Annotated in this window: 54 protein-coding genes, 1 tRNA gene and 2 pseudogenes (1 of these 57 running past the window's edge); 19 read left to right on the top strand and 38 right to left on the bottom strand. The window is 28.0% G+C overall.

What is annotated here, in order from left to right; translation table 11 throughout:
• From L8X28_RS01350 to L8X28_RS01340, 3 genes are all read right to left on the bottom strand, one after another.
• Nucleotides 1-458, bottom strand: partial view of a lytic transglycosylase domain-containing protein gene (locus L8X28_RS01350; RefSeq protein ID WP_133319092.1) — the 5' portion only. 121 nt of this gene lie to the left of the window's left edge; the window shows 458 of its 579 coding nt (coding positions 1-458); its start codon is at nucleotides 456-458; the stop codon falls past the left edge of the window.
• Between the two features lie 68 nt (nucleotides 459-526).
• A complete protein-coding gene (gene recJ / locus L8X28_RS01345) occupies nucleotides 527-2,098 on the bottom strand; it encodes a single-stranded-DNA-specific exonuclease RecJ (protein WP_263659219.1) in 1,572 nt (523 codons plus the stop codon).
• Entirely contained in the window at nucleotides 2,088-3,725 is a 1,638-nt protein-coding gene (locus L8X28_RS01340; protein ID WP_263661397.1) for a CTP synthase, read from the bottom strand. Before L8X28_RS01340 ends, recJ begins: the two co-directional genes overlap by 11 nt.
• 100 nt (nucleotides 3,726-3,825) lie before the next feature.
• On the opposite strand from L8X28_RS01340, the gene thyX reads away from it, so the two are divergent.
• Entirely contained in the window at nucleotides 3,826-4,458 is a 633-nt protein-coding gene (gene thyX, locus L8X28_RS01335; protein ID WP_214098040.1) for an FAD-dependent thymidylate synthase, read from the top strand.
• 14 nt (nucleotides 4,459-4,472) lie between these two features.
• On the opposite strand, the gene L8X28_RS01330 is transcribed toward thyX, so the two are convergent.
• From L8X28_RS01330 to dnaA, 16 genes are all read right to left on the bottom strand, one after another.
• Nucleotides 4,473-4,682, bottom strand: a complete 210-nt coding sequence (locus L8X28_RS01330; RefSeq protein WP_133319089.1) for an alkylphosphonate utilization protein — start codon at nucleotides 4,680-4,682, stop codon at nucleotides 4,473-4,475.
• 9 nt (nucleotides 4,683-4,691) lie between these two features.
• A complete protein-coding gene (locus tag L8X28_RS01325) occupies nucleotides 4,692-5,339 on the bottom strand; it encodes a porin family protein (RefSeq protein ID WP_263665304.1) in 648 nt (215 codons plus the stop codon).
• 52 nt (nucleotides 5,340-5,391) lie between these two features.
• On the bottom strand, nucleotides 5,392-5,778 hold the full coding sequence (gene queF, locus L8X28_RS01320; protein ID WP_039617048.1) for a preQ(1) synthase: 387 nt from the start codon (nucleotides 5,776-5,778) through the stop codon (nucleotides 5,392-5,394).
• Between the two features lie 46 nt (nucleotides 5,779-5,824).
• Nucleotides 5,825-6,577: an urease accessory protein UreD gene (locus L8X28_RS01315; protein ID WP_263661886.1), complete on the bottom strand. Its 753-nt coding sequence runs from the start codon at nucleotides 6,575-6,577 to the stop codon at nucleotides 5,825-5,827.
• Nucleotide 6,578: 1 nt separating this feature from the next.
• Nucleotides 6,579-7,178 (bottom strand): urease accessory protein UreG, encoded by a 600-nt coding sequence (ureG, locus tag L8X28_RS01310; protein WP_214125663.1) that lies wholly within the window; start codon nucleotides 7,176-7,178, stop codon nucleotides 6,579-6,581.
• 10 nt (nucleotides 7,179-7,188) lie between these two features.
• The gene (locus tag L8X28_RS01305; protein ID WP_263665303.1) at nucleotides 7,189-7,857 is read right to left on the bottom strand and encodes an urease accessory protein UreF; all 669 of its coding nucleotides are present in this window, start codon (nucleotides 7,855-7,857) and stop codon (nucleotides 7,189-7,191) included.
• Between the two features lie 2 nt (nucleotides 7,858-7,859).
• A complete protein-coding gene (locus tag L8X28_RS01300) occupies nucleotides 7,860-8,327 on the bottom strand; it encodes an urease accessory protein UreE (RefSeq protein ID WP_263662724.1) in 468 nt (155 codons plus the stop codon).
• A complete protein-coding gene (gene ureC / locus L8X28_RS01295) occupies nucleotides 8,327-10,024 on the bottom strand; it encodes an urease subunit alpha (protein ID WP_263665302.1) in 1,698 nt (565 codons plus the stop codon). The genes L8X28_RS01300 and ureC overlap by 1 nt, the downstream gene beginning before the upstream one ends.
• Nucleotides 10,021-10,692: an urease subunit beta gene (ureB, locus tag L8X28_RS01290; RefSeq protein WP_133319084.1), complete on the bottom strand. Its 672-nt coding sequence runs from the start codon at nucleotides 10,690-10,692 to the stop codon at nucleotides 10,021-10,023. Before ureB ends, ureC begins: the two co-directional genes overlap by 4 nt.
• A 64-nt stretch (nucleotides 10,693-10,756) precedes the next feature.
• Nucleotides 10,757-10,936 carry a hypothetical protein gene (locus L8X28_RS01285; RefSeq protein ID WP_263665300.1) on the bottom strand — a complete coding sequence of 60 codons (180 nt, stop codon included), beginning with the start codon at nucleotides 10,934-10,936 and terminating at the stop codon, nucleotides 10,757-10,759.
• Between the two features lie 284 nt (nucleotides 10,937-11,220).
• Nucleotides 11,221-11,397, bottom strand: a complete 177-nt coding sequence (locus L8X28_RS01280; protein ID WP_263665295.1) for a hypothetical protein — start codon at nucleotides 11,395-11,397, stop codon at nucleotides 11,221-11,223.
• A 33-nt stretch (nucleotides 11,398-11,430) separates the two neighbouring features.
• Complete coding sequence (locus L8X28_RS01275; protein WP_126340553.1) at nucleotides 11,431-12,033, bottom strand: type II restriction endonuclease; 603 nt, start codon at nucleotides 12,031-12,033, stop codon at nucleotides 11,431-11,433.
• A gap of 2 nt (nucleotides 12,034-12,035) precedes the next feature.
• Nucleotides 12,036-12,968, bottom strand: a complete 933-nt coding sequence (locus L8X28_RS01270) for a DNA adenine methylase (RefSeq protein WP_263665294.1) — start codon at nucleotides 12,966-12,968, stop codon at nucleotides 12,036-12,038.
• Nucleotides 12,968-15,286 carry a DNA topoisomerase (ATP-hydrolyzing) subunit B gene (gene gyrB, locus L8X28_RS01265; protein ID WP_263665293.1) on the bottom strand — a complete coding sequence of 773 codons (2,319 nt, stop codon included), beginning with the start codon at nucleotides 15,284-15,286 and terminating at the stop codon, nucleotides 12,968-12,970. Before gyrB ends, L8X28_RS01270 begins: the two co-directional genes overlap by 1 nt.
• A 9-nt stretch (nucleotides 15,287-15,295) precedes the next feature.
• On the bottom strand, nucleotides 15,296-16,363 hold the full coding sequence (gene dnaN, locus L8X28_RS01260; RefSeq protein ID WP_039617031.1) for a DNA polymerase III subunit beta: 1,068 nt from the start codon (nucleotides 16,361-16,363) through the stop codon (nucleotides 15,296-15,298).
• A 132-nt stretch (nucleotides 16,364-16,495) separates the two neighbouring features.
• A complete protein-coding gene (gene dnaA, locus L8X28_RS01255) occupies nucleotides 16,496-17,824 on the bottom strand; it encodes a chromosomal replication initiator protein DnaA (protein ID WP_263665292.1) in 1,329 nt (442 codons plus the stop codon).
• A 122-nt stretch (nucleotides 17,825-17,946) separates the two neighbouring features.
• On the opposite strand from dnaA, the gene ruvC reads away from it, so the two are divergent.
• Nucleotides 17,947-18,423, top strand: a complete 477-nt coding sequence (ruvC, locus tag L8X28_RS01250) for a crossover junction endodeoxyribonuclease RuvC (RefSeq protein WP_133319080.1) — start codon at nucleotides 17,947-17,949, stop codon at nucleotides 18,421-18,423.
• A gap of 2 nt (nucleotides 18,424-18,425) precedes the next feature.
• Here the strand turns inward: ruvC and L8X28_RS01245 are convergent, their stop codons facing one another.
• A complete protein-coding gene (locus L8X28_RS01245; protein WP_133319079.1) occupies nucleotides 18,426-19,058 on the bottom strand; it encodes a hypothetical protein in 633 nt (210 codons plus the stop codon).
• 122 nt (nucleotides 19,059-19,180) lie between these two features.
• Between L8X28_RS01245 and L8X28_RS01240 the strand changes: the two genes are divergently transcribed.
• On the top strand, nucleotides 19,181-19,801 hold the full coding sequence (locus L8X28_RS01240) for a DUF305 domain-containing protein (protein WP_133319078.1): 621 nt from the start codon (nucleotides 19,181-19,183) through the stop codon (nucleotides 19,799-19,801).
• Nucleotides 19,802-19,832: 31 nt separating this feature from the next.
• Here the strand turns inward: L8X28_RS01240 and L8X28_RS01235 are convergent, their stop codons facing one another.
• The 5 genes and pseudogenes from L8X28_RS01235 to L8X28_RS01215 form a co-directional block, all read right to left on the bottom strand.
• Entirely contained in the window at nucleotides 19,833-22,754 is a 2,922-nt protein-coding gene (locus L8X28_RS01235) for a type I restriction endonuclease subunit R (protein WP_263665291.1), read from the bottom strand.
• Nucleotides 22,755-22,756: 2 nt separating this feature from the next.
• Entirely contained in the window at nucleotides 22,757-24,958 is a 2,202-nt protein-coding gene (locus tag L8X28_RS01230) for an AAA family ATPase (RefSeq protein WP_263665289.1), read from the bottom strand.
• An 11-nt stretch (nucleotides 24,959-24,969) separates the two neighbouring features.
• Nucleotides 24,970-26,274 carry a restriction endonuclease subunit S gene (locus tag L8X28_RS01225; protein ID WP_263665288.1) on the bottom strand — a complete coding sequence of 435 codons (1,305 nt, stop codon included), beginning with the start codon at nucleotides 26,272-26,274 and terminating at the stop codon, nucleotides 24,970-24,972.
• Nucleotides 26,271-28,180: pseudogene (locus L8X28_RS01220) on the bottom strand (type I restriction-modification system subunit M). The gene L8X28_RS01225 and the pseudogene L8X28_RS01220 overlap by 4 nt, the downstream one beginning before the upstream one ends.
• A 592-nt stretch (nucleotides 28,181-28,772) precedes the next feature.
• Nucleotides 28,773-29,234, bottom strand: a complete 462-nt coding sequence (locus L8X28_RS01215; protein WP_263665287.1) for a hypothetical protein — start codon at nucleotides 29,232-29,234, stop codon at nucleotides 28,773-28,775.
• Nucleotides 29,235-29,704: 470 nt separating this feature from the next.
• Here L8X28_RS01215 and L8X28_RS01210 point away from each other — a divergent pair, with 470 nt between their 5' ends.
• Together L8X28_RS01210 and L8X28_RS01205 are read left to right on the top strand one after the other, a co-directional pair.
• Complete coding sequence (locus L8X28_RS01210) at nucleotides 29,705-31,573, top strand: class I SAM-dependent DNA methyltransferase (RefSeq protein WP_257936092.1); 1,869 nt, start codon at nucleotides 29,705-29,707, stop codon at nucleotides 31,571-31,573.
• Nucleotides 31,574-31,575: 2 nt separating this feature from the next.
• Nucleotides 31,576-32,643, top strand: a complete 1,068-nt coding sequence (locus L8X28_RS01205; RefSeq protein WP_257936091.1) for a restriction endonuclease subunit S — start codon at nucleotides 31,576-31,578, stop codon at nucleotides 32,641-32,643.
• Between the two features lie 70 nt (nucleotides 32,644-32,713).
• Here the strand turns inward: L8X28_RS01205 and L8X28_RS01200 are convergent, their stop codons facing one another.
• Nucleotides 32,714-33,697, bottom strand: a complete 984-nt coding sequence (locus tag L8X28_RS01200; RefSeq protein WP_263665286.1) for a helicase RepA family protein — start codon at nucleotides 33,695-33,697, stop codon at nucleotides 32,714-32,716.
• Nucleotides 33,694-33,912 carry a helix-turn-helix domain-containing protein gene (locus tag L8X28_RS01195; protein ID WP_002871904.1) on the bottom strand — a complete coding sequence of 73 codons (219 nt, stop codon included), beginning with the start codon at nucleotides 33,910-33,912 and terminating at the stop codon, nucleotides 33,694-33,696. The genes L8X28_RS01200 and L8X28_RS01195 overlap by 4 nt, the downstream gene beginning before the upstream one ends.
• Nucleotides 33,913-34,024: 112 nt before the next feature.
• On the opposite strand from L8X28_RS01195, the gene L8X28_RS01190 reads away from it, so the two are divergent.
• Entirely contained in the window at nucleotides 34,025-34,684 is a 660-nt protein-coding gene (locus tag L8X28_RS01190; RefSeq protein ID WP_002871903.1) for a helix-turn-helix domain-containing protein, read from the top strand.
• 275 nt (nucleotides 34,685-34,959) lie between these two features.
• Here the strand turns inward: L8X28_RS01190 and L8X28_RS01185 are convergent, their stop codons facing one another.
• From L8X28_RS01185 to L8X28_RS01170, 4 genes are all read right to left on the bottom strand, one after another.
• Nucleotides 34,960-36,225, bottom strand: coding sequence for a tyrosine-type recombinase/integrase (locus tag L8X28_RS01185; RefSeq protein ID WP_039668989.1), 1,266 nt, complete (start codon nucleotides 36,223-36,225; stop codon nucleotides 34,960-34,962).
• Between the two features lie 175 nt (nucleotides 36,226-36,400).
• A tRNA-Val gene (locus tag L8X28_RS01180) sits at nucleotides 36,401-36,476 on the bottom strand.
• A 45-nt stretch (nucleotides 36,477-36,521) separates the two neighbouring features.
• The gene (locus L8X28_RS01175) at nucleotides 36,522-37,712 is read right to left on the bottom strand and encodes a replication-associated recombination protein A (RefSeq protein WP_263661890.1); all 1,191 of its coding nucleotides are present in this window, start codon (nucleotides 37,710-37,712) and stop codon (nucleotides 36,522-36,524) included.
• A complete protein-coding gene (locus tag L8X28_RS01170; protein WP_220566946.1) occupies nucleotides 37,709-38,884 on the bottom strand; it encodes a DUF945 family protein in 1,176 nt (391 codons plus the stop codon). Before L8X28_RS01170 ends, L8X28_RS01175 begins: the two co-directional genes overlap by 4 nt.
• A gap of 131 nt (nucleotides 38,885-39,015) precedes the next feature.
• On the opposite strand from L8X28_RS01170, the gene glmM reads away from it, so the two are divergent.
• The 3 genes from glmM to hemJ are packed head-to-tail and all read left to right on the top strand — an operon-like array spanning nucleotide 39,016 to nucleotide 41,244.
• Nucleotides 39,016-40,353, top strand: a complete 1,338-nt coding sequence (glmM, locus tag L8X28_RS01165) for a phosphoglucosamine mutase (RefSeq protein WP_039629248.1) — start codon at nucleotides 39,016-39,018, stop codon at nucleotides 40,351-40,353.
• Entirely contained in the window at nucleotides 40,346-40,801 is a 456-nt protein-coding gene (lspA, locus tag L8X28_RS01160) for a signal peptidase II (protein ID WP_263659237.1), read from the top strand. The genes glmM and lspA overlap by 8 nt, the downstream gene beginning before the upstream one ends.
• Complete coding sequence (gene hemJ, locus L8X28_RS01155; protein WP_039629243.1) at nucleotides 40,795-41,244, top strand: protoporphyrinogen oxidase HemJ; 450 nt, start codon at nucleotides 40,795-40,797, stop codon at nucleotides 41,242-41,244. Before lspA ends, hemJ begins: the two co-directional genes overlap by 7 nt.
• Before the next feature lie 21 nt (nucleotides 41,245-41,265).
• Here hemJ and L8X28_RS01150 read toward each other — a convergent pair whose 3' ends face one another.
• Nucleotides 41,266-42,603, bottom strand: a complete 1,338-nt coding sequence (locus L8X28_RS01150) for a coproporphyrinogen III oxidase family protein (RefSeq protein WP_263665284.1) — start codon at nucleotides 42,601-42,603, stop codon at nucleotides 41,266-41,268.
• A gap of 75 nt (nucleotides 42,604-42,678) precedes the next feature.
• On the opposite strand from L8X28_RS01150, the gene L8X28_RS01145 reads away from it, so the two are divergent.
• Nucleotides 42,679-42,870 carry a mini-MOMP protein gene (locus L8X28_RS01145; RefSeq protein ID WP_263665283.1) on the top strand — a complete coding sequence of 64 codons (192 nt, stop codon included), beginning with the start codon at nucleotides 42,679-42,681 and terminating at the stop codon, nucleotides 42,868-42,870.
• Between the two features lie 18 nt (nucleotides 42,871-42,888).
• Here the strand turns inward: L8X28_RS01145 and L8X28_RS01140 are convergent, their stop codons facing one another.
• The 6 genes and pseudogenes from L8X28_RS01140 to ccoG all read right to left on the bottom strand — a co-directional run bounded on the left by L8X28_RS01140 (nucleotide 42,889) and on the right by ccoG (nucleotide 50,626).
• Nucleotides 42,889-44,331, bottom strand: a complete 1,443-nt coding sequence (locus L8X28_RS01140) for an efflux transporter outer membrane subunit (RefSeq protein WP_263665282.1) — start codon at nucleotides 44,329-44,331, stop codon at nucleotides 42,889-42,891.
• Nucleotides 44,324-47,446, bottom strand: coding sequence for an efflux RND transporter permease subunit (locus L8X28_RS01135; protein WP_220566942.1), 3,123 nt, complete (start codon nucleotides 47,444-47,446; stop codon nucleotides 44,324-44,326). The genes L8X28_RS01140 and L8X28_RS01135 overlap by 8 nt, the downstream gene beginning before the upstream one ends.
• Nucleotides 47,446-48,543 carry an efflux RND transporter periplasmic adaptor subunit gene (locus tag L8X28_RS01130; protein WP_133319066.1) on the bottom strand — a complete coding sequence of 366 codons (1,098 nt, stop codon included), beginning with the start codon at nucleotides 48,541-48,543 and terminating at the stop codon, nucleotides 47,446-47,448. Before L8X28_RS01130 ends, L8X28_RS01135 begins: the two co-directional genes overlap by 1 nt.
• 83 nt (nucleotides 48,544-48,626) lie before the next feature.
• Complete coding sequence (locus tag L8X28_RS01125) at nucleotides 48,627-49,016, bottom strand: TetR/AcrR family transcriptional regulator C-terminal domain-containing protein (protein ID WP_263665281.1); 390 nt, start codon at nucleotides 49,014-49,016, stop codon at nucleotides 48,627-48,629.
• A gap of 60 nt (nucleotides 49,017-49,076) precedes the next feature.
• A pseudogene (locus L8X28_RS08390) lies at nucleotides 49,077-49,196 on the bottom strand (TetR/AcrR family transcriptional regulator); the annotation flags it as partial.
• A 56-nt stretch (nucleotides 49,197-49,252) separates the two neighbouring features.
• Nucleotides 49,253-50,626, bottom strand: a complete 1,374-nt coding sequence (ccoG, locus tag L8X28_RS01120; RefSeq protein WP_133319064.1) for a cytochrome c oxidase accessory protein CcoG — start codon at nucleotides 50,624-50,626, stop codon at nucleotides 49,253-49,255.
• Between the two features lie 185 nt (nucleotides 50,627-50,811).
• Between ccoG and rpsU the strand changes: the two genes are divergently transcribed.
• The 9 genes from rpsU (at nucleotide 50,812) to L8X28_RS01075 (ending at nucleotide 57,647) form a co-directional block, all read left to right on the top strand.
• Complete coding sequence (gene rpsU / locus L8X28_RS01115; protein WP_002780697.1) at nucleotides 50,812-51,024, top strand: 30S ribosomal protein S21; 213 nt, start codon at nucleotides 50,812-50,814, stop codon at nucleotides 51,022-51,024.
• A 42-nt stretch (nucleotides 51,025-51,066) separates the two neighbouring features.
• Nucleotides 51,067-51,672, top strand: coding sequence for a LysE family transporter (locus L8X28_RS01110; RefSeq protein ID WP_263659242.1), 606 nt, complete (start codon nucleotides 51,067-51,069; stop codon nucleotides 51,670-51,672).
• Between the two features lie 76 nt (nucleotides 51,673-51,748).
• Nucleotides 51,749-52,369, top strand: coding sequence for a UPF0323 family lipoprotein (locus L8X28_RS01105; RefSeq protein WP_263661381.1), 621 nt, complete (start codon nucleotides 51,749-51,751; stop codon nucleotides 52,367-52,369).
• A gap of 11 nt (nucleotides 52,370-52,380) precedes the next feature.
• Nucleotides 52,381-53,553, top strand: coding sequence for a glutathionylspermidine synthase family protein (locus L8X28_RS01100; protein ID WP_258107722.1), 1,173 nt, complete (start codon nucleotides 52,381-52,383; stop codon nucleotides 53,551-53,553).
• A 3-nt stretch (nucleotides 53,554-53,556) separates the two neighbouring features.
• Entirely contained in the window at nucleotides 53,557-54,489 is a 933-nt protein-coding gene (locus L8X28_RS01095) for a D-2-hydroxyacid dehydrogenase (RefSeq protein WP_263664534.1), read from the top strand.
• Nucleotides 54,479-54,970, top strand: a complete 492-nt coding sequence (locus L8X28_RS01090) for a YajQ family cyclic di-GMP-binding protein (protein ID WP_133319059.1) — start codon at nucleotides 54,479-54,481, stop codon at nucleotides 54,968-54,970. The genes L8X28_RS01095 and L8X28_RS01090 overlap by 11 nt, the downstream gene beginning before the upstream one ends.
• Nucleotides 54,967-55,446, top strand: a complete 480-nt coding sequence (locus L8X28_RS01085; protein WP_263664535.1) for a hypothetical protein — start codon at nucleotides 54,967-54,969, stop codon at nucleotides 55,444-55,446. The genes L8X28_RS01090 and L8X28_RS01085 overlap by 4 nt, the downstream gene beginning before the upstream one ends.
• Nucleotides 55,447-55,454: 8 nt before the next feature.
• Complete coding sequence (locus tag L8X28_RS01080; protein WP_220566935.1) at nucleotides 55,455-57,167, top strand: ATP-binding protein; 1,713 nt, start codon at nucleotides 55,455-55,457, stop codon at nucleotides 57,165-57,167.
• A 60-nt stretch (nucleotides 57,168-57,227) separates the two neighbouring features.
• The gene (locus L8X28_RS01075; RefSeq protein ID WP_133319056.1) at nucleotides 57,228-57,647 is read left to right on the top strand and encodes a PepSY-like domain-containing protein; all 420 of its coding nucleotides are present in this window, start codon (nucleotides 57,228-57,230) and stop codon (nucleotides 57,645-57,647) included.
• Nucleotides 57,648-57,671: the final 24 nt, after the last annotated feature.

Below are 57,671 nucleotides of genomic sequence, written 5' to 3'. Positions count from 1 at the left end.
ATAGCAACTAAATTTTTCATTACTTTATCAAGCCAAATATTTTTATATTTATCATTTGCTGAATGATATCTTCCAATAGCATTCCAATTAAACCCGTATCGTTGTATAATTTCATAAAGTAATCTTGCTGCTATGTCTATATTTGCACTAACTTTTACAATCTCTTTTTCGCTAACACCATAACGCTTTAAATGAATGCTATTAATTTGCATTAAACCATAATCTCTTGTTTGATTTTTATTTCTACCAATGATATTATGTTCATAAGCTGCATTCTCTGTCAAAGCTATGGCTTTAAGTAATGCCATGGGTATATTATACTTTCTAGCCGCGATTTTAAAATCTTTATCATATTTATAAAAATTTTCAGGTATATAAATATCACCTATAAAAATTTTTGTATCAAAAGCAAAAGTAAAATTAAAAAATATTGCTAATAATAAAATCCTTTTTAACATTTTACTCCTTTATAGTACTTATGCTATAGCAAATTTATAAATAAAAATTATGCAAATAAGTTAATAAATTATCTAAGAATTTCTTTTATAGTAAGTTGAGGGGTGATTAATCCTCTAAAATTATTTTTAGAAATACTAGCTATAAAATCAATATTTTCACCAATTTCTGGCTCATAGTCAAAATTAAAAAATAAAGCTTCTAAAGTCTTATTTCCTTGTGTTAAAATAAGTTTTATATGATTTTCATCTTTACCAAGTCTTTTTTTGTTTTTTACAAAAAGCTTATCAAATTTAAAATATGGCCTTGGGTTTTTATGCCCAAAAGGTTCAAAAAATTCCAATATCTCTAAAAGTTCAAAATCAACTTCATTTGGATCAATACTACCTAAAACCTCATCAGTATTGTAAAAATCATCTTTAGGGATATTTTGACAAATTTCATAAAGCTTATTTTTAAAAATACCAAATTTTTCAAGCTCGACTAAAACTCCAGCTGCACCTTTATGTCCACCATAGCTTAAAACAAATTCTTTAGCTTGTTCTATAACATTTAAAATATCTATCCTACCCACGCTTCTAACGCTAGCTTTAGCCTTTTGCTCACATTCTGAAAAAACAAAGGCAGGCTTGTTAAAATGCTTTGCTAAACGACTTGCAACTATACCCAAAACACCCTCATGCCAATTTTGGCCATTGACAATAATCACAGGATCATTTTCATCAACTTGTTCTAAACATTGTTTAAAAAGCTCGCGCTCTTCATCTTTACGGCTATTATTATAAGTAATGATTTGTTCTAAATAACCCATAACCTCATTAATATTTTTAGAATGCAAAAATTTATAAGAAATAATCGCATCATCCATTCTACCTGCACTATTAATCAAAGGTGCAATTAAAAAACTAATATTATCAAGCTCAAATTTATCCTTACCAAAATACTGTTTGATAGCTTTAAATGCAACTCGTTTTGAATCATTAATACACTCTATGCCTTTTCTAACTAAGGCTCTATTTAAATCTCTAAGCTCCATCATATCTGCGATAATTGCGATAGATAAAAGCTCTATAAATTTACACATATTATAATTAATCTTACATACTTCTTTTATAGCAGCAACTAAATACCAAGCCACTTGAGCACCACAAATTTCAATATCAGGAAATTCACAATCTTGTTGTTTAGGATTAATGATCGCATAAGCTTTTGGTAAAGTAGCTGGAGGCATATGATGATCGGTAATGATTAAATCAATTCCTTTTTGTAAACAAAGCTCTGCTGCATCAAAAGCTGCTATACCATTATCTACAGTGATGATTAAATCTACCCCATTAAGTTCATTGATGATTTCTTCATTTAGACCATATCCATCTTTAAAACGATTTGGAATTTTTACCACATAGTCATATCCGATATCATCAAAAAATTCAGATAAAATCACACAAGAAATCACCCCATCTACATCATAATCTCCAACAATAGCAAGCTTTTGATTTTTTTCAATCGCTTCTTTAATACGCAAAGCACCCTTATAGACATCTTTTAAACAAGATGGCATAGGTAAATCACAAAGCTTTACATGTGTATCGTTGATAAAACGCTGGTGTAAAATTTCTTTTATTTTGGCTTTATTTAGCATGATTTGTTAAAGATGCCTTGATAAAAGAAAAAATAGCCGGATTAACCCTAACTAAGCGTGAAGTAAATTCAGGGTGAAACTGCACTGCTAAGAAAAATGGATGATCTTTAAGCTCTACAGCCTCAACTAAACCTTCATTTTCCCCGCTTATAATAAGCCCATTTTTTTCAAACATTTCTTTGTATTTTGGATTAGCTTCATAGCGGTGGCGGTGGCGTTCTTTTACGCTTTTTTGATTATCATAAACCTTACTTAAAAGTGTATTTGGCTTGATATGACACTCATAAGCTCCAAGACGCATAGTTCCACCAAGTGGAGTTTTACTTGTTCTAATTTGCTTTTCTCCACTTGCGTCAATAAATTCATCAATCAAAAAGATGATAGGATTTTTACAATTTGGATTGAATTCATGAGAATTTGCATCTTCTAGTTTTAAAACATTGCGTGCAAATTCCACTAAAGAAAGCTGCATACCCAAACAAATTCCTAAAAATGGAATTTTATTTTCTCTTGCATATTGTATGGCTTTGATTTTTCCTTCTACTCCACGGTAGCCAAAACCACCTGCTACTAAAATCCCATTTACATCTTTAAAGCTTTCTTCGACATTTGCATTTTCTAATTTTTCACTATCAATCCATTTTAAATTTACTCTTGCATCAAGTGCTGCACCTGCATGGATAATGGCCTCTGTTAAGCTTTTATAGCTTTCTTTTAAATCTACATATTTTCCTACAAAAGCAATGCTAAGTTCATTACTTGGAGCGATGACTCTTTTTACTAAAGAATCCCATTCGTTCATATTTGGCTTTAAATTTTGAAGATCTAATAAACTTGCAATAGAATTTAAAATATCTTGTTTTAAAAAATTTAGTGGAATTTGATAAATACTAGCTGCATCCACACTTTCTATAACGCAGTTTTTTTCAACTCCGCATGAAATTGCGATTTTGTCTTTTAACTCTCTATCTAAAGATTTTTCACTTCTGCAAATGATCATATCAGGGCTTATACCTATACGGCGTAATTCTCCCACACTATGTTGAGTTGGTTTTGTTTTAAGTTCTCCTGCTGCTTTGATAAATGGCACTAAAGTCAAGTGAATATTAATAGCATTGTATTTACCCACTTCAAGTTTTAAAGCTCTAATAGCTTCTAAAAATGGTAAGCCTTCTATATCTCCTACCGTGCCACCTATTTCAACAATTAAAATATCTTTATCAACTCCAGCTTTTTTAATACGATCTTTTATCTCATCAACTATATGAGGGATTACTTGTATAGTTTTTCCTAAGTAATCTCCTCTTCTTTCTTTTTCTATAACACTTTGATAAACTCTTCCTGTGGTAAAGTTATTATCTTGAGTTAAATTCTCATTTAAAAATCTCTCATAATGTCCTAAGTCTAAATCTGTCTCAGCTCCATCTTCAGTTACAAAAACTTCCCCATGCTCCAAAGGACTCATCGTGCCAGGATCTACATTAATATAAGGATCTGCTTTTAAAATACTTACTTTTAAACCTGAATTTTTTAAAATAGTAGCAATAGATGCTGCTGCTATACCTTTTCCTAATGAGCTTAAAACACCACCGGTTACAAAAATATACTTAGTTTGTTTTAATTTCATAAAATAACCTTAATTTCTTTTTTTAAAATTATAACGAATAAAAAATTTTATTTTTATAAACATTTGTGTAAAATTCAATTATTTTTGAAGGAAATTTTCGATGAAAATCACATTATTAAATCATACTCCACTTTCTGTATGCTCTCATGCAACAAGAACATGTTGGCAAAGTTTTGACAAAGGTGATTGTGGTGGTGAGAAAGACAAAGAATTAATCGATCGAGTGGGAAATAAATTCAAACATGCTTCAACCTTAGAGCATTTAAACTATACTTTTTATATACAAGGTATTTCAAGAGCATGCTTACAAGAAGTTGCAAGACACCGCCACACTAGTCCTAGTGTAAAAAGCACAAGATATACTTTAAAAGAACTAAGAAATGAAAGCGAATTTAAAGAAAATGACTTTGAAAATGCTAAAAGATACTTAGTATTAACCGGAAATGAAGTAGTAGATAATGCAAGTATCAAAGCTTTAGAAAATCTGCGTTTGATTTTGCAAAATAGCATTAGTTTAGATATAGCAAAATACTGCTTACCAGAAAGTTATAAAACAGAATTAACTTTAACAATTAATGCAAGAAGTTTGCAAAATTTTATCACTCTAAGAAGCTCAAAATCAGCCCTTTGGGAGATAAGACAACTCGCAAATGCTTTATTTGAAAACTTGCCTGAGGAACATCAATTTATTTTTAAACATTGTGTTTATCAAGAAGAAAATTCCCAAAATTAATTGGGAATTTTTACTTATATTTTTTTAAGAAATTCAGTTTTCAAAACAATCACACCAAATTTATCTACTTTAGCTTCAATTTCAGTGTCTTTGTTTGTAAGCTTAATATTTTTTATAGTTGTTCCGCGCTTTAAAGTAGTGCTTGCACCTTTTACCTTTAAATCTTTCACAACACTTACACTATCACCTGTATTAAGCTCAGTTCCATTTGCATCTTTTGGCATATATTCTCCTTAGAATTTATAAGTATATCCTAGATATAAACCATAATTTGTTTGTTTAGGATCGTAAAAGTTTGAACCTACCATATTTTGATAAAAATTTCTTGTATTATAATGAGTTTGCTCGGCTTTAAAACCAAACTCAATTTCATTTGCTTGATTTAACTCATATAAAGCACCGATTTTTGCTCCATAAGTATAACCATCAAAATCTTGAGATAATGATAAAAAGCTTGTTTTTAAAGTAATATCCGTTCTTGCATAGCCACCATATACACCTAAAACAGCTCTTGTTTTTTCAAAGATTTTTGGAGTAAAATCATAACCAAGCAAAAACTTATGTGTAGTAAATTCTCCATCAATTTTTAATCTTGTGGTATTGATTACATCACTAAATTCGCTTGAATAATTATAAGCACCATAAATTCTATGATTTTCACTAAAACGATAACCAACTCTTAAACCAAAAACAGGAACATTACCTTCTAAATCACCATTATATTTAATGTTTTGTGTTTTTCTATGATCAAGATCAGATTTTACCTTAGTATGAAACCATCCTGCATCAATACCTAATAATATTCCTGAATTTTCATCAGCTAAAGCTAAATTTGAAACCAAAGCAACACTTGCAACTAAACTAAATAATTTTAATTTCATATTTTCCTCCTTAAAATAAGACTTAATATATCCTTTTATTTTTAATAAAAACTTAATTTTGTGGTACCACTAAATCAGATCTACACTCAATCACGGTATGAACATTACCACGAGGGTTAAAATCACCTACTACTTTTATCCATTTTGGATCAAGTTTTTCTTTTAAAGTATTATAAATTTCATTAATACTTGCTTCATGTGAAACATTTCTATACATAAAGGTATTAATATAAAGTTTGATTGCTTTAAGTTCTACTACTAATTTATTTGGAATGTATTCTAAGTAAATTGTAGCAAAATCAGGATACCCACTACGCGGACAACAACACATAAATTCAGGTAAAGTGATTTTAATCACATAATCATTTTTGGCATCATTTGGCCAAACTTCCATATTTTCTACACTAAATTCTTTGATTTCTTTTTCACCATATCGCATTTATAATCCTTAGTTTGTTTTTAAAACTTTATAATACCACAATATTTTATATTTTATTTTGACAAAATTTAAAAAGCTTATCTTGAAGTAAAAGTAATTTTTCACTTTCATTACTAAGAATTTTTATACACAAACCCTCATAAAAAAGTTGATTTATATCGTCAAATGAAGCTTTTAATTCTTCATAAAACTCATCATATCCAAAAAGATAAATACTCAAATAATGCGTATAATTTGCAAAAAAATTTAAATCATTTTCTTTCATATAAGAAGGATTGATTTTAATTTTATCATTTAAAATTAAAGTATCATTTCTATAAATTTGAGTTAAACTCTCATAATTTTTAAAAGCAAATTTTTCATCCATAGCCACTCTACCAAAAATAACAAAATCAACATAAACTAATCTTGAAAAAGAAGCTAGATTAATCTTTGTATTTTGTATAAAATTTGCATTTTCTTGAAGCAAAAGTGGCTTTGGCATATAAAAAAAGCTTGCATTTTCTTCAAGAGTAAAATCAATATTTTTACTCGCAAAAGAATCTTTAGTATCATATACCTTTTCATAACTTTGTGTGAGTATAGCGGTGTTTGTACTTTTCTTACATATGATTTCAAAACTTAAATGATCCTCTTTAAAAATTCCAGCACTAGAGTTTAAAACATATATACTAGTTAATTTTTTATCATAAAAATTCCTCATAAGTTTAAAAGGAGGAGTAAAAAAAGAATTTTTTATGATAGTTTTTTCATTGATAGTATCTAATGTAAGTTTAAAAACACTCTTTTGAGCAAACAAATCAATCCTTTAAAAGTGTGTATTTTTTAATCCAAGTAATGATTTCATCTAAACCTTCTTTAGTTTGAAGATTACTCATGATAAAAGGTCTATCTCCACGCATTTTTAAAGTATCTTCTTGCATGATTTTTAAAGAAGCATTCACATAAGGAGCTAAGTCTATTTTATTGATAATCATTAAATCAGATCTACAAATAGCAGGACCACCTTTGCGTGGAATTTTTTCTCCTTGAGCAACATCTATAACAAAGATAAAAAAATCCACAAGTTCAGGTGAAAAAGTCATTGATAAATTATCTCCACCACTTTCTATAAAAATAAGATCTAAATCACTAAAACGCTCTTGTAAAAGTTCAACAGCTTCAAGATTACAAGAAGCATCTTCTCTAATGGCTGTATGAGGACAACCTCCAGTTTGCACTCCAATGATTCTTTCTTTTTCAAGAACGCCTTGTTTGATTAAAAAATTTGCATCTTCATTTGTATAAATATCATTCGTAATTACAGCCAAAGAAAGCTCATCTTTTAAAGCTTGACATAAATTTAATACTAAAGCTGTTTTACCACTACCTACAGGACCACCTATGCCTATTTTAACCATTATAACCCTTTTAAGAAATATAAATTTTAAATGCTAAATTTTGGTGTTTTATACCCAAACAATCATTTAAGATATTGTGATTTTCACACCAATCTTTTAAAGTTAAATTTTGTAATTTAGAAAGAACCTTTTGAAAATCTTGCTGTAATTGAAAAAGTAAAATCTGCCCTTCATTTTGCGATAAAGGCACGATTTTTACAAGAATATTAACAAAATTACTCATTAAAGCAAATAAAAAACTTTCATACATAAAATCAAGCTCATTATCTTTACAAAATAAAGCATACACAAAAGGATAAATAGGAGTTTGATTTTCTTTAATGTATTGATTTAATAAAGGATTTAATAATCCATAAAGACTAACATTTTTTACAAAGCGTTTAGCTAGAAAAACATAAGCTTGACTTTGTTCTTTTGCAACTATACTTGATAAAAATTTTCTTTGAAAGACTAGTAAATTTTTTACATCATTTGCATTTTCATAAGCTATTTTCAAAGCTAAAAGTTCAAAATATAAAATATTAGAATAAAGCTGAGTTTTTAAAACTTTTTTTGCATCTTCTATATTTTTTATATAAGCAAAATTCACATAAGATTCTAAACCAAAAGAATGTGAAAAAGCTCCTATAGGAAAAGAAGAATCACTAATTTGTAAAAGTAAAAAATTTAATTTATTCATCTTTACTCTTTGATAAGTTTAAAATTTGGATCAACTTGGATAAAACTTGGCATATCAAGCATATATTTTGGCTCTAAAATTTCTTCACATTTTTCGTATTTTATATTAAATTTTTCTAAAAACCTTATGATAGAATTTTGCTCTAAAGTAATGAGTTTATGATCTTTATAAAATAAATTTAAATGCATATTGCCCACTTGATAACTTATTAAAGCAAGGTTGTATTCATTTTCTATGTGAATTTTTAAAACTTTTTCAGGTTTAATCTTCACTAAAATCAAAAAATCCTCATCATATAAACAATCATTATGATTTAAACCTTTATTACCAGGCATTTTTATAGCGACATCTAGTCCTTTTAAAGTCGTTGTTCTTAATATCTTTTTAAAAGTATCAAACCAACTAAGCTCTAAAAAATCGCATTCTTTGTTTAAATCATAATGCGTTATTTTATTTTGAAGTAAAATCATCAAATCATAAAATATTTTCTAGCTAAAGCTAAAGAATCAACGCTCTTAGAGCTAATAAGCTCACCATTTATTTTTACTTCATAAGTTTGTGGATTTACTTCTATATCTTGAACTTTATCATTAAATTTTAAGTCTTTTTTAGTGATATTTCTACAATTTTTTACTGCAACACATTTTCTTTTTAAGCTTAATTTTTCAGGCATATTAGCTTCTAAAGAAGCTTTAGAAACAAAATGTAAAGCATTTTCATTTAAATTTGCACCAAACATTTTTTCATAGATAATAGGCTCAGGTGTTGGGATAGAAGCATTAGCATCGCCTATTTTTGCACCTACTATCAAGCCACCTTTTAAAATAAGCTTTGGTTTTACTCCAAAAAATTTAGGTTGCCAAAGTACTAAATCAGCAAATTTTCCTACTTCAATAGAACCAACATAACTATCAATCCCATGTGCAATAGCAGGATTTATAGTATATTTTGCTATATAGCGTTTAATACGGAAATTATCATCTAAATCATTATCTTCTTTCAAAGCACCAAATTCTTTTTTACATTTATCAGCACTTTGCCATGTTCTTAAAATCACCTCACCTACGCGTCCCATAGCTTGAGAATCACTACTCATAATGCTAAAAACACCCATATCATGAAGTTTATCTTCTGCTGCTATAGTTTCAGGACGAATTCTACTATCTGCAAATTCAACATCTTCTTTGATTTTATTATCTAAATGATGACAAACCATAAGCATATCTAAATGTTCATCAATGGTATTTTTAGTAAAAGGCATAGTAGGATTAGTACTTGCAGGTAAAACATTTTCAAAACCTGCCATTTTAATAATATCAGGAGCATGGCCACCACCTGCACCTTCAGTGTGAAAAGTATGAATAACTCTACCATTAATAGCTTTAATCGTATCTTCTACAAAACCTGCTTCATTTAAAGTATCTGTATGGATAGCTACTTGTATGTCCATTTCATCAGCTATATTTAAACTAGTATCAATCACACTAGAAGTAGCACCCCAATCTTCATGAATTTTTAAGCCGCATGCACCAGCTATAATTTGCTCTTTTAAAGCATTTTTATTACTTGAATTTCCTTTACCTAAAAAGCCAAAATTCATAGGGTAATTTTGCGTAGCTTTTAACATAGAATGTATATGATAAGCCCCACTTGTGCAAGTTGTAGCATTTGTTCCCTCACTTGGTCCTATGCCACCTCCTATCATAGTAGTAACACCACTATATAAGGCACATTCAATTTGAGTTGGGGAGATAAAATGTATATGAGTATCAATACCACCTGCAGTTACTATTAAACCTTCTGCACCGATAATATCTGTACTTGTGCCTATAACTAAGCTAGGATCAACTCCATCTTGTATATCAGGATTGCCTGCTTTTCCTATACCTACTATATAGCCATTTTTTATCCCAATATCTGCTTTATAAATACCGGTATAATCAACAATCAAAGCATTAGTTAAAACTAAATCCGGAAATTCTCCCTCACTTACACTTTGAGCCATACCATCTCTAATATTTTTACCACCACCAAATTTAACTTCTTCGCCATATAAAGTATAATCTTTTTCTACTCTTAAAATCAAATCTGTATCTGCTAATCTTACTCTATCATTAGTTGTTAGACCATACATATTCACATAGTCTTTTTTGCTAATCTTAATCAAAGAAATCCTTTCTCTTTTGCTTTTGATAAAGCTTTAGTTTTATTTTCATCATTGATAAAATCATCACAAAGATTATTAAAACCTAAAACCTTTTTTAAACCACCAAATTCTATTAAACTTACTGTTTTTTCTTCACCTGGTTCAAATCTCACACTTGTTCCTGAAGCGATATTTAACCTTTTACCATAAGCTTTTTCTCTATCAAAAGACAAAAAGCGATTAACTTCAAAGAAATGAAAATGCGAACCAACTTGTATAGGACGATCACCTTTATTGCTTACTTTAATTTCTATAGAAGTTTTATTTTCATTAAGCACAATAAATTCTGATGATAAAAATATCTCTCCAGCTTTTATTTTATCATCATTTGCTATAGGCTCATGTATAGTAACTAATTTTGTGCCATCTTCAAAAGGAAGTTCTATTTGAATTTCTTCAAGCATACTTGCAACACCATCAATCACATCTTCACTTGTAAGTAAAGTTTTCCCTATGCTCATCAATTCACTCACACTTAAATTTTTTCTTGCAAGTTCCATTAATTCATAACATATATAAGCTAAAGCTTCATTATAATTTAATTTTATTTTTTGCTCTTTTCTATCTTTAGCGATTTTCCCTGCATAATGAAGCATTAATCGTTGCAATTGCTGCTGAGTAAAATGCATTTTAATCCTTATAAATTTTTTAGATATTATATAACTATTTGCTTGCTTTTAAGCAAAAATTCTATTACATTTTTAATTCTATTTTATAGTCTTTTTGGATTTCTATAAAAGGAGGATTTAAATTTTCACATTGAGCTTTAAATTTTTGATGATTTAAAATAAGAGTGTTTATTTCTTCTTTTTCACTAAATAAACGCTTTTCTATAACATTTTCATTTTGATAGATTAATTCATAATTTTGCAAAATATATTTTTTTGAAAAAAGAATAAAAAGTATTTTAATATCAGAATGATTTTGAAATTTTTGTAACTTTTTTGGAGTAAGATAAAATCCTTCAATGATTAAATTTTGTTTATTTTCTATACAAATTTAAATCATACCATCTACAATAGGAAATAAAAAATCAGTTATTTTTTCATCCTCATCTACTCTAAAAGGACAATTTTTCAAGAAGTCTTTGAGCAAGCAAGGTCTTTCCCGTGTGGCTCTCTCCACCAAGTAAAAAAATCATTTTTAAAAATTATAAATTAAATTTTTAATTTTTCTTTGTCAATTTCTTGTAAAAAAGAAGCATCAACAGCATTAAAACAAAGTTTTTTAATCTCATCTTTACTTTTATATTTTAAATCAATATTATTTCTTTTAGCTAATTCAAACATCATTTTAGGCTCTAATGAGCCTTCAATATGTAAGTGTAATTCCACTTTTGGAATATTTTGTAAAAAAGTTTTTATTGATTAAATTTTTACTTCTTGTCTTATAATTTTTTTATCTCTTGTTTGAGCATTTTTTTGAATTTCTGCATGCAAATTTTTTATATCTTCAGGCCAATCCATACCTTGTTCTTGAACATTCCAATCTGGATATTTACTATTTTCAAATGCTAAATAATCTTTATTACAACATTCTTCTATAAATTTATAACTAATAGAAGCATTTTTAATTTTGTGATACCCAAATAAGCCTTTTATATCTTTTTCAAAATTTTCTTGAAAAATCATATAAAATTCAATCTTTTTACCTTGTAATATAGTATGATATAAAAAATACCATATACCAAAACTTCTAATACTAGGACGACCTTTTATACCACCATCTTTATAAATTGATAATGTTCCTTTTATACCACCTTTATCTTGAGAACCACCTATTTTTTTAATTTCACCATCTACAACTATTAAATAAACTCTAGCTACATTTTCAGTTAAAATACTTTGTGGTAATGAATTATTATTTTCATCTTTTAAATCTTTTAAATAATTAAAATTAAGTTTTGTACTACCTTCAATAAATTCAACATCTGCAATTTTAAATGCTGTTTTAACTTGACTTATTTTCAATTTTAATCCTTTATTATTAATAATTCATGACTTTTTTTAATGTTTGTATCATCACCTCTATTAATACGATTTTTACCAACTCTTGTTTCACCCTGTCCCATAGTATATTGCCATTTTGGTTCTAAAATTTTAAAATCTTTATAAGCTTTTCTAACAAATTCACAATCATTATAACTAAGTATAAATTTTCCCTTATGATTTTTAAGACATTGTGCTAATAAATCATGATCAAAATTATTATGATGAATAGGAAAATTTCTCATAGGATAAATTCCTTTAAACATTTTCGAATCACCTTCAAGATAATAAGGTGGATCACAATAAAAAAAATCATTTGGATATAATTTGAAAACTTCTTCAAATGAAGTACATTGAACTTCTAAATTTTTAACATTAAAATTTTTAATTTTTTCTAACATTTTTAAATATTTATCTTTATTTTCATAATTACTTGACATCCAACCTAAAAACCCTGGACCATAACTAAGATTAAAATTAAAAAAATAATCCCTTGCTAAAGTTAAATTATCAAGTTTTAATTTATTTTCCCAATGGCTTTTTAATTCTTCTTTTATTATTTTATAAGTATTTTTATCAGGATTTAATTTTAAAAGTTCTTCATATAATCTTTTATTATCATTTAAAATAACTTGCCAAAAATTAACTAAAATATCAAATATATCAAATGCTTTTACTTTTATATCTAATTCTAAGGCACTTGCAATCTCAACACTTCCACCACCAATAAAAGGACTAATAAGTCTTTTTAAATCATTTGGAAAATGTTCTAATATAATACCTACTGCAAGTGATTTTCCACCACCATATCTAATAGGGCTTTTAGTATATCTTTTAAAAGGTAAATTTTTACCTTTTAAAGATTTTAAAAAATATTCTTTTTTATTTTCATCAAAATCAAATAGATTTTTTGTCATTAAACATCCAAATGTTTAACATCTTTAGCATGAGCTTGTATATACTCACGGCGTGGTTCTACATCATCACCCATGAAAAGGTTGAAAGTATCATTTGCTCTTTGAGCATCTTCTATGGTGATCTTTAACAAACGACGATTACTTGGATCCATAGTTGTTTCCCAAAGTTGTTCAGGATTCATCTCACCAAGACCTTTATAGCGTTGTATATAAGCACCTTTTTTAGCATTTTTTTCAACTTCATCTAAAATTTCTAAAATATCTTTATCAAATTTTAAATCTCTATCTTTAATTTTTTGATAAATATAATTTGCCTCTTCATATAAAGGATTAGCAAATAAATCATCATTGATGATAAGTTCTTCTAAACCATTTTCAGTTTGTACATAAACACGAATTTCATTTTCATTGATATATGAATTTAAGATATTGTGATTTTGTTTTTCTAAAAATTCTTTTATGACTTTAAATAATTCTTCATTAGAAGCTTTTATCAAATCAGGATTTTCTATCAAATACCTAATCACTGAAATTACATTAAATCTTTTTTCTAATTCTTTTAAAACACTTCTATAAGCTGCAACGATTTTTAGAAAATCTTTTAAATCGTTTAATCCTATACCCTCATAAGTAGAACTTTCTATACCTGTTTCGATCAAATAATCATTTAAAGCTTTTTCATCTTTTAGATAAATTTCTTTTTTTTGACCTTTTTTATAGCGATATAAAGGTGGTTGAGCTAAATAAATATGTCCATTTGTTACAAGATCATTCATAAAACGGAAGAAAAATGTCAAAAGCAAAGTTTGTATGTGAGAACCATCTACATCAGCATCTGTCATAATGATGATTTTATGATATCTTAGTTTTTCTATATCAAACTCATCACCGATCCCACAACCAAAAGCTGTGATCATATTTTGAATTTGTTCACTTTTTAAAATTTTATCTAGTCTTGCTTTTTCAACATTGAGTATTTTACCTCTTAAAGGTAAAATCGCTTGGAAAGTTCTTTCTCTACCTTGTTTTGCAGAACCTCCCGCACTATCACCCTCAACTAAATAAATTTCGCTTTCACTTGGGTCTTTACTTTGACAATCAGCTAATTTTCCTGGCAAAGTCCCTACACTTGAACTTTCTTTTTTACGGGTTAATTCTCTAGCTTTTTTAGCTGCTTCTCTACCACGAGCAGCCATTAAAGCTTTATTCATGATAGCTTTTGCTTCAATAGGATTTTCTTCAAAATATTTTGTCAAATACTCAAAAGAAGCCTTAGAAACTATAGGTCTAACATAACTTGAACCTAATTTTCCTTTAGTTTGTCCTTCAAATTGTGGCTCAGGTACTTTAACACTTACAACTGCTATCAAACCTTCTCTTACATCATCACCTGTGATTTTAGAGTCTTTCTCTCTAGCACTAGCATTTGCTTCAATGTAATTACTAATAACACGAGTTAAACCCATTCTAAAACCTGCTTCGTGCGTTCCACCATCTGGAGTTTTTATATTATTAACAAAAGAAAGTAAATTTTCACTATAACTATCATTATAAAGCAATGCTACTTCAACATTTACATCTTCTTCATCTACATTGAAAAATATTGCCTTAGTTAGAGTTTGTTTTTTATTTAAATCTGTAACAAATTGACTTATACCACCTTCAAAATGAAAGCTTTCTGCTTTTCCTACACGATTATCTTTAAAATTTATAGTAATTTTTGGATTTAAATATGCAAGTTCACGAAATCTTTTAGCTAAAATTTCATAATCAAAATCAGTCACTTCAAAAATTTGATCATCTGGCCAAAATTCTATGATTGTTCCTGTTTTTTTACTTTTACCTATGGTTTCAAAATTACTTGTAACTTTACCTTCTGAAAATTCTTGGCGATAAATTTCTCCATCTCTATGCACTGTAGCAACTAATTTTTTTGATAAAGCATTTACAACGCTTACACCAACCCCGTGTAAACCACCTGAAACTTTATAAGTATCTTTATCAAATTTTCCACCTGCATGAAGCACGGTTAAAACTACAGTTAAAGTAGGGATATTTTCAGTAGGGTGAATTCCCACAGGAATTCCTCTACCATTATCACTTACTATACAAGAGCCTTCTGTAGTAATTTCTACATTAATCGTATCACAAAAACCTGCCATAGCTTCATCAATAGAATTATCCACTACTTCATAAATCATATGATGAAGACCGCCTATGTTGGTATCACCTATATACATACCAGGGCGTTTTCTAACAGCTTCTAAGCCTTTTAAAACTTTAATATTTCCTGCGCCATAATTTTGATTTTCTTGCATTTATTTTCCTTATAAAATAACTGGCATTATCACAGTTTGTAATTCTTCACTTGAAACTAAGAATGCCATATGAGGTTCATTTATGCTAAGTTTAAATGTTTCACTTTCAATAGAATTTAAAAAGTCAGTAATGAATTTATTTTTAATGCAAAGATTAAATTCTTCATCTATGTTTAATTCCATTTCAAGTTCAGTTTTTGCTTCCATATTATCTAAACTAATACCTTCAAATACAAGTTTATCTTTATGGAAATTTAATTTCATTTTTTCAGTAATTACATTGATTTTTTTCAATGCGTCCATAAATTCTTCTGTTTTAAAAATAAATTCTTTTGTAATATTTTTTGGAATTACTCTTTCATAATCAGGGAATTTATCATTAATAAGTTTTGTGAAAAACTCAAAATTGTCATTTTTTGCAATCAATATATTTTCATCATAATAAATTTCAATTTTTTCAAAAAAGATTTTTTGCATTTCTAAAATAGCTTTTTTAGGGATACAAAGATTAAATTCTTTTTCGTTTGTTTTATTTAGTGTAAAAACCGCTAAGCGTTTAGTATCTGTTCCTACAAAGCTAATGTGGGTTGTTTTTATATCAAGTAAAGCACCATTTAAAGAATACTTTGGATTATTTGTATCAACTGCAGGTAGGATTTTTTTCAAAGATCTACTTAAATCACTTGAATCAATATCAAATTTATCTTTTCCTTCAGTGCTTGGGAAATTTGGAAAATCTTCATAATTAAACATAGGAAGTTTATATTTAGTTCCTTTTTGTCTAATAAAAAGGAAATTTTCTATAGTTTCTAAGACCACATCTTCATTATTTAAACTTTTAATGATATCTAAAATACTTTTAGCATTAGCAGTTGCAAAACCTGCACTTTCAACTTTAATTTTTTTGATTTTATAGTTAATACCTATTTCATAATCACTTGCCCTTATGATTAATTTATCTTCAACTACTTCAAAAAGTAAGTGAGAAGCGATGTTGCTTGAGTCTTTTTTATCTACATAAGAGTTAGTTAAAACTATGGCAGATTCTAAAGTGTTTTTATTAATGCTAATTTTCATTTTTACTTCCTTTGTTTTTTAAATTTATTTTATCATAATAATAAGCAATGTGAAAATGTGAAATGCTTTTTAAAAGCCTTTTTTTATAGAAATTTTACTCATAGAATAAAATTTTTTATTTTTCACTTTTATTCACAGGGTGCTTTTTATTTTTGTTAAAATTTTATTTCTTAATTCTTCTACTATGGCTTTTAGGTTTTCATTTTCGCTCATTAACTCTTGAATTTTTTTAATATTATGTGAAATGGCAGTGTGATCTTTCATATTAAAAAATCTAGAAAGTTGAGGCATAGACATAGTTGTAAGCTCTCTTGCTAAATATATCACAACCCTTCTTGCCATAACGATATTTTGTGTTTTTTTATTTGATTTTATATCATTTGATTTAAGATTATAGCTTTTTGAAACATCAGCAAGTATGTCTTCAACACTAATATTTTCTTTTGTTTCTTTAATGTGATCTTTCATAAAGCTTTTAACGATTTCTAAAGTGATTTCTTGATTAAAAAGTCTTGCTTGGGCATTTAGATTTGTAATCATACCTTCAATTTCTCGGATGTTATCTCCCATTGAAGTAGCTATGTAGCTTATAACTTCAGGTTTGAGATAAATAGCATTAAATTCACATTTTTTCTTGATAATTGCGATTTTTGTATCAAGCTGAGGTGGAGTGATATCTGCGATGATCCCATTTGCAAAACGGCTTTTTAAGCGTTCTGTTATGCCTTTTAACATATTTGGAGGATTATCACTTGTCATGATGATTTGTCCAAATTTTTCTTTTATTTCATTAAAAGTAAAGAAAAATTCTTCTTGAATTTTATCTGTTTTACCTAAAAACTGCACATCATCGATGAGTAAGACATCACAATTTTTGTATTTTTCATGAAATTTACTCATAGTTTTGTTATTTAAATGCATGGTAAAATCATTGATAAAATTATCACTTGTAGCATAAATAACCTTATATCCATTATCTAAGCACACATTTCCGACAGCTTGAAGCAAGTGAGTTTTTCCAAGTCCTGTAGGGCCATAGATAAAGATGGGGTTGTATAATTTTCCAAGTTTGCTTTTATCGGTAATAGCTTTGCAAGTTGCATAGGCAAATTGATTAGAATCTCCTACAACAAAGCTTTCAAAAGTAAAAGAAGGATTTAAAATAGTACTTTGAAATTTAATCTGTGAAATATCTGTAGAAAAATGTTTTTTCTCTATCTTTTGATCATTTGTAATGATTTTAACTTGAGGGTTAATCCCTGTTTTTACTTCATAAAAATAAGCTAGTTTTTGTGCGTATTTTGTTTGTATAAATTTAGCCAAAAAATGATTTGGTGCGATAAATACTAAGATATTATTTTTACTTAATTTTTCACTAAATTGTAAGTGAGAAATATAAGTATTGTATTCGTTATTGCTAATTTCAGTTTTAAATTCAAGTAAAAAATCTTTTATATTCATTATTATTCTTATAAATTATGATGTAAAACTTAAAATTCTAGCTTATTTTTTATAAAAAATGGTTAAAATTATTCACATAAAAATTTAAATTTCACATCTATGTGAATAAAAAGGTGAAAAGTTTGAAAGTTTTAGGGATAGATCCTGGTTCTAGATATTGTGGATATGCTATTGTAGAAAAAATAAATAATAAAAATCAACTCATAGAAGCAGGACTTATCAAAATCAAACCCAATGATTTACAGTATCAAATCACAGAATTATGTGAAGGACTTGATCTAATCTTTAAAAATCATCAGTTTGATGAGGTAGCTATAGAAGATATATTTTTTGCTTATAATCCAAAAACGGTTCTAAAACTAGCACAATTTCGTGGAGCTTTGAGTTTAAAAATCTTACAAATTCATGGAGAATTTGCAGAATACACACCTTTACAAGTGAAAAAAACCGTAACAGGTAAAGCAAAAGCTACTAAAGAGCAAGTAGCTTTTATGGTAAAAAGATTACTTGGAATTTCAAAAGACATCAAGCCACTTGATATTACCGATGCTATCGCAGTAGCTTTGACGCATTTAGCAAATTTGAGAGTAAAAAAGTGATTTTACTTTCCATTTCCTATAAAATAAATTTCAACATCATGTAGAAGTTTTTCACATACAGCAGAATCAGTATTTTTTTCTACTACTAGGTTGATATGATTTTTGGTATCTCTAAAACTTCCTGCAGATTTTGAATTTTTTAATTCTAATTTTTGATTATCTTTTAAATATTTAATAGTTATTACAAATTTATGTGCCGCGGTAGCTTCGCCTAGATTTGTTTCTATCAAAACATTCATATTTGATGCTTTTGCTAGGGTTGCTTGAGTTTTGTTAATCACTTCTTTCATTCTTCTATTGAGTTCTAAAATTCTTGAGATGAATTTATTATCTATACTTTCAAATGCTATTTTTAGTTTATTCATAATTTCTTGATTAGTAGGTTTATCAGGTGCTACATAAACCATATAAAGTCCATTTTTAATATCTACTTTAGTGCTTTTAGTATCACGCCCACTACCAAAAACTTTTATATATATAGCATTATCAAGATATACTCTATCTATCATAGGACCATAGATTTCATATTCTCTTTTTCTTACGATTACTTCTCTTGCGGCTACTTGAATTTTTACTGAACAATCATGAATTATAGGTTCCATTTCTTTTTTTATTTCAAGTAGTTCTTTTAGCATATAACATCCTTATTATTTTTTTTAGTATTATAGATTATAACAAAAAAATGTTTTTTTCTTTGTTAATTTTAGTTTATATAATTTTTATAACATTCCAAAGTTATTTTAAAAAAAGGAAAAAAATGAAAATTAAAACTATAGTTTCAAGTTTAGTTTTAGCAAGTACTTTATTTGCTGCAAATTCTCATCATGCTCATCATGGAGCTTCTGGAAGTATTTCATCACAAATCATGATGAGTATGCATGAACCTATGATGAAAAATCCTTTAGTACAAAGCAATGACATAGAAAGAGATTTTTTAGCTAATATGATTCCACATCACCAAGGTGCTATTGACTCATCTAAGCTTTTATTAGAACATACAAAAAGTGAAGAGATGAAAAAAATCGCTCAAAATATCATAAAAGCTCAAGAAAAAGAAATCCAAGAATTTCAAGAAATTCTAGATAAAAATCTTTATACAAAAACTCAAATTGATGAAGAAACTTATAAAAAATTTGTCCAAGAAGAAAAAGAGTTAATGCAAAAAATGATGATTTTAATGAGTTCGGTTAAAGAAAGCAAAAACATCAATAAAGACTTTTTAGAAGCGATGATAGCACATCATCAAGGTGCAGTAGATGCTTCAAAACAAATTTTATTTTACTCTAAAGACAAAACTATCACTGATATTGCTAAAAAAATCATCTTAGATCAAGAAAAAGAAATTCAAGAATTTACAAATTTGTTAAAGTATATGTAAAAATAGGTAGTTTGGTAAAACTACCTAGATATCATTTTGCATTTTCATAGATCATATTAAACATTGTATTTGCTATTTTGTCTTTGAAGTCATTATTTTGAGTAAATTGTTTAAAAAGTTCCAAATTTAAATTTAAAAGATCTTGAATTTTGTCTTCTAAAATTTCATCAAATCTAATGCGCGAATTTTGCATACCTGATTTGTTAAAGGTTTCGAGTATTTCTTCATTTTTTGCTATATCATCTTTTATATCATATAAGATTTTAGCTATTTTGTCGCTTTCGTTAAAGTCTATATTTGCGTATTTATTGTTAAAATCTTTAATGATGTTTGAAAGCTCTTCTAATTCAGCTTCGGCACTTTTACTCGAACCATTTGCAAAAGAAGGTTTTAGCTCTCCATTTCCTTGTAAAATGATATCTTGTGTTTTATCAAGTTGTAAGCGATAACTATCAAAATCCACATTATCTAAAATTCCTTTAGCTAAGTCCTCTGGTTTAGGTAAGATAATTTTACTAGTAAGTTTTTTAAGTAGTATATAAAGCTTTTCAAGTTCTATATCTTCATAGGGTAATATTTGAGCTAAAAAAGAATACTCTTTAAGATAAGTCCTTGCTTTATTATAAAAATCTAATTTTTCATCATCGCTTTTTTGATCAAATCTAGTTAACATTGTGTCTAATTTTGAATGAATGACATTTTCTTTTTCATTTTTTAAAATGGCATTTGTAAAATCATCTATTTCTTCTTGGGTGTAAATTTCATATTCATTTAGATTTGCTTTTAAATCAAAAATTCTATTATCATCTGTAGCTTCACTTAAGTAAGTTTGCTCATAAAATACACTAAAAGATTTTGCTATATCTTCATGGGTGTTTGCAAAGTCTAGCACGAAAGTATTTTCTTTGTTTTTGCAAGTTCGGTTTAGTCTTGATAGAGTTTGTACTGCACTTACTCCGCTTAATGCTTTATCTACATACATCGTATGCAATAATGGCTCATCAAAGCCAGTTTGGTATTTTTCTGCAACGATTAAAAAACGATACTCATATTTTTTAAACTCATCTTTTAAAGCATTTTCTGAAAAACCATTCAAGCCACTTTCGCTATAAATTTCACCTTCTAAATTTACTTCACCTGAAAAAGCCACTATAGCTTTAAAATGTGGATAATTTTTTCTTAAATACTCTCTAAAAACAAGATAATACTTCACAGCATTTTCTCTTGAGCTTGTTACAACCATAGCTTTTGCTTTGCCATTTATCTTTTTAAAGCTATTTTGGAAAAAATGCTCACACATGATTTGTGATTTTTGTTCGATTGTTTTTATATTGTTTTGGACATAGGCTTTTAATTTTGCGTTTGCTCTTTTTTTGTCGTATTTTGGATTGTCATTTGTGCAAGATATGAGTTTATAATAACTTTTATAAGTTGTATAGCCTTTTAATACATCAAGTATAAAACCTTCTTCTATGGCTTGTTTCATAGAGTAAAGATGAAAAGGGATAAACATTTGCTCTCCATTAACATCACAAGGCATACCAAACATTTCTAAGGTTTTTGGCTTAGGCGTAGCGGTAAATGCAAAATAAGAAGCATTGCTTTGGAGTTTTTTATTTTTTATGATTTCTAAAATTTCATCATCTAAATTTTGACTTTCATCATAGCTTTTGCTTCTTATGACTTCAGCCATTTTTTGAGCATTGCTTCCGCTTTGGCTAGAGTGTGCTTCATCGATGATGATAGCAAAAGTTTTGCTTTTTAAAGTTTTGATCTCATCTAAAATGAAAGGAAATTTTTGTATGGTTGTGATGATGATTTTCTTACCTTCTTCTAAAGCATTTTTAAGCTGTTTGCTTCCATGAGTGATGGCTTCGACTAGGTCTTTTGTCTTCTGTGAAAAAGATTTTACATTTTCTCTTATTTGTCTATCAAGCACTTTTCTATCGGTTACTACGATGATAGAATCAAAGATGTTTTTTTCAAGTCTATGCAAGCTTACGAGATTATGTGCAAGCCAAGATATAGAATTACTCTTGCCACTTCCTGCACTATGTTGTATCAAGTAGCGTTGCCCTGTGCCGTTTTCTTTTGCATGGGCGAGTAGTTTTTCTACTACATCAAATTGATGGTATCGAGGAAATATGATGATTTCTTCGTTTTCTTTTTTCACAACTTGCACAAAATTAAAAAATAAATTTAGCAAAGTATCTTTTTTAAAGATTTTCTCCCATAAATAAGCTGTTTTTATGCCATCACTTGGTGGGTTGCCTGCTCCATTTGCTAAGCCTATTTTGCCACTACCATTGTTTAAACCAAGATTAAAAGGCAAAAATGTAGTCGCATCTTGCTCTAATTTTGTACTCATATAGCAAAGATCATTATCTAGTGCAAAATGCACTATAGTAAGGCTAAATATAGCTTCTTTTGGATTTCTGGTTTTTTTATACTGATCTATACCATGAAAGACATTTTGTCCTGTGAAATGGCTTTTAAGTTCTATAGTGATAAGGGGCAAGCCATTTAAAAAGATCACCATATCAAGGGAGTTTTTATTTTGCGTGCTATAGTGAAGTTGGCGTATGATAGAAAGGTTGTTTTGCTCGTATTTTTTCATGCTTTCTTCGTTTGCACTAGTGTTTGGTTTTGAAAAGGCTAGGTAAATTTTAATACCTTTGATCTCCACATAGCTTTGCAAGACTTTTACTATACCTTTGGTTTTGATTTGAGATATAAGGCGACTTAAAATTTCTTTTTTATAATTTTGCCCACAACGCTTTTTAAGCTCTTCTAATGCTACACTTTGCGTAGCTTGTAAGAAATTCTCAAAAAGCTCTGCATCTAAACATAAATTTTTATCGTAATTTTCATTTGTTCTTTTGATATAAGCATGGTTTTCTAACAAATATGATTCTATGAAATCTTCTAAATCTTTCTCTTGGTAGTTAGTCATTGCTAGTTTCCTTTTTTCATCATTATGTCATAATGTTCAAGATGTCCCAAATATTCAAATACTTTTTTAAATGCTTCAAAAAACATATCGATATCAATTTCTTTTGCATCTGACATATTACCCATAAAAGAATGAGATTCTCTATTGATATACCGACAAAAAGGTTCAAATTTCTTTTCTTTATCTTCATTTTCTATGTTTTTTATTATATCAATTTTATTTTTTTGGATAAAACCAATAAAATATTCTAAAATATTTCTCATAGTATTAGGAATTAATATAACATGAATTTTACCTTCTTTATAATCTTTCAAAATTTGCCAATAAGCTTGATAGTCATTTAAAATTTCATCTTCTTTCATTGTATCGATATGAGATATATAATTTTCATTTTTTCCAATTCTAAAAGTGTAAATATCTTTTTTATAATCTTCTTTAAATCCTATTAATTCCTTAAAAAAATACAAATGGTGTGTTAAAACAAAAATTTGTTTATAGTTGCTATCTTTATTGCGTAAAAATATTTCTTTAATGAGTTGAGCTATATTATAAACATAATTAAAAGAAAGGCTAGAAATAGGATCATCAATCACGATAATTTTATCTAAAATTGCTTCATCTTTTTCTTTTTTGCCTTGACAGAGCTGTAAAAAATACAAAAATGAAATTAAAGTTTTTTCACCTTCGCTTAAGGTTTTAAAACTAGGTTTATTTTCTCCTTCTCTTACGATAATGTATTCTTGTTTTTCATCATCTTGAACTTTGATATAAAAACTTAAAATTCCTAAATCTTTTAAATAGTTATTTATTTTATCAACTGCTTCTTGGATATTAATTACCTCTTTTTGTTTTTCTTTTATGGTATTTTCTATATGTTGTATGCTATCTTTGATAGTTTGATTTTCTTTATCTAAAACTCCTTTGTTTATTTCCTGTTCCTTTTTATTTTTGTTGTATTTTTCTATAATCTCTTTTTTTTCAAAAATCGCAAATTCCCAAAATTGTTTTTCTAGTTTTTCTCGTTCGTCTTCTGGATTTTCTAACTTGCTATTAAATTCTATGATTTTTTGCTGTATTTGTTTAAGATAATTATTTAAATTTTGAAATAGTTCTTTGGTTTTTTCTAATTCTATTTTTTTGCTAGGTTCTTTAATCTTTTCTTGAATTTTTCTAATATTTTTTTCAAGTTTTAATTTTACTTGAAAATATAATTTTTCAAATTCCAAATCTTCATTATCTAAAATATCTCTTCTATAAAAAGTTTCTATACTTGGTATATTTGAAAATAAATTTTGATATTCATCATTTAATTTTTCCAATTCTTTTATTCTTTCTTCATATGTTTTATCAAAATAATCCTCTAAATAGCTTTTAAATTCTTGAGTGATTGTATCTTTTTGACAAAAAGGACAAGCTTGAGAATCTTGTAAAACATACTTATCAAAACCATCTTTTACCCAATCTTCATTTCCTAGCTTATTAATTAAATCTGCGATAATACTATCTTGATTACCTACTATTATTTCATTAAATATTAAGTTATTTTCTATATTTTTAAATTCTATATTTGAAATTTCATTGATATTTTCTAATTTAATTTGTGTTGTGTCAGTAAGAATGCTATATTGTTTCTTTAATTCTTCTAAATTTATATTTTGATTTATTGTATCAAGAGTTAAAAATTCTTTTATTTTCGGATTTATAAAATCAAGAAAACTATCTTTGCTTCCCATTTTTCCTTCAAAAAAATCTTTAAAATTATCACTATGATTTTGCTTGATTTTCCAAATATCATCTTTAAAATCATTTTCTATTTTTATTATATCTTTTTGCTTTTCTTTTAATTTTCTTTCATTTTCATCTTGGTTAGATTTTAATTTTATTAATTCTTTTTGTAAATTTTCAATTTCTTGTTTTATGCTTGTATTTTCTTCAGATAGTGTAAAAATTCCTTGCTGTTTGTCTGTATCATAAAAGTTTTTTTCAATAAAATCTTGATTATAAACTAAAATTTGTTGCTTATTGCTTAAACCTTCTATTTTACAATCTTTAAAGTTTTCATCATTTTGATTTGCTAAAAATTTAGAAATTTGCGTTTTTCCTGCTCCATTTAAACCATAAATCAAATTAATGCGTTTATTTGTTTCTAGAGTTGTTTCATCTTTATAACTCGCTACATTTTTCATAGAAATTTTGGTAATCATCTTTTCTCCTTTTATAAATTAATCCTACCGCATACGGCTTGGTTTATGAGTGTGGTTTTGTATTCTTTTATGAGTTTTATTTGTTTTTCGGTTTTTTCTATCAATAAATCTATTTTTTTACATTTTTCATCTAAAAAATTTGCGATTTGTTCTTGTTCTTTTAATGAAGGGATAAGACACTGCACTTCTTTTAAAATAGATTTTGTGATACTAAAAACCTTTACTCCGCAAACTTCTTTTCTTATTTGATTTCTTGTAAATATAGAATCAAATAAAAATGAAAAATACAAAGAATTGATCTTGCCTTTAGATTTCAAAGTTATTGTGTGATATCCTGCAAAAATCGGTCTATCGGATTGAATGCTTGTAAAATTTCCTGAACCTTCTATATCTTCAGAAGTATCTGCAAAGACAAAATCTCCTTTTTGTAAAAGTGATTGTGGTTTATCTGCAAGATGTGTTTTGCTCACAAATGGCAATGTATGGATAGTGGCATTAAGACGACAAGGGTATTTAGAATGAATTTCACCATAACTAACACAAGGTATTCCATAAGAAACAAAATCTGCTTTAGTTATATTTAATCCGTTGCCAAGTATAAAAAGCATTTTAAGCTTTTTTATTTCCCAATGCTGTGGAATTTCGCCAAGATATTCTATGCCACTATCTTTGAAATTTACATTTTTATCAAGTCCTTTTGTGATGGTTTCGTTTATCAAGGCTTGCTTTTGTTCTTTTAAAAGGCTAATGAGTTTTTCTTTTTTCTCTATGAAATTTGCTATCTGCTCACATTTTTCATCTAAAAAATTTGCGATTTGTTCTTGTTCTTTTAGTGGTGGGACAGGCAAAGACATTTTTTTAAAATCTAAATAATCTATACTTTCTCTAATTTCCATAATGCCATAAGCATATATTTTTAAAAATTTTTGTACATTTTTAATTTGAAATAAATAAGAATAATAACTCATTAAATATTTTGGACTATTTATATAAAAAACCAAATAAATAGGACTAACTAAACCATTATATGCAGAAACTCCTAAAGAACCAATTACGGCATTCATTTTGTTTAATACTAAATCATTAATTCTTGCAATTTTATAGCTTTGCAAATCTTCTTTTGATTTATTACCTATATTGCCTTTTTCTTCATAAGGAACTACACCGATATCTTTAATTAAAGAAAGAATAGTGTGTAATTTCAAATTTGTATTTTGTTCATTTCTTTGATTAAAAACTGCTTTTAATGGTTTAATTTCCCAATGCTGCGGAATTTCCCCAAGCCATTCTATACCACTATCTTTGAAATTTTTCATTGCATGATCTCTTTTAAAAGATCTTGTACTTCTTTTTCTAGCTTTTCTAATTCGCTGTTTATTTCTTCTAGTTTTCTTGGTGGAGTATAGGTATAAAAGTATTTGTTAAAAAGTATTTCATAACCTACACTGGCACTATCCCAAGCTATCCAAGAATTTTTCACATAGGGTTTTACTTCTGTGTCGTAGTAGCTTTGTATGTTTGTTTTGAGTGGGATTTTTTCGGTGTTGTTGGTTTTGTCACTATCGATGATGAAGTTTTCTTCGCTTTTTTTGAGTTTTACATCTAAAAAGCTTATGAATTCGTTTCTATCTTCAAAATCTTGCGGGTTTTGCTCTAATTCTTGTAATTTTTCTAAGATTTTGTCTTTGTCTTTGAATTTTGCAAATTTTTCATCATCTTTTAAAACTTCTATACTTTTTGGTTTTTCTATGGTGATTTTAATATAGCCAAAGTCTTCATTGTCATAAATTTTGCAGTCTTTGTTAGGAACATTTTCTAAAAATAACTTAGTGATTTTTTCTATATGTTCTTTTGTCATTTGATTTTGTTTAGAGCCTAAAGACTTTTTCATTTTTGAAAAATACTCTTCGCTTGTAGCGTTTATAAGCTGGACTTTGCCTTTTTTTATTTCTGGCTTTTTGTTGGTGATGATCCATATGAAAGTAGGAATTCCTGTATTGTAAAACATATTTGTAGGTAGAGCGACTATAGCTTCAAGATAGTCTTTTTCTATGATGTGTTTTCTTATGGCTACCATGCCACTATCTGAGTTAAAAAGTGATGAGCCATTATGTACGCTTGCGATGCGAGAGCCTAAAGGGGTATCTGTTTTCATCTTGCTAAGCATATTGAGCAAAAACATCATTTGCCCATCACTTTTGCTTGTGATACCTACGCTAAATCTTGAATCAGTACAAGTTGAATTTGAACCTTTCTTTTCTATGCCTAGAATTTTTTGATCATTTTCCCAAGACTTGCCATAAGGTGGATTGCTAAGCATGAAATCAAATTTTTTATCTTGTTGATCATTGCTTAAAGTGGAGCCAAATTTATATGATCTGGATCTTCGCCTTTTATTAGCATATCTGCTTTGCATATGGCGTAGGTTTCGGGGTTGATTTCTTGTCCGTAAAGATAGATGTTTGCTTTTGATTGTATAAGGCCATCAGGATCTGTGATGAATTCTTTTGACTCTGTGAGCATTCCACCGCTTCCGCAAGCATTATCATAAATAAGCCATGTCCCTTTTTTGATCTGTTCTTTTACGGGTAAAAATACAAGGTGGGTCATAAGCTCTATGATCTCTCTTGGAGTAAAATGCTCTCCGGCTTCTTCGTTGTTTTCTTCGTTGAATTTACGAATGAGCTCTTCAAAAACATACCCCATGCCAAGGTTGCTTAAGCCTTTGTGGATAACATTTCCTTTTTCATCTAAGATATCTTCTATGCCAAAATTTACCCTAGGTGAGCAAAATCTCTCTATCACTCCAAAAAGTATGTTTGATTCTTCTAGGGTGTCAAGTTGGTTTTTGAATTTGAATTTTGAGATGATATCTTTGATATTTTCACTAAAACAATCCAAATAATTTTCAAAATTTATTCTGATATTTTTTGGATCATTTAGAAGGGTTTGTAGGCTAAATTTAGAATAATTAGAAAAGCCTAGGTTATTTCCTTGTTTTCCACCTAGTATAAAATCTAAATTTTCAAATTTATCTTTATAAGTGTCGTAAGTTTCGAGAACTTTATCTTTTGTAGGTTCTAAAACTGCATCTACTCTTCTTATAATCGTCATAGGTAAAATAATATCGCGGTATTTGCCCTTTACATAAACATCACGAAGTAAATCATCTGCCACACTCCATATGAAGTTGATAATGGGTTGGAATTGACTTTGATTCATGATGCTTTCCTTTTATTTTTATTTATAATATATTATATAAAATCATCAATAAAAATCTTATAAATAGTTTTAAATCTGTGCTTTAAATAAGAGAAATCGAAAGAAATAAAAAATGGTGGTCCGATTGAGTTTTAACTAATATTTATAAAGGCTTATTTTTAGATATTTGCAGTTTTTTATATTTTTTAAAGAACCCCAAAAAGAACCCTATTTAAAATATAAAAAGGGGAGGGTCACTCGAATACGCCACTATCCCCCTCTAATAAAATTATATCTTCTTATTTTAATAAGAAGATTAAAAAATAAGCCAAAATTTTAAAGTAAAGCTATTTGTAGAATTTTTAATGCAGGTTAATCAAAGGAGAGGGTCTCATTCCGCCACTATCCTCCTCTGATGAGATTATTATAACTTTTTATCCTGATAATTTAATAAGAAAATTTTTTATTTTTCTTTTTGGTTCTTTTTATTCTCTTTTTAATTTTTATAAAAATAGAATAAAGCTACATTTTATAGTAGTATTATATTAATTACAATACATACTTTTTAAGTATTTATGCATTCTGTGATTTATTGATAGTTCTAAATTACTAACTAATTTAAATTTTTTATTTCATGTTGTAAATCCATGATTTGTGTTTGTAATTTCCAGTAGTCATCGTTAATATTTTTTTCTAGTTTTTGTACTTTATCTTCTTGCATGGTTTCTTGAAAAAGTGGAGAATAAAGTTGAGGATTTGTTTTTATATAATAGTTCAAATCTATTTCTGCTTCTTGTAATATTTCCATAGTAGTTAAACCATTTTCTATTTGTTTTTTTGAATTTGCACTAGATAAAATTTCAATTTCCATTTTTTCCTGTGGTAATACCAAAGTCATTAGATCTGACATTCCTAAAGTTTTGATTGTATTTGGATAATTTTCAGCCCATCTTTCTAATATTTTTAAAGCATAGTGAGAAATTTGTTTATTTATCCATAAATTATAAATTTGATGAAATGATGTTTCATTTAAAATAGATTCTAGTCTTTTTATATTTGGATAATTAAAATTCATAACATTCCTTTTTTGATTTTTATTTAATTACAAGTATAAAATATTTTGTCTTATAAATATAAAAATTAAGATGAAAATTTTAGTAAAAGCAGGATAGCTATTTACTCCAAAAAATGACACCATTTTTTTAGTAAATAGCAAAATATTCTCTGCGAGGCTCAGTAGTTTTTTAGAATGATATTGTATGAAGCAAGATTACTAGTTGTCTTAACTTTATATTTTATAGCACGTGAGGTTATTTTAAATTAATATAAATATTTATTTCATAATATTATATTTATCTAGATATATCTAAGTTCAAAGTTCATTATTGATTTTCGATCTTCTATTTGTTACAATTTTATGATTAAACACTAATGTGGATTGATAAAATAAAAAAATATATTTAGATAAAAATTACAAAAAACAAAACTCTTAATATTAATCGTGTAAAAAATTGATATGTAATATATAAAAGGAAATATAAAATTATGAAAAGAAATGATATTATTGAAAAAATAGGAAAAATTTTTTTTACAAGTAATTTGGAAGCAGACGAATTTAGTTATTCTAAAGCATTAAAAAGTATTGGTAAAAATATAAAAGATTATCAAAATAGCAATGAAACTAGAAAATATAAAAATTTAGATATGAGATTTGCAAATGATAGACTTACAATTTTAGTTGAAACAAAAAAGAATTTTTCTTTAAAGGATATGAAACAATATCAAGAACAACTTTCTGCTTATGTTAGATATGAAAAAGAATATAGCGAAAATAAAATTGTTGCAATTTTAGCTGAAACAGAAGGTGAAGATGTGTGGGTTTGGTATGGCGGTTCAGTTATTATAGACGATATTCATAGAATAGTAGACGAAAAAATAATTAAAGATTTTGAATATTATGAAAATATTTATTTTGGAAAGGTAAATAATAAAAACAAAGTAATAAATTCTACAAAGAAGTTAAATGAAAAGCTTCATAGTTATGGTATACGGGAAAAACTAAGAAGCCAATTTGTAGGAACTTGTTTGTTGGCTTTGAAAAATGGTTTAGTTTATAAAGGAGTAAAAGATAAATTAATTGAAAATGGTAAAACTATTTCAAAAAAAGAAATAATTATTAATGATATAAAATCAATTTTAGAAGGTTTGCTTGTAAAAAATTTAAATAAAGCAGAAAAGCTTGCTATTTTAAACAGAAAGGTTTTAGAAGACCAATTTGTTTTAGATTTAAGCTACGATGAGTTAAAAGAGATTCTAAGCTTTATTGAAAATGAAATTTTACCACATATAAATGATAAAAATACAGCGGGACAAGATTTGTTAAATTTATTTTTTACAACTTTTAATAAATTTGTAGGAAAAGATGATAAAAATCAGGCTTTTACACCAGATCATATCTGCTCTTTTATGAGTAAAGCAATAGGTATAAATAAAAATTCTCGAGTTTTGGATCCTTGCTGTGGTAGTGGAGCATTTTTGGTTAGAGCAATGACTGATATAATGGATGATTGTGATACTGAAGAAGAAAGAGAAAAAGCCAAAGAAAGGCAAGTTTATGGTATTGAAGTAGAGGAAACAGCATTTGGTTTGGCCACTACAAATATGTTAATTCATGGAGATGGTAATTCAAATATTGTTTTAAGTTCAATGTTTGATAAAGCAAAATGGATACAAGATGCAAATATAAATGCAATTTTGATGAATCCTCCTTATAACGCTACCCGCAAAAGTTGTTCACCTGAATATGTAAAAACTTGGAAGAGCAAGAAAGGAACAAAAGCCAAAGATGAAGATCCTACAAAAGGACTTCATTTTGTTGAGTGGATTGCAAGACATGTATCAAAACCTTGCAAATTAGCTGTGTTGTTGCCTATGCAGGTTGCAAAAGGAGATAAAGGTGAAATTGCAAAATTCAAAAAAAAGATGTTAGATAATTATACACTAGATGCAGTTTTTTCATTACCAATAGATATTTTTTATCCAGGTGCAAATGCTATTGTCTGTTGCATGATTTTTGATTTATCACAAAAACACAGCAAATCTGACAAAAAAACATTTTTTGGTTATTTTAGAGATGATGGATTGGAAAAAAGAAAAGGACTTGGAAGGGTTGAAAAATTAGATAGCGATGGCATACCATTATGGCAAAAAATTGAAAAGAAATGGCTTGATTTATATCGCAATAAGAAAGAAGTTGCAGGTTTATCTGTTATGCAAAAAGTAGGTGCTGATGATGAATGGTTTGCAGAAGCATACATGGATATTGATTATAGTACATTATCAAAAAAAGATTTTCAAATTACACTTAATAACTATTTATCGTATCTTGTAAAAAATAATTTTGTAAAAGAATAATAATGGAATTAAATATTAAAGAATGGAAAAAATTTAAAGTAGCGGATATTTTTCAAAAGGCAAGTATAAAAAAACATTCCTCTATACCAAAGAAAAAAGGAAATATAGCTTTTATTTCTTCAAGTTCAGATGAAAATGGTTGTTCAACATTTTGTGATGTAGAACCTTTTACTCAAAAATGTATAACTGTATCTACAAATGGTAAATGTTTTGATTGCTTTTATCATGATGAACCTATTGCTGTTTCTACAGATGTTGAAGTTTTAGTTGCAAAGTGGTTAAATAAAGAAATCGCAATATTTATTTGTTCTATTTTACAAAAGGAGCAAATAAGATACACTTATGGTTCTAAGCCTAAAAATAATAAAGTTTGGAATACAATTATTCCTCTTCCTGTAAAAACAAAAGATAGTATAGAACCAGATTTTGATTTTATGGAAAAATATATTAAAACTTTAAAAAGTGGAAATATTACAACGCATATAAAGGAAAATCTTCTAATCGATTTGCAAATATATGAATGGCAGAAATTTTATATAAAGGATTTATTTTATTGCTATATGGGAAATGGAATTGATTATTCATCAACGACAAAATTTAAACCAACAGTTAATTTTGTATCAAGAGATAGTAAAAACAATGGAGTCGTTGATGTTGTTGATGTTGCTTATGATAAGAATGGAAAAGTAATTCAGCCATTAAAACCGGGTTTAATAACATTGTCTTTGGGAGGAAGTTTTTTAGGTTCGTGTTATATTCAAAAAGAGCCCTTCTATACTGCACAAAATGTAGCAATATTGCAAGAAAAAGAATTGATGTCAATTTATGTTAAACTTTTTATATCAACATTAATAAGATATGAATGTAAAACAAAATATGTTGCTTTTGGAAGAGAATTAAATACACATTACAATAAGGATTTTTACATTAAATTGCCAATAAAGAAGATTGATAATTCAAGACCTTTTATAGACAATGAACACAAATTTTCAAAAAATGGATTTGTACCAGATTTTGATTTTATAGAAAAATTTATAAAGTCTTTGCCATATAGCGACAGATTAATTTGAAGATTTTATTTATAAATTTCTTTTTTTGTATATTTTAATTTATAGATCATAATTAAAATATATATTATGTCTATAGCGTCTTAAAAATTTTCTTCTTTCCACCTTTTTCTTGCGCTTCATAAAAAATACTCCAATAAATGTTTTTATATTTATCTAGCAGTTTCCATAAAGCATTTCTACCTACTATTTCTACATAATCTTGTTCAATTTTCTTTTTGATTTTACTTGCTAAATCTTGCTGACAAATACCATTTTTGTTTTCATTAAGAATTTCTTTAACGAGATTAAGGGTAATTTGTGTTTTATGATTTTCTGCGAATTCTAAATAATCCACAAATTCAAATTCTAAATTTAATGTGTTTATTTTAAATGCCTGAGATTTTGTAGCAAATCTTCTTTTTTGAGGCTCTAAAAGAATGACAAACTCTTCGTCTGTTTTAATATCTTTTTTATGTAAAAAATATCCTTCATCCACACTATCTAAAAAAGTTGTTGCACCTTTGTAGGCTTTATTATTTTCATCTGGTTTTTGCTTTGGTTGATGATGCAGAAAAATAATAGTAGCTCCATTATCTCTTATTTTTTGCAATTCATCAAAAACCTTAATCATTGTAAAGTCTTTATTAAAATCATCTTGAATAAAATTTCTAATACTATCAATTACAATTAATGTGTTTTTTAAATCTTTAGCTTTTTTTAAATCTCTAAAAAGACTAAACTTATTTGTATTGTTAGAAAAAAAATAATAAAAATTTGAACTTTTTAAAAATTCACTTCCTTTTCGTTCTTTCAATATTCTTTCATTATTATCGCCATCAAAATAAAATATACGATCTACTTTGTTATTATCAAGTAGATATTTACTTAAATATAACATAAAATAACTCTTACCACTTCCTGCACTAGCATAAAACATTACTAAAGACTGTTTTACAAGAAAACTATCTATCAGCCATTCAAAATCAATGTTTTCTAGTTTTTCTATATTTACTTGCTTGAAATTCTTTTCAAAAACAATATCAAGTAGTAGCTTGTTGCTCTTTATAGAATTCATAAATTCCCTTTGACCATGTTTTTATCTAGCCATATTTCAATCTCACTTCTTTTATATAGAATTGTTTTTCCTAATTTAATAAAAGGCAAGGAGTTAGCTTGATTTTGATTTTTTTGCATACGCATTTTATATTGTTTACTAAGACTAATTCCAAATTCGCATTCTAATTGCTTAGGGGTTAAAAAATTTTTGTTTTTTGGTTCTATAATTTGCATGTACTATCCTTTATATTTTCATAAAATAATAATTTATTTTCTAAAAATTGTCAATAATTATCATTAAATTTTTTTATTTTCTTTAAAATTATTTTATTGTAGAATATATTTTATGAAAACGATAGGTGAAAAATTAAGAGATTTGCGTAATGCTTACGGATTAAGCCAAAGAGAATTTGGAGAAAAAGTAGGTATTACGAAAGGTAGTATCAATTCTTATGAAAACAATGTAAATTCCATTACTCAAGGTGCAAAATGGAAAATTTTGCAAGCAACAGGGATAGGGTTTGAATACTTTGATTCTGATATGACGCTAAGTGAGGCCTTTAAAAAATACAATATAGATATAAGTAAAAAACTTGAATTTAAGAAAATAGAAGAAAGTATTTGTGCTATATGTGATGGAGTTAAAAACTATATAGATGGAAAATATTTAGAAACATTTAATATAAAATCATTATTTTTAAATCATTTATTTGATGGTATGGGATATTTTGATTTGTGTTTTTTAAAAGTAAAACATAATGAATTAGAGCCTTATGCAAAAAATGGTGATATTTTAGTTGTATCAAGTAATAAAAATGCTGAAAATGGAGATAAAATCATCATTAATTACAAAGAAAATATTCTTATAGTTCAATATTTTCATGAGTTTGATAAAATAATACTTAAAACTATGAGTGGAGAAGAAATAAAATTTTATAATAGCGAATTTAGTGATTGTGTAGACATTTTAGCAATTATAAAAGGTAAATTTTATTTTGAAGTATGATTTATTTACTAAAGAATAGAAATGAATAAAGGGCTTATTTACAATGAGTTAGGAAAGCTTTTATAAGGTAAAGAAGTATTGAATATTAAAAAATTATATTAAACATTCTAAAAATTTGATAATCTAAAAAATTTGATTTTATGGATAATTTTCCTACAGAAAGTAAAAAGAAAATTTTATAATCTATTTCAAGTTTTGTAATATAAGGTTTTATACTCTTTTTAATGAAATTAAAAAGAGTATAAAAATAATTATGAGAAATAAAATTAATATATTTATATTCCTAAAAATTCTAAATTATTTAAATAATCATCATACCATTGTAAAAGTTTTCTTTTTTGAATGATGGTTGCTTTTTCTCTTTCATAAGAAAATTTTATTTGATTAAGTTCTTTATGTGCTAAAACACTTTCAATAACTTCTTCGCTAATATTTAATTTTAATAGCTCCGCCTTATGTTGAGAGCAAATAGTTCTAAATGTAGCTCTAAAACCATGAGAACTAGCTCGCTTATGCCATTTATTTTTACCTCCTAAATTTTTAATGGCTTTACCTATGCTATCTCTATTAATATGTCCTTGTATGGTTTGTGCAGGAAAAACAAAATCGCTAATTTCTCCGCTAAATAAAAATTGCTCTTTTAATACCTTAATCATTGTTTTTGTAAGTGGAATTTCATGTGCAATTTTTGTTTTTGTTTCATTTGCTGGTATAGTCCAAATTTGTTTTTCAAAATCAATATTAGCCCATTTTACACTAGCAGTGTTAAAAGGTCTATTGATACTAAGAATTTGTAAATACAAAGCCCTTTTTGTTTGTTTTTCCATTCTATTATCTTGCTTTAGATCTTGAATAAATTCTTTTAAATCTTCTGATTGAATTAAGGCAGGGTATCTTGTATCTATATTATGGTTGTTTTGAAATCTTTTAGGGGAAGCAAAGTTATCTTTTAAGCCATCGCTAGGATCAAAATCAATATATCTATCTTTTAAGGCTATTCTAAAAATACCCTGAACATGATTGATTAAACGGTGTATGGTTTCTAACCTACTTGTATAAGGATTATTTGGATTATAAATAGCATTAAATATAGATAATAAATCACTATATTTTATGTTTTTTACATCTAAATTTCCTAAACTTGGCATGAGATATTTTTCTACCATTTGTATAATTTTTTTAACATAGCTATCGCTAAGACATTTTTTTTGTTTTTGATCTATATAAAGAATAAATAAGTTTTTAAACTTATATTTATCATTTCCATTTTTTAGTAATCGTATATCTTTACATTTTTCAAATTCTTTTAAAAACTGAATAGCTTCTTTTCTAGCTTCAGCTACACTATAAATTCCTTCTCTAAATTCTTTAAGTTTTGTGTATTTGTCATTAATTTTAATACTAAAAGTTTTTTGGCCACTAGGATATACAAAAACATAAAGCTCTTTTGGATTACCTACAGCTTTTTTGTATCGTTTATCACTAGGTTTTAAATTTCTAATATCTTTATCTTGTAAGCTTTGTTTTGCTATGTTTGCCATTATTTTCCTTTAAAGAACCCTATTAGGTTTTAAGAACCCTAATAATGACCTTAATTAATTGAAAATAATTATAACACAAAAGAAATTAATTGAAATCAAAGATCATTTAGTTTGTTTATATATAGCATTTTGAAAGCATTTTTTGGAAATTAAAGAAATCGAAAGAAATAAAAAATGGTGGCTCCGATTGGACTTGAACCAACGACCACCACCATGTCAAGGTGGTGCTCTACCAACTGAGCTACGGAACCAAAAAATGAAAATTATATAAAAATATTTTTACATTGTGCTTAAAATCACTTTTTAATTTTTTTCATATCATTTAGCCATAAATCTAGCTGTGCTTCAAAACCTATGCCTTTGCTATGATAAAATTTCAAATCTTTTTCTAGGTATCTTTGCTTAACCCATCCTCCAAAATCATGCGGATAAAGGTAGTTTTTTCTTTGTGGGTTATTATTATCAAGATAAGGAAGTATTTTTAATGCAGGATTATTTTGTACATAATTTAGTGCTTCATTTATAGCAAGATAGCTTGAGTTTGACTTAGGCGAACTTGCTAAAAATACTACACATTGAGCTAAGATGATCCTAGCTTCAGGATAGCCTATGTTTTTTACTGCTATGAGTGTGCTTGTGGCTAGATTAAGTGCTTGTGGGTTTGCATTTGAGATATCTTCACTTGCAAATATCACTAATCTTCTAGCGATGAAATCCGCACTTTCACCCCCATCGATCAACCTCGCAAGATAATACAAACTCGCATCCACATCACTTCCTCTTAAACTTTTTATCATAGAACTAGCTAGTCTATAGTGTGTATCTTTGCTTGAAGTGCCATCGCTTAAAACATTTGCTCTTAATTTTTTTAAAGTTTCAAGTGTGATATGAGTGCTATCTAAAGCCAAAGCAAACTCACATAAATTTAAAAAGCTTCTTGCATCATTTGCACTAGAAGTGATTAAAAAGTCTTTAGCATCATCATCGATTTTACATTGGAGTTTTTCTTGCACTTTTGTGGCAAGTTTTTCTAAGTCTTTATACTCTAAACCTTTAAATTCAAAAAGCATACTTCTGCTTCTTATGCCTGAAGTTAAAGTAAAGTAGGGGTTTTCAGTGCTTGCGCCTATGAAAAGGCATTTTTGATTTTCCAAAGGGATTAAAAGCATTTCTTGCTGGGTTTTTGAAAGCCTATGTACCTCATCAATAAATATCAAAGGTTTATATAAAGAATTTTCATAATTACTTAGTATTTTTCTAAGTTCTTCAAGTTTAAAATTCCCTCCATCAAACTCATAAAAATCAAGTTTATACTCATACGCTATTGCTCTTGCAAAAGAAGTCTTCCCGCAACCTGCTGGGCCAAAAAATACACTATGAGGGAGTTTTGAAACTTGTATGAATTTTTTAAAAATTTCTACTAAATTTTCTTGTCCTAAAACCTCATCTAAAGTTTTAGGACGAAAAGTTAAGCTTAAATTTGTCATTGTGGATTTATGGTAAGTCTTTCACCATTAATGATAGTTGTAACATCACTTTTATTAGAATCATCATAGATAAAATCAAGCATATAAGAGCCATTATTATCTACGAAATAAGTATCAAAATTTGCAAAATCAGGCCAAATTTGACTAGGAAGAATTTCTGTGTTTGCATGAAATTGTGATTTTATATTGTTTTCAGTGAAAATAGTTTGCCCATTTGCGTCAAATTTTTTACCTTCTTTTTCAAAACTTAGATTATTTAAGATGATTTGTGGGTTTGCTTTTAAAAACTGACTTGCCAAAAGCATCATAGAAAAAATATCAGTGTTTGAATTTTGCATTAAGCTATCATAAGCTTTTTTAGAAAGATTATTAAAATTCATATCTAAATTAATATTATTTAGCATAAAGTTTTCATTTGCAAGATTAAATTTAGCTAAATCTAGTTTTAAAACACTATCATAATCGTTTTGAGTATTTTGAGCTGTTTTTGCAAAAATTTTTAATTTATCAAAGTCAAAAGCAATAGAACTTATAAAACTAGCACTATCAATGCTTATATTTTGCTCACTATTTCTACTAGGACTAAAGATATCATTAAAACTTAATTTTTGTATAGGAAATTCAGAAATTTTGATATTTTTTGCTTCTAATTTTTCTTTATGAGATAGTTGTTCTAATAAAACATAACCTAGATTAAGTTCCATATTTTTTACAAATTCATCAGAACCTATAATCTTAAATGATGTATTATTTAAAACTAAATTTGTATCATTGCGTGTGAAATTAATATCATTTATTTTTGCATTGATGTTAATGTCACCACCTTTGACGCTAACTAAGATTTTAAAGATTTCTTCGTTTGGAAAAATGCCTTTTAAGTCTTCATTTTCATTTAAAATAGAAACGATAGCATTATTACTTGCAAAAAAATTATTGGAAAAATCCACATTCACTTTAAAACTATAAGGTAAATCATTAAGTGTAGCTATAAAACTTCCTTTGGAATTTAAAAGTCCTTTAGTGTAATTAGTATCTTCAACATTATAATATGCTGTATCTTGACTCATTTGTGCAAAGATTTTTTCATTGATTGAGTTAATATAAGAAGCTGAGGTAAAAAACCCTATAACTAGTAAAATTACTACTACAACCCCTGCGATGATTTTTTTCATTCATTTTCCTTAAGTGAAATTTTAAAAATTATATATTTTTATTACTAACTAATGCTTATAAAATTCTCACATTTATACATTACTTAACTTTTTTACTTATAATTGCACTATTTAAAATCAAAGGTAAAAAAATGAAACTTTTTGGAACAGATGGAGTACGCGGTAAAGCGGGGGAGTTTTTGGATTCATTTTTAGCAATGCGTTTGGCTATGGCTGCTGGAATTTATTTTAAAGACAAAGCCCTTACAAACAATATCTTAGTAGGAAAAGATACAAGAAGAAGTGGTTATATGATAGAAAATGCTATCGTTTCAGGACTTACTTCTATAGGTTATAATGTTATAGAAATAGGCCCTATGCCAACACCTGCTATTGCGTTTTTAACTGAAGATATGCGTTGTGATGCAGGGATTATGATATCAGCCTCACACAATCCTTACTATGATAATGGCATTAAATTTTTTGATGCACATGGAAATAAACTTGATGAGCAAGCAGAAGCAAAAATAGAAGAAATTTATTTTAATGATAAACTCATAGAAGAAGCAAGAACAACAAAATCACAAATTGGTCAAGCAAAAAGAATTGATGATGTGATAGGAAGATATATTGTTTCTATAAAAAATTCTTTTCCTAAAGAGTTGACTTTAAAGTCTTTACGCGTTGTGTTAGATGTGGCTCATGGAGCTTCTTATAAGGTAGCACCTACGGTTTTTAAAGAACTTGGTGCAGATGTGATTGTGATCAATGATAAGCCAAATGGTTTAAATATCAATGAAAATTGCGGGGCTTTACATCCTTTAAATTTAGCTTTAGAGGTAAAGAAATTTAGAGCAGATGTGGGTTTTGCTTTTGATGGGGATGCGGATCGTTTGGTTGTTGTGGATGAAAAAGGCGAAGTAGCTCATGGAGATAGTCTTTTGGGTGTTTTAGCTTTATTTTTAAAAAAACAAGGCAAGTTAAAATCAAGTGTAGTTAGCACTATAATGAGCAATGGTGCTTTAAAAGAGTTTTTAACTAAACATAAAATCACACATGAAACTTGCAATGTAGGCGATAAATATGTACTTGAAAAACTCAAAGAATGCGGTGGAAATTTTGGTGGTGAGCAGAGTGGGCATATTATTTTTAGTGATTATGCAAAAACTGGAGATGGTTTGGTAGCTGCTTTACAATTTAGTGCTTTAATGCTAAGTGAAGCAAAAAGTGCAAGTGAAATTTTAAATCAAGTTAAACCTTACCCACAGCTTTTGCATAATCTTAAAATTTCAGAGAAAAAAGACTTAAGTAAGCTTGCAGGCTTAGAAGAGTTGAAAAAAGATTTAGAAAAAAAAGGAATTGCTAGTTTGTTTAGGTATTCAGGTACAGAAAATTTAATACGCTTATTACTTGAAGCAAAAGATATTAAGCTTTTAGAAAAAGAAATGAAAGCTGTTGAAAGCTTTTTTATGAAAGCATTGAATGCTTAAAATTTTATCTTTAAAATTTTGGCTTGTTTTTGCTTTAGTTTTTATACTAGATCAAGTAAGTAAGTATTTGTTTTTGCAAGGGCTTGAGTATAAGGGTGAATTTTTTGATTTAGTTTTAACCTATAATACTGGTGTAGCCTTTTCAATGTTTGCATTTTTAGGAGAGTATTTAAAATACATACAACTTGTTTTTATTTTGGCTTTGTTTGCGTATTTGCTTTATCAAAAAGAATTTTTTAAAACACATTTGATCGCTTTTGCTATTATGCTATCTGCTGGGTGTTCAAATTTACTTGATCGCTTTGTGCATATAGGTGTGGTGGATTTTGTATTTTGGCATAAGTGGTTTGAATTTGCTGTGTTTAATTTAGCTGATGTGATGATAAACATTAGTGTAGCTTTGATTTTAATAAAAGAAATTTTTAATAAAAAAGGAGAAAAATGTTAGATTTTTTAACTGACTGGTATTTGTGGATTAAAATGGTGCATTATTTAGCTTTTGTTTCTTGGATGGCTGGATTGTTTTATTTACCAAGACTTTTTGTCTATCATACAGAGCATAAAGATAATAAAGGCTTTGTAGAAGTGGTAAAAATTCAAGAAAGAAAATTGTATTTTTATATCCAAACTCCTGCGATGATAGTAACTTTAATAAGTGGAAGTTTGATGTTGCATGTAAATAAAGTTTTGATGGTTGGATCAGGATTTATGCATGCTAAATTAACCTGTGCTTTGCTTTTGATTATTTATCATTTGCAAAATTATTATTATTTAAAACAACTTCAAAATGATACTTGCAAAAAGAGTGGGAAATTTTTTAGAGCTTATAATGAAATTCCAACGATATTATTTATAATTATTGCTATTATGATGGTGGTAAGACCATTTTAGTAAAAAGCCTTTAAAGGCTTTTTATCCTTTAAACTCCATACTTTTAAAATCAAGTGGATCAACATTTTCTTGCATGATATTAATGTGTTCTTTATCTTGTAAGCGTTTATTATCTCTAAATACAGCACGCACTAAATCCATACCGGTGTAAAAATCTTTCATTAATACCATAAACAAATAACGCCCAAATTCACTTGTGTATAAAGTATTATTTTCTTTTTTTATAGCTTTACTTAGCTTAAGACCTAAAAGTTCTATGAAAAGATCTTTTTCTAAATTGCAATCTAAAGTTTTGTTAAATTTATCAATCTCGATTTTACCTGCAAACATTTCAGTTAAAAAGACATATTTGATGATTTCTTTTTTACCAAAATTAGCTTTAGCAATATTTGCATTTTGCTTTTCTTTGATGAGTTTAGAATAATCATTTAAATTAAAAGCATTGATTAAAAGCTCTCCATCTAAAAAGCTAAAAGCCCCACTTCCCAAGCCTAAATACTCATGATGGCTACTTACATACTCATCATTAAAGCTACTTTTTTCTAAAGAAAATGACCATGCATTATTTCTTTCATAATCTTTGAAAAAATCTATAATGATTTTATAAAACTCAAATTCATTATCTTTAAAACTTACTCCTAGAGTTTTTGCGATATTATCTTTTGTGAGGTTTGATTTCATTAAAGGATAAGTTGTGATTTGTTGAGGTTTTAAATTTTTGGCTATTTCTAAATCATTGAGTAATTGCTCTTTAGTTTGAGAAGGAAAGTTAAAAATCAAATCAAGACTCATAATAGGAAGCACACCTATAGCTTTAGAAAGCTTTTCTTGAAGCTCTTTGCTTGAACCAAATTTATGATATCTTGCTACTTTTTTTAAAGTATCATCATCAAAACTTTGTATACCACAACTTAAACGATCTATAAGCCCTTTAAACATTTCTAGCTTTTTAGGTTCGATATGATTAGGATCGCTCTCGCAAGAAATTTCTTTAATATTAAATAATTTTTTGCAAAGTTCTAAAGTTTTAGCAAGTTCTTCTTCGTTGATCAAAGTAGTACCACCACCCACATACATAGAAGTAAAATCAAATCCTTTGTCTTTGATTTGTTTGATTTCTTCTCTTAAGCTTTCAAAATATCTTTTTGCTAAATCTTCACTATAATAATACTTATGAAAACTACAATATGGACAAAAAGTATGGCAAAATGGTATATGAGCATAGAGCATATAAGATTTTTTTGGATTAACTTTTTTTTCTTGTCCTTCTTTTAAAAGTTTCACATCAAAACCATTCTCTAAAGATTTTTGCATGGCTTTATGTGAGTAAGAAAGAGCTAAGTTTTGTAAAAAATTCATATTTTTCCTAAAAATTTCATTTTGTAGTTATTTAAAAAGACTATAATTGTATCATATTTTTACAAAGGCTTTATAATGAAAAATATTTTTATGGCATTTTTTATATTTTTATTAGGGCTTATAAGCGTGTCAAATTCTGCGCCTTTAGATGAAATTTTTCAAGATGTTAATGTTTCAGGTAATATGCGTTATCGTTTTGAGCATAATAGCCCAAAAGATAGAGGAAATAATAATTTTAATCAAAGAATTCAAATTCAAATGCATTAACAACTGAGCCTTAAAGGCTCAGTTGTTATAAAAGTTTTCTTTTAAGTTTTCTTCCATAGCTTTGATATTTTCTTTTGATTCTTCTTTAGCGTTAAATCCACCACCAAAGGCTTTCATAACATCTACAATGGAATTTGCAAGCTCGTAAGATGAGTTAGTGTAAGAAAGTTTAGCATTTAGGTAATTTCTTTGATCTTGTAAAAAATCAGCTAAATTAATCACGCCATTTTCATATCTTAAGGTAGAAATTTCATAAATTTTACTTTGAGCTAGAAATAAATTTTTATAATTTTGCTCATTTTCATAATAGCTTTGGCGGTTAAATAAAGCAAGTCTTATTTCCCCAAAGGCTGTTTTTAAGGTATTTTCATATTGTAAAAAAGCTTCATCTTTGGTAAGTTTTGCGATATTAACATTATTCATAATCTCACCCCAATGAAAAATCGGCATTGCAAAATTTCCAGCTATATTCCAAGTATTGCTTCCATGTTTAACTAAAAGATCTAAATCATTACTTTGAAAACCCAAAAGTCCTGTTAAAGAAAGGTTTGGTAAAAATGCAGTTCTAGCTACTCCAACAAGATAGTTTTTTTCTTCTAAAATTTTTAAACTAGCTTGCACATCAGGTCTTTGAAGTAAAATTTCACTACCAATACCTTCAGGTATGCTAAGCTCGTATTGTCCTATTTTTTTATACTCTATGCTATTATAAAGTATATCATCAATATCATTTGAAGTTAAGATTTTTAAAGCTTTGGTATTAGCTTCTTTTTGAATTTTAGCATTTGTGAGTAAAACTCTTGAATTTTCAAGTTCAGCTTTAAATTTGTTAAGCTCATACTCACTAATTACTCCAAGTTTAAAATGCTCTAATTTTAACTCATAAGTTTTTTGATAACTTTGGGTTGTTTCTTCTAAAATTTTTACTTGCTCACTTAAGCTTGCTAGATTAAAATAAGTTTTTACTACATTAGAAATTAAGCTTAATCTTGCACTTTCATAGTCAAACTCACTAGCTTGTAATTTTGCTTTTGAAGCATTATAAGTATCTCTGTATTTACCCCATAAATCTACTTCATAACTTAAATTTAAACCCATATTAAAATCATTGCCATAGACAAATTCATTACTTTTGTTGCTTGGAGCATTGATGCTAGTTTTTGCTCTTGCTCCGCTAGCACTTCCATCTAGTTTAGGAAGCAGATCGCTTCTTGCTATACCTAAAGCCTCATAAGCTTTTTGTAAATTCATATATGCAATTTGCAAGTCGTTATTGTTTTTTAAAGCTTGATCGACTAAGGTGTTTAAATAATTATCATCAAAAGCTTTCCACCATTGTTTGTTAATGCTAATGTTTTGATCTAAGCTTTTAGTGTAATTTACATCTTTAATTTCTAAATTTGGTTTTAAACTGCAAGCTGTTATTAAAAAACAACTTGCAAAAATTATTAACTTACGCATTGATTTTACCTCTTTTTTTATCAAGCCATTTATTAAAACTTTCTAGTAAATAGAAAAATAAAGGTACAAAGAAAATGGCTATAGTAGAAGCTGCTATCATACCACCTATAATACCTGTACCTATCGCATGGCGGCTTGCACTTCCTGCTCCATATGCAAAGAAAAGCGGTAAAATACCACAAATAAATGCCAATGAAGTCATTACAATAGGTCTAAATCTCAATTTTGCTGCACTAATAGAAGCTTCAAAAATACTCTTTCCTTTTTTAAGATGCTCTTCCATAGCAAATTCAACAATCAAAATGGCATTTTTAGCAGAAAGGCCTATTAAAAGTAAAAGCCCTGTTTGAAAATATATATCATTTTCTAATCCTCTAAGCCATACAAAAAGCAAAGAACCAAATACTGCAAAAGGCACAGCCGTAATTACTGCTAAAGGCATGAGCCATCTTTCATATTGTGCTGCTAGAATTAAAAATACAAATAATAGTCCTAGCATAAATGCTATTTGTCCAGCACCGCTACTTGTAACTTCTTGATAAGCTGAACCTGACCAAGCAATAGAATAATCTTCTCCTAAAGTTTCTTTTGCCACTTGTGCAATTGCATCAATGGCTTGTCCTGAAGTATAGCCAGGAGCAGGATCACCTTGCACTAAAGCCGATGGAAACATATTAAAGCGTTTTACATCATCAGGACCAACACTTCTTTGTAATGTTAAAACGCTATCTAGAGCTATCATAGAACCATCTTTTGATCTAACAAAGATGTTTTTTAAAGCATTTTGAGTATTTCTAAAATCTCCAATTGCGCTTATATTTACACGATAATTTTTTCCAAGCATAGAAAAATCATTTACATAATAAGTTCCTATGGTGGCATTTAGAGTGCTAAATACATCAGCTAAATTTAAACCATAAAGTTTTACTTTATCGCGATCAATTTCTAGTTTTAATTGCGGAAAATTAGTATCAAGCGTTGTTCTTACATTGTGAAGTTCGGGACGCTTGTTTGCTGCTTCAACTAATTTATTTACATCAACTTGAATTTGATCATAACTTTTTCCGCTACGATTTTGTGCATACATCTCAAAACCACCAGTTAAGCTTAAACCTTGGATTGGTGGTGGATTAACAAAGAAAGTTTGAAAATTTGGATTTAAGAAGTATTGTTTGTTATAAGATCCAACCAAATCAAAACTACTAATATCTCTATCATCCCAATTTTTCAAATTAACAAACATTGCGCCAGAATTTTCTTTTAAAGAACCTGTAAAAAGATCATAGCCTATAAGTCCTACCACATTAGTTACATTCTCATTTTTGCGGATTTCTTCTGCCATAGCATCCATTGATTGAGTAGTTCTATTAAGCGAAGATGCTGCGGGTAGATTGACAATAGTTAAAAAGTTTCCTTGATCTTCATTTGGAACAAGTGAATTTGGAACAAGTTTGAAAAGTCCATATAAACCACCCAAAAAGATTACAAAAATTAACATAAAACGCACTGTTCTTTTAAGTATATAAGCCACACCAGCACCAAAAACTTCGGTAGACCAATCAAAAATATCATTAAATTTTTTCACAAAGTAAAAAGGTTCACCTTCATTTCTTCTTAAAAAAATTGCACATAAAGAAGGAGTTAGTGTTAAAGCTACAAAGCCTGATATAGTAACAGATATTGCTAAGGTTATGGCAAATTGTTTTTGGATTTCTCCCACAAAACCTGATATAAATGAAACGGGTATGAAAACCGCACAAAGTACAAGAACTATAGAAACAACAGGTGCAGCAACTTCATCCATAGCTTTAATAGCTGCTTCTTTTATGCTTATATTTGGATCTTCATGCATAATTCTATCGATATTTTCAACTACTATAATTGCATCATCAACAACAATACCAATAGCCAATACTAAGGCAAAAAGCGTAAGTAGATTGATACTAAAACCTAAGACATATAATCCTGCAAAAGTTCCCAAAATAGAAACAGGAACAGCAATCATTGGTATAATAGTTGAGCGGAAATTTTTTAAGAACAAATACATTACAATTACAACTAAAATTAATGCTTCAAAGAAAGTTTTTACCACTTCTTTAATGGAAGCTTTAATAAATATAGTTGTATCATAAGGCACTTTATAAGTTAATCCTTCAGGGAAATTTTTAGAAAGTTCTTCAAATTTTTTCTGCACTAATTCTGCTGTATTTACAGCATTTGCTCCGGTTTGTAAGAAAATCAAAATAGGAGTAGCGTCATTTCCGTTTAATCTACCTTTAAAAGTATATTCTCTTGATCCTAAAGAAACTTCGGCTACATCTTTAAGTCTTAAAAAAGAGCCATCACTATTTGCTCTTATGATAATATCTTCAAATTCTTTAGTATTTTTTAATCTTCCTTGCATAGTTACTGAATACACATAAGGAGATCTTTCCACCACAGGTTCTTGACCTATCTTACCAGTAGCATATTGAGCATTTTGCTCGCTAACTGCAGCAATAACATCAGTTGCAGTAACTTGATATTTGTTTAATAAATCAGGATTAAGCCAAATTCTCATAGAATAATTTCTTGCACCAATAGCTACGGCATTACCCACACCAGGAACCCTAGCAAGATCATCTAAAATATTTAATGCAGCATAATTATACACTTCGAGTGAATCCATAGAGCCATCAGGAGAATATAAAGTAGCAACTTCTAATATACTTGAACCGGTTTTTCTTACACTAACACCAGTTTTTTTAACATCTTCGGGTAGTTTTGCCATAGCAGCTGAAATTCTATTATTAACATCAACTGTTGCTTGGTCAGGATCTGTACCTATATTAAAATATACACTTAAGCTCATATCTCCTGAAGAGCTTGAAGTTGAATCCATATAAATCATATTTTCAACCCCATTGATTGCATCTTCAAGAGGAATAGCCACCGTTTGAGCCACTGTTTGAGCATCAGCTCCTGAGTAAGTTGCACTTACCTTAACAACGGGTGGAGTTAAGGAAGGATATTGCTCCACGGGTAAAGAATAAAGTCCTATAATACCTGCTAAAGAAATGATAATAGCTACAACAGAAGCAAATACAGGTCTTTCTATAAAGAATTTAGAAAACATTATTTATTCTCCATTACGCTAACACTTGCACCAGGACGGATTTTTTTGAAGTTATTTAAAATCACTTTATCCCCATTTTTTAAGCCCTTATCAATAATTGCTTTATCAGAAGTTTGATAAATAACATTAACAATAGTTTTAACTACTTTTCCATCTACAAGGGTATAAACATAAGTAGCACTATCATCTTGCAAAAGCGCAACTTGAGGAATTTCAAAACCATCTTTTTGAACAAAACCACCAACATGAACATTTGCGAAAGAGCCAGGCATTAAGTTTGAATTGTTGTTATCAAAAATAGCTTTTGCTTTTACTCCACCACTATGAGTATCTATAACGCTATCTACGAAATATAATTTTCCATTGAAAAGTTCTCCGCCAACATTAGCTTGTACTTGGATATTTTCTAATTTCCAATTGCCGCTTTGAATATTTTTATTCATATTGATTTTATCTACATCAGAAATATAAAAATCTGCAAAAATTGGGTTAATGTTTGTAATGCGTACAAGTTCAGTAGATGAAGCATTTACATAATCACCCACATCCATTAACGCATCACCTAAAATTCCATCAAAAGGAGCACTTACTATGGTGTATTTTAAGTCTAATCTTGCATTAGCAAGTTTTGCTCTAGCGCTTTCTAGATTAGCTTTTGTGGAGTTAAATTTAGCCAAACTTGCATCAAATTCTTTTTGTGAAATAGCATTTTTTTCTATTAAAATACTATCTCTTTTAAAATTTTTTTCAGCATCATCAAAATTAGCTCTTGCTACCAAAGCTTCTCCATAAGCCATATTTACACTTGCTTGGTATTTGTCAGGTTCTATAAGAAAAAGCTTGTCGCCTTTTTTTACAGCTTGACCACTTTTGAAGTATTTTGCTTTGATTTCACCGCTTACTTTAGGTTTGACTACTACATCTAATTCAGTACTTAATCTCGCAGGATAAGTAAATTCTAAAGGTAAATTAGCGCTTTGCATAGTCATAATACTAACAGGTTGAGGAGGGAGTTGTTTAACTTGTGCATTCTTATCATCTGAACATGCTATAAAGATAAGAGAAGCACAAGCTAGAGTTAAAAGTTTTGTTTTCATTTGTTTCCTTAAGTTATTTATTTAGCTAAATAAAAAGTAATTTATATTACAAAATTAATAAATACTATTTTATCAATCTTTAGTTAATTAAAATTAACAAGACCTTGAGTAAAAAGCTTTACGATTTTTTTTGCGTGGCTTTGTTGTTCTTTTTTATTCATTGAAACTTTATTTTCAAAAGTGCTTTGTATAAAAAATGTCCCTCTAAGCATAGCGCAAAAAGTATAACTTAAAAATTCAGCATTTTGAGCTAAAATTTCATTTTCTTCTTCGAATCTTTTTCGAAGAACATATTCTACTTCTTTTCTATTGCTTCCTTTAAACCATTTTCCAAAATCAAATTTTTCATTATAAATTTCAGAATACAAAAGTCTTACTATAGCTATAGTTTTGGTATCGTTAAAAATCCCTAAATAAGCTTTTGCAAATTGATATAAGAATTCTTCTAAATTAGCATCAGGTGAAAGTCGCATATTCTTTTTCAAAATAGCTAAAAAATGATTTTCTGCAAAATCATTTAAAACCGCTTCAAATAAACCTTCTTTACTTTTAAAATGCTCATATACGCAAGAAAAAGATCCACCAGCTTGTTTGATAATATCTTTAAGATTAGTTGCTTCGTAGCCATTTTTTAAAAATGACTCCGCAGCGATTTGTTTGATTTTTTCAAGCCTTGCTTGAGATTTTGAAGAAATTCTTTTTTTTCATTTTAGTATTTTTTATGCTCTATGATAGAATTTTTAGGATATACAAAATTACTCTCGCGTAATATGACAATATTTTTATCATCAAGCGCATAGGCTTTGATGGTTAATGGTATTACAGTGTCTTTTCTATCATTATCGGCTAGTTTTTTAGTAGCTTTTAAAACAACTATATGTTTATCTTTTTCGCCAGCTTTTAGTTTAAAAGATTTTTTAGGTCTAATGATTTCTAAGCCATCTTCAATGCCTTGTAATTTCACATCAAAATAATACTCATGAGTTTTATTATCGGTGTTTTGAAATAAAAATACATAAGCATTACTAATAATTAATTCTCCATCATGGGTTTTTCTGATTTGATAAAGCTCACTAGAACGGTTGATATTTAAAAGCATATTTTCTTTTTTACTTCCCATTAAAACTAAAGCCACAAAAACACCACACAAAACAACTAAATATCCAATAGTTCTAAATCTAAAATATTTTACTTTTTCCCTTGTTTCAATAGCTTTTGCACTAGTCCAATTAATTAAGCTAGGACGATTAAATTTGGCTTGAACTTTTGAACAAGCATCGGCACATTCAAGGCAATTAATACACTCAAGTTGCATTCCTTGGCGTATATCTATATGTGTAGGACAAATTTTTACACAGGCCTCACATCCTATACATTCACCTTGTGGTGGCTTTTGATAAAGTTTGGTATGTCCATCATAAATCATACCTCCTCTTTTATCATCATATATTACTTGAACGGTGTTATTATCAAACATTACAGATTGAATTCTTGCATAAGGACATACATAAACACAAAATTTTTCACCCAAATATACTATATCAAAAGTAAAAGCCAAAGAAGCACAAAATAAAATCCCTAAAAGCAATAAATGATCAGCAGGATTTTGAATGTATGTAAAAAAATCTTCAGGTGGTACAAAATACCATAAAAATGCACTCATCATTAACAATGAAAAAAGATAAAAAATCACAATACTTAAAGCTTTTTTGACGAAAAATCCACTGACTTGCTTTTGTTTATTTGCTGTGCTTTTATGAATTTTAAAGATTTTTGTTTGTAAAAGATCTCTATAAATAACTCTAGCAATAGTTTGAGGACAGCTCCAAGCACACCAAATTCTTCCTGCTAAAGTAGTAACAAAAAGTATAGTTAAAAACATACCCATGATAACAAAAGGCATTAAATACAGCTCTTGAGTATCAAAAGCGATAAAAAATAAATTAAGTTTTTTATGATCAAAGCTTAATAAAAAGAAATGATTTCCATTTATTTTTATAAAAGGTAGTGCTATAAAAATGATCATAGAAATGATATAAGCTATATATCTTTTTTTAGTATAGTTTGTGATGTGAGCATTCATTTTATTTTCCTTAGAAATATTTCTTTATATTGTAGTATTAGAAAAATTAAATCAAACTTTGTCTTAATTAATAATTTATATTTAATTTTTATTTATATAATTATTACAAAAATAAGTTTTATTTTCAAGAAAATTATGATATAATCTTTATTTTAAAATTTATTTAAAGAAAGGTGGTGAGGGTCGTGCCAGGAATCAAGGTACATCCTAATGAGTCTTTTGATGAAGCGTATAGAAAATTCAAAAAGCAAGTAGATAGAAATCTAGTTGTTACTGAAGTTCGCGCTAGAAGATTTTTTGAGCCTATGACTGAAATTCGCAAAAAACAAAAAATTTCAGCACGCAAAAAAATGCTTAAAAGACTTTATATGCTTAGACGCTACGAGTCAAGACTCTAATACCAAAAAGCCGAGAAATCGGCTTTCTTCGTTAAAATATTTATGTTTTTTTGGATTATAATCATTCATTTTTTCGGACTTATTTTACCAGGACCTGATTTTTTCTTAGTAAGTTCATATGCATTAAGAGAAGGGGTTAAAAGTGCTTTAAAGGCAAGCTTGGGAGTAAGTTTAGCTGTTAGTATATGGATTATACTTTCTATACTCGGATTAAATGTCGTTTTTCATAAATTCCCATTTTTACAAATTATACTATCAAGTTTTGGAGCATTTTATCTTTTGTATTTATCTTTTAAGATTTACAAGAATACAAAAAATGATAAAATTAAAGTTCAAAAAACTTATATATCTGCATTTTTAAGTGGAATGATTACAAATTTATCTAATCCTAAAGCAATTTTTTATTTCGCCAGTGTTTTTGCAAGTTTTGATTTTACACAAATGCGATGGATGCTGATAGTCTTGATATTTGTTTTGATTTTAGAAACTATAATTTATTTTTCTTTGATTTCTTTATTATTTTCTAAACCATTTATGGTAAGAATTTATCAAAAGAATTTAAAACTTATTGATTATCTAAGTGCTTTTATATTTTTTGCTTTTGCTGTGTTTATTTTAAGTAGTAATTTAATGACTATGATAAACTAAAACAATTAATTTTTATTAATACTTTTTTTGTTAAAATCTTATTAAGTTAAATTTATAAATTTTTATAGGAAAGATTATGAAACACATTAAAACTATACTCAAACTTAGTATGATGAGTGGTATTGCTGCAATTAGTGCAGGTGCTTTAAGTGCATGTAGTAATAATACAAATGATTCTAGCAATAACGCTTTAAGTCAAGCGGCAAATACTCAAGGGGCCTTTGTTATTATTGAAGAAACCGCTCCAAATCAATACAAAATCAAAGATCAATTTCCAAGTGATGAAACTAGGGTAGTCTTAAAACAACTTGATGGAACTGAAAGGGTTTTAAGCAAAGAAGAAATGGATAAATTAATCCAAGAAGAAGCTGCTAAAATAGACAATGGTACTTCAAATTTAACAAATCCAAACAATGCTCAAATGAGTAGCGGGGGGCTTTCTTTAGGCGAGACATTGCTTGCGAGTGCAGCTGGAGCTATTTTGGGAAGTTGGATAGGTTCAAAGCTTTTTAACAATCAAAATTTTGCAAATCAACAAAGAGGAGCATTTTCAAATCAAAGTGCTTATCAAAGAAGTGTAAATAGCTTTAATAAAGCAAGTACAAGTGCTACTTCAGGATCAAATGCAAAAAAATCAGGCTTTTTTGGTGGTGGCTCTAAAGCTACTTCAAGTTCTACAAATTCTTTTGGCTCTTAAAAGGTGAAAAAATGAATTTTTTAAAAGTAAATCCTTTAGAAAAATCTTATTTAGAGCAAATAGGTTTTTCATGGCATACGGATAATGATGGAAGTGATTATTTAGATTCTAATTTAGTTTGTGTAAGGGAAGATGAAGCAAATGCATACTACGAAGCAGTTAATGAGCTTTATGATATGTTTGTAGCTGCTGCACAAGAAGTGATTGATAATGATCGTTTTGACGAGCTTGGAATTCCTTTTAATTTGGTTGATGCGATTAAGATGAGTTGGGAAAATGATGTACATTGGCATTTATATGGTAGGTTTGACTTAGCAGGTGGGCTTGATGGTAAGCCTATAAAACTAATAGAATTTAATGCTGATACTCCAACATCTTTATTTGAAAGTGCTATTTTGCAATGGGCTATTTTAAAGCAAAACAACCTAGATGAAAGCTCGCAATTTAATAATATATATGAAGCTTTAAGAGATAATTTTAAAAGACTTATAACCTTAGAAGAAGATGTAAGTGAATTTGAAAAATATTATGAAGGTTGGAAAATATTGTTTTCTTCAATTGCAGGTAGTGATGAGGATATGATTACAACAAAACTTTTAGCACACATTGCTAGTGAAGCTGGTTTTGAGAGTGAATTTTCTTATATTGATGAGGTAGAATTTTCACCCGAAGGAATTTTTAAAAATGATGTAAATTTTGAGTATTTTTTCAAACTCATTCCTTGGGAAAGTATAGCTATAGAAGAGGGTGAACTTGCTATGCTCTTAACTCAAATTATGCAAAATCAAAAAGCAATTATTTTAAATCCTGCTTATACTTTACTTTTTCAAAGCAAGGGCATAATGAAAATTTTATGGGAGCTTTATCCAAATCATCCTTTATTACTTGAAACAAGCGATGAGCCTTTAGTGGGTAAAAAATGTGTTAAAAAGCCTGTTTTTGGTAGAGAAGGAGCAAATGTTTCTATTATAGAGGCTAATGGAGATATAAGTTTTGAAACAAGTGGAGATTATCAAAACAATCGTTTTGTGTATCAAGAATTTGCTGAGTTTAATCAAAATGAAAATGATTATTATCAAGCAGGAGTTTTCTTTGCTTATGAGGGTTGTGGTTTAGGTTTTAGAAAAGGTGGTTTGGTGCTTGATAATTATTCTAAATTTGTAGGGCACATTGTTAAAGGATAAAAAATGAAAATAGTATGTTTAGATGCTGCTACTTTAGGTGGAGCTGATTTAACAGCTTTTGAAAGTATTGGGGAATTTATAAGTTATGAACTTACATCTAAAGATGAGGTTATCTCAAGAATATCTGATGCACAAGTTGTGATGATAAATAAAGTCATCATTGATCAAGAAGTTATAGATAACACTAATTTAAAGCTCATTTTGCAGCTTGGTACAGGGGTAAATAATATAGATGTAGCTTATGCAAATTCTAAAGGTATAATAGTAAAAAATGCAGCTGGGTATTCTACCAAAAGTGTTTTAAGTCATACATTTGCTTTGCTTTTTGCTTTTTTAAATCAAATCCCATATTATGATGGATGGACCAAACAAGGGCTTTGGGTAAAAAGCCCAATATTCACTGATTTTAGTAGAACTTTACATACTCTAACAGGAAAAAAACATGGTATTATAGGGCTTGGAGTTATAGGTAAAGAAGTAGCTAAGGCTTCGCAAATATTTGGAGCAAATGTTTGTTATTATTCTACCTCAGGGGTTAATAATGATGATACATATGAGAAAGTAAGCCTTGAAGAGCTTTTAAAAACTTCTGATGTGATAAGTATCCATGCACCTTTAAATGAAAAAACAAAAAATTTATTAAGCAAGAAAGAATTAATGCTTTTAAAAGATGAGGCCATTTTAATTAATGTAGGTCGTGGTGGGATTATTAATGAAGTAGATTTAGCTCAAATTATGGATGAAAAAAATATTAGAGTAGGGCTTGATGTGCTTGAAGTAGAACCTATGGTTGAAAATCATCCTTTGCTTAATATAAAAAATAAAGAAAATTTAATTATCACTCCACATGTTGCATGGGCTAGTGAAGAATCCATACAAAATTTAGTCCAAATCGTATTTAATAGTCTTAAGGAGTTTATAGAAAATGGCAAATGAACATAGTTTTGACATTAGTGGGGAAATTGACAAACAAGAGCTAAAAAATGCTTTAGAGCAAGCTAAAAAAGAGCTTGATAGCAGATATGATTTAAAAGGCATTAAAAGTGAAATAGAGCTAAATGAAAAAGAAAGTATTTATAAGCTTACTTGTTCAAGTGAAGCAAAAATTGAAGTGCTAAAAGATATTGTTATTTCAAAACTTATCAAAAGAGGGATTAACCCTAATGGTATTAAAGAGTTAAACAGGGAGAGTGGAGCAAATTTTAGATTGAATTTAAAAGTTAATGATGCTATTGATGCTGATAGTGCTAAGAAGATTAATAAAGCTATAAAAGATAGTAAGCTAAAGGTAACTTCAAGTATTAGAGGCAATGAAATTCGCGTAGTTGGTAAGCAAATTGATGATTTACAAAGCGTGATGAAAATAGTAAAAGAGCTCAATTTAGAACTTAATCTTAGTTTTAAAAACCTTAAATGATAAAGTTACTTCAAATAGTTTTTTTGTGTTTTGTGTGTGTTTTTTTAAGCTCTTGTGCTTTAAAAAGTAAAACACAATCACAAAGTGCTTATATTGTTTTAAAAACCCCTCAATTTAGATTTGCTGATTATGGCTTTTTATATGAGGGAAAAAATTTTACAAGTTTAGAACTTTATAGTGCCTCTAAGGCTTTACTTGAGTTAAAAATCATGGATAAAATTTGCATTAATGGTGTATGTTATGCAAAAACTTTTTTTAATAAAAGATTTTTTAATAATGAATATTATGATGATTTTTTGCAAGATTTAATTTACAAAAAACCTATTTTTTATGGGAAAAATAAGCAAATCACTTCTTGTGGTTTTACTCAAAATATTATAAGCAAAAATTATGATATTTTTTATGAGGTTTGTGATAAAAATATGAGTTTTAGTGACAAAAAATCTAAAATTAAATTTAGCATAAAATCAATATAAAGGAAAATATGAAAGATTTAAAACTTTTTCTTAATGATACTTTTAAAAGCAATATTTATAAAAACTTACAATGCAGTGAAGATGAAATTTTAATTTTAAAGCATTTGTGTAAAAATTATTTACAAGCAAATGTAAGCATTAATGCCTATAATCTTCTTAGTGAAGTTTTTAAAAATGATGAATATGAGTATTTAGATCATTTAAAAGATCTTAAAAATCTTATAGAAAAAGGTTTTATTATTCAAATTTTTTCTGATTTTAAATCGAGTAAAAACTCAAGTTTATTTTTAAATTTGTTACAATGCGAGTTAAGTTTAAGTGAGGTTTTTTTACAAATTTTAGAAAATAAAACTATACAAGATTTTATGCAAGATCAAATTTATGAAGATCATATTGCATATTTAAAAGATGAATTTTTTAAAATCGAGCTATATCAAAGATTGCGTTTTTTTGCTAAAAGCTCTCAAAGTAAGAATATTAAAAAAGATATAGCTATATTTGAAGCATATATTAAAGAGCGTTTAAAAAAGAGTAAAATTTCTAATGTTTTGGCAGATATTTTTAAAGAGTATGCTTTAAACGATAAAGAATGTTTGATATTTATTAGTTTATTAAAAGAAGAGTATTTGCTAAATACTGAAAATTCTTATAGTAGAGATTTTAATTTTTTACTTCATTTAATTAGCGAAGATGATGTTCAAAAACAAGAAAACAAAGTCTTACTAGAAGAAGATTCTAAGCTACTTAGTTCAAATCTTTTAGAATATGATGAATTTGTTAATTCTTTGGGTGATATAACTAAGATTTTTTATTTAAGTGATGATATTTTACAAAGAATTATTAATTTTAAAGAACCAAAGAAGAATAAAAAAATTAAACTTCAAAATTTAGTTAAAGAACAAGATATTTTTGAGCTAATTGAGCCAAATATTAATATAGATGATGTTATTATGCCCCAAAGCACTAAAGATCTATTGGAAAGTATATTAAAACAACAAGATAAAAAGGTTTTGGAAAGATTAAATAAATGGGGTATAAAAACAAATAAAAACATAGAAGCTAAGATAATTTTCTATGGTCCTGCTGGCACGGGTAAGACTATGAGTGCGCTAAGTATGGCAAAAGCTATGAAAAAATCTATTTTGAGTTTTGATTGTTCTAAAATTTTAAGCAAATATGTGGGCGAGAGCGAGCAAAATGTAAGAAAAATTTTTGATACTTATAAAGAGCTTTGTCAAACAAGCAAACAAAGTCCTATTTTGCTTTTAAATGAAGCTGATCAATTTTTAAGTACTAGGGTAGAAAGTAGTGGCGGTGCTGATAAAATGCACAATCAAATGCAAAATATTTTTCTAGAACAAATTGAGCGTTTTAGCGGAGTTATCATAGCTACGACTAATTTTTTAGAAAGTTTAGATGTGGCTTTTTCAAGAAGATTTGAGTATAAAATAGAATTTAAAAAGCCAAATTACGAACAACGCTTGATGATATGGCAAAAAGCTTTACCTAAAAATGCTAAATTTGATGATAATTTTGATTTAAAAAACCTTGCTTTGTATGAGCTAAGTGGAGCTCAAATTGCTATGGTAGTTAAAAATACAGCTTTGAAAGCAGCTATTTCTAAGGATGGTGTTTTTAAAATGAGTGATTTTTTACATACAATAGAAAAAGAAATAGAATCTTCATTTGATAAAAATAAAATAGTTGGTTTTAAAAATTAAATTCACATAAATTTCACAAGCAGTTAATATCATTTTTTACTTTTATTTAAAGGAGAAAAAATGAAAATAAAATTAATGTTAGCTAGTTTAGTTTGTGCAAGTTCTATGTTTGCAGATATGGTTGTAAGTCCAAATGCTCTACCTCAAAAAGCTCAAGAGTTTTTAAACACTCATTTTAAAGGTGTAAATGTAGGTTATGTAAAACAAGATGTAGATTCTTATGAAGTAAATTTAGTTGATGGGACTGAAATTGACTTTATCATCAATGGAGACTGGAAAGAAGTTGATGGTAAATACAAAGGCATTCCAACAGGATTTATCCCAAAAGAAATTATTGCAAAAGTACAAGCAGTACAACCAAATGCAGCTATTGTAGAAGTAGATAAAAAAATAAATGGCTATAAATTTAGAACAAACAATATGATGGAAATTTATACAGATTTTAAAGGTAATATTTTAGGCCAAAAATTCGACGATTAATAATCACCAACCCCAGCTTACCAA

This window comes from Campylobacter sp. CNRCH_2016_0050h, from assembly GCF_025772605.1.
Classification (GTDB): domain Bacteria; phylum Campylobacterota; class Campylobacteria; order Campylobacterales; family Campylobacteraceae; genus Campylobacter_D; species Campylobacter_D lari_D.
Note: the sequence above shows the minus strand (reverse complement) of the source record. Positions and strands in the feature narration are given on the sequence as shown.

Coding starts and splice junctions, on each gene's coding strand:
- recJ (WP_263659219.1), bottom strand. CDS start 2,098: ATGCTAAATAAAGCCAAAATAAAAGAAATTTTACACCAGCGTTTTATC.
- L8X28_RS01340 (WP_263661397.1), bottom strand. CDS start 3,725: ATGAAATTAAAACAAACTAAGTATATTTTTGTAACCGGTGGTGTTTTA.
- thyX (WP_214098040.1), top strand. CDS start 3,826: ATGAAAATCACATTATTAAATCATACTCCACTTTCTGTATGCTCTCAT.
- L8X28_RS01330 (WP_133319089.1), bottom strand. CDS start 4,682: ATGCCAAAAGATGCAAATGGAACTGAGCTTAATACAGGTGATAGTGTA.
- L8X28_RS01325 (WP_263665304.1), bottom strand. CDS start 5,339: ATGAAATTAAAATTATTTAGTTTAGTTGCAAGTGTTGCTTTGGTTTCA.
- queF (WP_039617048.1), bottom strand. CDS start 5,778: ATGCGATATGGTGAAAAAGAAATCAAAGAATTTAGTGTAGAAAATATG.
- ureG (WP_214125663.1), bottom strand. CDS start 7,178: ATGGTTAAAATAGGCATAGGTGGTCCTGTAGGTAGTGGTAAAACAGCT.
- L8X28_RS01305 (WP_263665303.1), bottom strand. CDS start 7,857: ATGAATAAATTAAATTTTTTACTTTTACAAATTAGTGATTCTTCTTTT.
- L8X28_RS01300 (WP_263662724.1), bottom strand. CDS start 8,327: ATGATTTTACTTCAAAATAAAATAACGCATTATGATTTAAACAAAGAA.
- ureB (WP_133319084.1), bottom strand. CDS start 10,692: ATGCATTTTACTCAGCAGCAATTGCAACGATTAATGCTTCATTATGCA.
- L8X28_RS01270 (WP_263665294.1), bottom strand. CDS start 12,968: ATGACAAAAAATCTATTTGATTTTGATGAAAATAAAAAAGAATATTTT.
- gyrB (WP_263665293.1), bottom strand. CDS start 15,286: ATGCAAGAAAATCAAAATTATGGCGCAGGAAATATTAAAGTTTTAAAA.
- dnaN (WP_039617031.1), bottom strand. CDS start 16,363: ATGAAAATTAGCATTAATAAAAACACTTTAGAATCTGCCATAGTTTTA.
- dnaA (WP_263665292.1), bottom strand. CDS start 17,824: ATGAATATAAAAGATTTTTTACTTGAATTTAAAACTGAAATTAGCAAT.
- L8X28_RS01245 (WP_133319079.1), bottom strand. CDS start 19,058: ATGCTAAAAGAACTACTTGAAATAAAAAAAGAAATGGAACCTATAATT.
- L8X28_RS01240 (WP_133319078.1), top strand. CDS start 19,181: ATGAAAATTAAAACTATAGTTTCAAGTTTAGTTTTAGCAAGTACTTTA.
- L8X28_RS01235 (WP_263665291.1), bottom strand. CDS start 22,754: ATGACTAACTACCAAGAGAAAGATTTAGAAGATTTCATAGAATCATAT.
- L8X28_RS01230 (WP_263665289.1), bottom strand. CDS start 24,958: ATGATTACCAAAATTTCTATGAAAAATGTAGCGAGTTATAAAGATGAA.
- L8X28_RS01225 (WP_263665288.1), bottom strand. CDS start 26,274: ATGAAAAATTTCAAAGATAGTGGTATAGAATGGCTTGGGGAAATTCCG.
- L8X28_RS01215 (WP_263665287.1), bottom strand. CDS start 29,234: ATGAATTTTAATTATCCAAATATAAAAAGACTAGAATCTATTTTAAAT.
- L8X28_RS01210 (WP_257936092.1), top strand. CDS start 29,705: ATGAAAAGAAATGATATTATTGAAAAAATAGGAAAAATTTTTTTTACA.
- L8X28_RS01205 (WP_257936091.1), top strand. CDS start 31,576: ATGGAATTAAATATTAAAGAATGGAAAAAATTTAAAGTAGCGGATATT.
- L8X28_RS01200 (WP_263665286.1), bottom strand. CDS start 33,697: ATGAATTCTATAAAGAGCAACAAGCTACTACTTGATATTGTTTTTGAA.
- L8X28_RS01195 (WP_002871904.1), bottom strand. CDS start 33,912: ATGCAAATTATAGAACCAAAAAACAAAAATTTTTTAACCCCTAAGCAA.
- L8X28_RS01190 (WP_002871903.1), top strand. CDS start 34,025: ATGAAAACGATAGGTGAAAAATTAAGAGATTTGCGTAATGCTTACGGA.
- L8X28_RS01185 (WP_039668989.1), bottom strand. CDS start 36,225: ATGGCAAACATAGCAAAACAAAGCTTACAAGATAAAGATATTAGAAAT.
- L8X28_RS01175 (WP_263661890.1), bottom strand. CDS start 37,712: ATGACAAATTTAAGCTTAACTTTTCGTCCTAAAACTTTAGATGAGGTT.
- L8X28_RS01170 (WP_220566946.1), bottom strand. CDS start 38,884: ATGAAAAAAATCATCGCAGGGGTTGTAGTAGTAATTTTACTAGTTATA.
- glmM (WP_039629248.1), top strand. CDS start 39,016: ATGAAACTTTTTGGAACAGATGGAGTACGCGGTAAAGCGGGGGAGTTT.
- lspA (WP_263659237.1), top strand. CDS start 40,346: ATGCTTAAAATTTTATCTTTAAAATTTTGGCTTGTTTTTGCTTTAGTT.
- hemJ (WP_039629243.1), top strand. CDS start 40,795: ATGTTAGATTTTTTAACTGACTGGTATTTGTGGATTAAAATGGTGCAT.
- L8X28_RS01150 (WP_263665284.1), bottom strand. CDS start 42,603: ATGAATTTTTTACAAAACTTAGCTCTTTCTTACTCACATAAAGCCATG.
- L8X28_RS01145 (WP_263665283.1), top strand. CDS start 42,679: ATGAAAAATATTTTTATGGCATTTTTTATATTTTTATTAGGGCTTATA.
- L8X28_RS01140 (WP_263665282.1), bottom strand. CDS start 44,331: ATGCGTAAGTTAATAATTTTTGCAAGTTGTTTTTTAATAACAGCTTGC.
- L8X28_RS01135 (WP_220566942.1), bottom strand. CDS start 47,446: ATGTTTTCTAAATTCTTTATAGAAAGACCTGTATTTGCTTCTGTTGTA.
- L8X28_RS01130 (WP_133319066.1), bottom strand. CDS start 48,543: ATGAAAACAAAACTTTTAACTCTAGCTTGTGCTTCTCTTATCTTTATA.
- L8X28_RS01125 (WP_263665281.1), bottom strand. CDS start 49,016: ATGCGACTTTCACCTGATGCTAATTTAGAAGAATTCTTATATCAATTT.
- ccoG (WP_133319064.1), bottom strand. CDS start 50,626: ATGAATGCTCACATCACAAACTATACTAAAAAAAGATATATAGCTTAT.
- L8X28_RS01110 (WP_263659242.1), top strand. CDS start 51,067: ATGTTTTTTTGGATTATAATCATTCATTTTTTCGGACTTATTTTACCA.
- L8X28_RS01105 (WP_263661381.1), top strand. CDS start 51,749: ATGAAACACATTAAAACTATACTCAAACTTAGTATGATGAGTGGTATT.
- L8X28_RS01100 (WP_258107722.1), top strand. CDS start 52,381: ATGAATTTTTTAAAAGTAAATCCTTTAGAAAAATCTTATTTAGAGCAA.
- L8X28_RS01095 (WP_263664534.1), top strand. CDS start 53,557: ATGAAAATAGTATGTTTAGATGCTGCTACTTTAGGTGGAGCTGATTTA.
- L8X28_RS01090 (WP_133319059.1), top strand. CDS start 54,479: ATGGCAAATGAACATAGTTTTGACATTAGTGGGGAAATTGACAAACAA.
- L8X28_RS01085 (WP_263664535.1), top strand. CDS start 54,967: ATGATAAAGTTACTTCAAATAGTTTTTTTGTGTTTTGTGTGTGTTTTT.
- L8X28_RS01080 (WP_220566935.1), top strand. CDS start 55,455: ATGAAAGATTTAAAACTTTTTCTTAATGATACTTTTAAAAGCAATATT.
- L8X28_RS01075 (WP_133319056.1), top strand. CDS start 57,228: ATGAAAATAAAATTAATGTTAGCTAGTTTAGTTTGTGCAAGTTCTATG.